Source organism: Streptomyces justiciae (assembly GCF_015163075.1).
GTDB classification, from domain to species: Bacteria; Actinomycetota; Actinomycetes; order Streptomycetales; family Streptomycetaceae; genus Streptomyces; species Streptomyces justiciae.
In genome coordinates this window covers 225194-279908 of record NZ_JADDXU010000005.1, presented here as the reverse complement: position 1 = coordinate 279908, position 54715 = coordinate 225194, and the positions used below count along the sequence as shown (strand labels likewise).

At 71.7% G+C, this 54715-nt stretch carries 56 protein-coding genes (2 of these 56 cut by a window edge); 21 read left to right on the top strand and 35 right to left on the bottom strand.

Annotated elements, in window-relative coordinates:
* The 8 genes from fxsT to IQ210_RS16585 all read right to left on the bottom strand — a co-directional run.
* Positions 1 to 2749, bottom strand: partial view of an FxSxx-COOH system tetratricopeptide repeat protein gene (gene fxsT, locus IQ210_RS16620; protein ID WP_194079789.1) — the 5' portion only. It extends 245 nt beyond the left edge of the window; 2749 of the gene's 2994 nt are visible here — the first part of the coding sequence; it begins with the start codon at positions 2747 to 2749; the stop codon falls past the left edge of the window.
* Positions 2746 to 3942 (bottom strand): aKG-HExxH-type peptide beta-hydroxylase, encoded by a 1197-nt coding sequence (locus tag IQ210_RS16615; RefSeq protein ID WP_194079788.1) that lies wholly within the window; start codon positions 3940 to 3942, stop codon positions 2746 to 2748. The genes fxsT and IQ210_RS16615 overlap by 4 nt, the downstream gene beginning before the upstream one ends.
* Complete coding sequence (locus IQ210_RS16610; RefSeq protein WP_194079787.1) at positions 3936 to 5195, bottom strand: FxsB family cyclophane-forming radical SAM/SPASM peptide maturase; 1260 nt, start codon at positions 5193 to 5195, stop codon at positions 3936 to 3938. Before IQ210_RS16610 ends, IQ210_RS16615 begins: the two co-directional genes overlap by 7 nt.
* A gap of 62 nt (positions 5196 to 5257) precedes the next feature.
* A complete protein-coding gene (fxsA, locus tag IQ210_RS16605; protein WP_228047860.1) occupies positions 5258 to 5464 on the bottom strand; it encodes an FxSxx-COOH cyclophane-containing RiPP peptide in 207 nt (68 codons plus the stop codon).
* A 112-nt stretch (positions 5465 to 5576) separates the two neighbouring features.
* Entirely contained in the window at positions 5577 to 8816 is a 3240-nt protein-coding gene (locus tag IQ210_RS16600) for an SAV_2336 N-terminal domain-related protein (RefSeq protein ID WP_194079786.1), read from the bottom strand.
* Positions 8817 to 8871: 55 nt separating this feature from the next.
* Positions 8872 to 9909 (bottom strand): AAA family ATPase, encoded by a 1038-nt coding sequence (locus IQ210_RS16595; protein ID WP_194079785.1) that lies wholly within the window; start codon positions 9907 to 9909, stop codon positions 8872 to 8874.
* A gap of 61 nt (positions 9910 to 9970) precedes the next feature.
* Entirely contained in the window at positions 9971 to 12040 is a 2070-nt protein-coding gene (locus IQ210_RS16590; protein WP_194079784.1) for a VMAP-C domain-containing protein, read from the bottom strand.
* Positions 12041 to 12054: 14 nt separating this feature from the next.
* Entirely contained in the window at positions 12055 to 12447 is a 393-nt protein-coding gene (locus tag IQ210_RS16585) for a CU044_2847 family protein (protein WP_194079783.1), read from the bottom strand.
* Between the two features lie 180 nt (positions 12448 to 12627).
* Here IQ210_RS16585 and IQ210_RS16580 point away from each other — a divergent pair, with 180 nt between their 5' ends.
* A complete protein-coding gene (locus IQ210_RS16580; protein ID WP_003992906.1) occupies positions 12628 to 12807 on the top strand; it encodes a DUF6104 family protein in 180 nt (59 codons plus the stop codon).
* A gap of 107 nt (positions 12808 to 12914) precedes the next feature.
* Here IQ210_RS16580 and IQ210_RS16575 read toward each other — a convergent pair whose 3' ends face one another.
* Positions 12915 to 13748: a hypothetical protein gene (locus tag IQ210_RS16575; RefSeq protein WP_194079782.1), complete on the bottom strand. Its 834-nt coding sequence runs from the start codon at positions 13746 to 13748 to the stop codon at positions 12915 to 12917.
* A 176-nt stretch (positions 13749 to 13924) separates the two neighbouring features.
* Here IQ210_RS16575 and IQ210_RS16570 point away from each other — a divergent pair, with 176 nt between their 5' ends.
* On the top strand, positions 13925 to 15052 hold the full coding sequence (locus IQ210_RS16570) for a DUF4097 family beta strand repeat-containing protein (RefSeq protein WP_194079781.1): 1128 nt from the start codon (positions 13925 to 13927) through the stop codon (positions 15050 to 15052).
* A gap of 1 nt (position 15053) precedes the next feature.
* Positions 15054 to 16142: a PadR family transcriptional regulator gene (locus IQ210_RS16565; RefSeq protein ID WP_194079780.1), complete on the top strand. Its 1089-nt coding sequence runs from the start codon at positions 15054 to 15056 to the stop codon at positions 16140 to 16142.
* A gap of 492 nt (positions 16143 to 16634) precedes the next feature.
* Here IQ210_RS16565 and IQ210_RS16560 read toward each other — a convergent pair whose 3' ends face one another.
* The 4 genes from IQ210_RS16560 to IQ210_RS16545 all read right to left on the bottom strand — a co-directional run bounded on the left by IQ210_RS16560 (position 16635) and on the right by IQ210_RS16545 (position 19885).
* Positions 16635 to 17207: a Clp protease N-terminal domain-containing protein gene (locus IQ210_RS16560; RefSeq protein WP_194079779.1), complete on the bottom strand. Its 573-nt coding sequence runs from the start codon at positions 17205 to 17207 to the stop codon at positions 16635 to 16637.
* Positions 17207 to 17416, bottom strand: coding sequence for an HTH domain-containing protein (locus tag IQ210_RS16555; RefSeq protein WP_194079778.1), 210 nt, complete (start codon positions 17414 to 17416; stop codon positions 17207 to 17209). Before IQ210_RS16555 ends, IQ210_RS16560 begins: the two co-directional genes overlap by 1 nt.
* 116 nt (positions 17417 to 17532) lie before the next feature.
* Positions 17533 to 18498, bottom strand: a complete 966-nt coding sequence (locus tag IQ210_RS16550) for a zinc-binding dehydrogenase (RefSeq protein ID WP_194079777.1) — start codon at positions 18496 to 18498, stop codon at positions 17533 to 17535.
* 163 nt (positions 18499 to 18661) lie between these two features.
* Positions 18662 to 19885: an NAD(P)-dependent malic enzyme gene (locus IQ210_RS16545; RefSeq protein WP_194079776.1), complete on the bottom strand. Its 1224-nt coding sequence runs from the start codon at positions 19883 to 19885 to the stop codon at positions 18662 to 18664.
* A gap of 617 nt (positions 19886 to 20502) precedes the next feature.
* Here IQ210_RS16545 and IQ210_RS16540 point away from each other — a divergent pair.
* The 3 genes from IQ210_RS16540 to IQ210_RS16530 are packed head-to-tail and all read left to right on the top strand — an operon-like array spanning position 20503 to position 23228.
* Positions 20503 to 21468 (top strand): ABC transporter substrate-binding protein, encoded by a 966-nt coding sequence (locus IQ210_RS16540; protein WP_194079775.1) that lies wholly within the window; start codon positions 20503 to 20505, stop codon positions 21466 to 21468.
* Between the two features lie 30 nt (positions 21469 to 21498).
* Positions 21499 to 22470 (top strand): amino acid ABC transporter permease, encoded by a 972-nt coding sequence (locus tag IQ210_RS16535; protein ID WP_194079774.1) that lies wholly within the window; start codon positions 21499 to 21501, stop codon positions 22468 to 22470.
* Complete coding sequence (locus IQ210_RS16530; protein ID WP_322656378.1) at positions 22467 to 23228, top strand: amino acid ABC transporter ATP-binding protein; 762 nt, start codon at positions 22467 to 22469, stop codon at positions 23226 to 23228. The genes IQ210_RS16535 and IQ210_RS16530 overlap by 4 nt, the downstream gene beginning before the upstream one ends.
* A gap of 60 nt (positions 23229 to 23288) precedes the next feature.
* On the opposite strand, the gene IQ210_RS16525 is transcribed toward IQ210_RS16530, so the two are convergent.
* A complete protein-coding gene (locus IQ210_RS16525; protein WP_194079773.1) occupies positions 23289 to 24047 on the bottom strand; it encodes a class I SAM-dependent methyltransferase in 759 nt (252 codons plus the stop codon).
* A gap of 102 nt (positions 24048 to 24149) precedes the next feature.
* On the opposite strand from IQ210_RS16525, the gene IQ210_RS16520 reads away from it, so the two are divergent.
* Entirely contained in the window at positions 24150 to 24779 is a 630-nt protein-coding gene (locus IQ210_RS16520; protein ID WP_194079772.1) for a CGNR zinc finger domain-containing protein, read from the top strand.
* Here IQ210_RS16520 and sodX read toward each other — a convergent pair.
* Positions 24683 to 25120, bottom strand: coding sequence for a nickel-type superoxide dismutase maturation protease (sodX, locus tag IQ210_RS16515; RefSeq protein WP_194080007.1), 438 nt, complete (start codon positions 25118 to 25120; stop codon positions 24683 to 24685). The two genes, IQ210_RS16520 and sodX, sit on opposite strands and share 97 nt — an antisense overlap.
* 145 nt (positions 25121 to 25265) lie before the next feature.
* Between sodX and sodN the strand changes: the two genes are divergently transcribed.
* Positions 25266 to 25661: a superoxide dismutase, Ni gene (sodN, locus tag IQ210_RS16510; RefSeq protein WP_023546844.1), complete on the top strand. Its 396-nt coding sequence runs from the start codon at positions 25266 to 25268 to the stop codon at positions 25659 to 25661.
* A gap of 62 nt (positions 25662 to 25723) precedes the next feature.
* Here the strand turns inward: sodN and IQ210_RS16505 are convergent, their stop codons facing one another.
* Both IQ210_RS16505 and IQ210_RS16500 read right to left on the bottom strand, forming a co-directional pair.
* On the bottom strand, positions 25724 to 25960 hold the full coding sequence (locus IQ210_RS16505; RefSeq protein ID WP_194079771.1) for a hypothetical protein: 237 nt from the start codon (positions 25958 to 25960) through the stop codon (positions 25724 to 25726).
* A gap of 14 nt (positions 25961 to 25974) precedes the next feature.
* A complete protein-coding gene (locus IQ210_RS16500) occupies positions 25975 to 27129 on the bottom strand; it encodes an inorganic phosphate transporter (RefSeq protein WP_194079770.1) in 1155 nt (384 codons plus the stop codon).
* 90 nt (positions 27130 to 27219) lie between these two features.
* Between IQ210_RS16500 and IQ210_RS16495 the strand changes: the two genes are divergently transcribed.
* Genes IQ210_RS16495 through IQ210_RS16485 form a run of 3 tightly spaced genes read left to right on the top strand, consistent with a single transcriptional unit; the run spans position 27220 to position 28835 of the window.
* Positions 27220 to 27612: a helix-turn-helix transcriptional regulator gene (locus IQ210_RS16495; RefSeq protein ID WP_194079769.1), complete on the top strand. Its 393-nt coding sequence runs from the start codon at positions 27220 to 27222 to the stop codon at positions 27610 to 27612.
* Between the two features lie 27 nt (positions 27613 to 27639).
* Complete coding sequence (locus tag IQ210_RS16490; protein WP_194079768.1) at positions 27640 to 28050, top strand: VOC family protein; 411 nt, start codon at positions 27640 to 27642, stop codon at positions 28048 to 28050.
* Positions 28051 to 28103: 53 nt separating this feature from the next.
* Positions 28104 to 28835 carry a VOC family protein gene (locus IQ210_RS16485; protein WP_194079767.1) on the top strand — a complete coding sequence of 244 codons (732 nt, stop codon included), beginning with the start codon at positions 28104 to 28106 and terminating at the stop codon, positions 28833 to 28835.
* On the opposite strand, the gene IQ210_RS16480 is transcribed toward IQ210_RS16485, so the two are convergent.
* The 5 genes from IQ210_RS16480 to IQ210_RS16460 form a co-directional block, all read right to left on the bottom strand.
* Complete coding sequence (locus IQ210_RS16480) at positions 28822 to 29160, bottom strand: DUF952 domain-containing protein (protein WP_194079766.1); 339 nt, start codon at positions 29158 to 29160, stop codon at positions 28822 to 28824. The genes IQ210_RS16485 and IQ210_RS16480 overlap by 14 nt on opposite strands.
* Positions 29161 to 29169: 9 nt before the next feature.
* Positions 29170 to 30387: an RNA polymerase sigma factor gene (locus tag IQ210_RS16475; protein WP_194079765.1), complete on the bottom strand. Its 1218-nt coding sequence runs from the start codon at positions 30385 to 30387 to the stop codon at positions 29170 to 29172.
* Between the two features lie 2 nt (positions 30388 to 30389).
* Complete coding sequence (locus tag IQ210_RS16470) at positions 30390 to 30803, bottom strand: YciI family protein (RefSeq protein ID WP_194079764.1); 414 nt, start codon at positions 30801 to 30803, stop codon at positions 30390 to 30392.
* Between the two features lie 85 nt (positions 30804 to 30888).
* Complete coding sequence (locus IQ210_RS16465) at positions 30889 to 31086, bottom strand: hypothetical protein (protein ID WP_194079763.1); 198 nt, start codon at positions 31084 to 31086, stop codon at positions 30889 to 30891.
* Positions 31087 to 31112: 26 nt separating this feature from the next.
* The gene (locus tag IQ210_RS16460) at positions 31113 to 31697 is read right to left on the bottom strand and encodes a dihydrofolate reductase family protein (protein WP_194079762.1); all 585 of its coding nucleotides are present in this window, start codon (positions 31695 to 31697) and stop codon (positions 31113 to 31115) included.
* 117 nt (positions 31698 to 31814) lie between these two features.
* On the opposite strand from IQ210_RS16460, the gene IQ210_RS16455 reads away from it, so the two are divergent.
* Positions 31815 to 32405, top strand: coding sequence for a TetR/AcrR family transcriptional regulator (locus IQ210_RS16455; protein WP_194079761.1), 591 nt, complete (start codon positions 31815 to 31817; stop codon positions 32403 to 32405).
* A gap of 119 nt (positions 32406 to 32524) precedes the next feature.
* Here the strand turns inward: IQ210_RS16455 and IQ210_RS16450 are convergent, their stop codons facing one another.
* The 3 genes from IQ210_RS16450 to IQ210_RS16440 all read right to left on the bottom strand — a co-directional run bounded on the left by IQ210_RS16450 (position 32525) and on the right by IQ210_RS16440 (position 36030).
* Complete coding sequence (locus tag IQ210_RS16450) at positions 32525 to 33136, bottom strand: GNAT family N-acetyltransferase (protein WP_194079760.1); 612 nt, start codon at positions 33134 to 33136, stop codon at positions 32525 to 32527.
* A 252-nt stretch (positions 33137 to 33388) separates the two neighbouring features.
* Entirely contained in the window at positions 33389 to 34510 is a 1122-nt protein-coding gene (locus IQ210_RS16445) for a family 2 encapsulin nanocompartment cargo protein polyprenyl transferase (protein WP_194079759.1), read from the bottom strand.
* Positions 34511 to 34623: 113 nt separating this feature from the next.
* The gene (locus IQ210_RS16440; protein ID WP_194079758.1) at positions 34624 to 36030 is read right to left on the bottom strand and encodes a family 2B encapsulin nanocompartment shell protein; all 1407 of its coding nucleotides are present in this window, start codon (positions 36028 to 36030) and stop codon (positions 34624 to 34626) included.
* Positions 36031 to 36332: 302 nt separating this feature from the next.
* Here IQ210_RS16440 and IQ210_RS16435 point away from each other — a divergent pair, with 302 nt between their 5' ends.
* Both IQ210_RS16435 and IQ210_RS16430 read left to right on the top strand, forming a co-directional pair.
* Positions 36333 to 36923 carry an N-acetylmuramoyl-L-alanine amidase gene (locus IQ210_RS16435; RefSeq protein ID WP_194079757.1) on the top strand — a complete coding sequence of 197 codons (591 nt, stop codon included), beginning with the start codon at positions 36333 to 36335 and terminating at the stop codon, positions 36921 to 36923.
* 10 nt (positions 36924 to 36933) lie between these two features.
* A complete protein-coding gene (locus tag IQ210_RS16430) occupies positions 36934 to 37836 on the top strand; it encodes a 1-aminocyclopropane-1-carboxylate deaminase/D-cysteine desulfhydrase (protein WP_194079756.1) in 903 nt (300 codons plus the stop codon).
* Here IQ210_RS16430 and IQ210_RS16425 read toward each other — a convergent pair.
* The 3 genes from IQ210_RS16425 to IQ210_RS16415 all read right to left on the bottom strand — a co-directional run bounded on the left by IQ210_RS16425 (position 37826) and on the right by IQ210_RS16415 (position 42131).
* The gene (locus IQ210_RS16425) at positions 37826 to 39916 is read right to left on the bottom strand and encodes a tetratricopeptide repeat protein (RefSeq protein ID WP_194079755.1); all 2091 of its coding nucleotides are present in this window, start codon (positions 39914 to 39916) and stop codon (positions 37826 to 37828) included. The two genes, IQ210_RS16430 and IQ210_RS16425, sit on opposite strands and share 11 nt — an antisense overlap.
* 83 nt (positions 39917 to 39999) lie before the next feature.
* The gene (locus tag IQ210_RS16420) at positions 40000 to 40431 is read right to left on the bottom strand and encodes a hypothetical protein (RefSeq protein WP_194079754.1); all 432 of its coding nucleotides are present in this window, start codon (positions 40429 to 40431) and stop codon (positions 40000 to 40002) included.
* Positions 40432 to 40535: 104 nt separating this feature from the next.
* Positions 40536 to 42131 (bottom strand): Na+/H+ antiporter, encoded by a 1596-nt coding sequence (locus IQ210_RS16415; RefSeq protein WP_194079753.1) that lies wholly within the window; start codon positions 42129 to 42131, stop codon positions 40536 to 40538.
* A gap of 86 nt (positions 42132 to 42217) precedes the next feature.
* Between IQ210_RS16415 and IQ210_RS16410 the strand changes: the two genes are divergently transcribed.
* The 3 genes from IQ210_RS16410 (at position 42218) to IQ210_RS16400 (ending at position 44304) form a co-directional block, all read left to right on the top strand.
* Positions 42218 to 42478: a UBP-type zinc finger domain-containing protein gene (locus tag IQ210_RS16410; protein WP_194079752.1), complete on the top strand. Its 261-nt coding sequence runs from the start codon at positions 42218 to 42220 to the stop codon at positions 42476 to 42478.
* A 282-nt stretch (positions 42479 to 42760) separates the two neighbouring features.
* Positions 42761 to 43174 carry an ATP-binding protein gene (locus tag IQ210_RS16405; RefSeq protein ID WP_004925829.1) on the top strand — a complete coding sequence of 138 codons (414 nt, stop codon included), beginning with the start codon at positions 42761 to 42763 and terminating at the stop codon, positions 43172 to 43174.
* The gene (locus IQ210_RS16400) at positions 43171 to 44304 is read left to right on the top strand and encodes an RNA polymerase sigma factor SigF (RefSeq protein ID WP_194079751.1); all 1134 of its coding nucleotides are present in this window, start codon (positions 43171 to 43173) and stop codon (positions 44302 to 44304) included. Before IQ210_RS16405 ends, IQ210_RS16400 begins: the two co-directional genes overlap by 4 nt.
* Positions 44305 to 44350: 46 nt before the next feature.
* Here the strand turns inward: IQ210_RS16400 and IQ210_RS16395 are convergent, their stop codons facing one another.
* Positions 44351 to 44800: a hypothetical protein gene (locus tag IQ210_RS16395; protein ID WP_194079750.1), complete on the bottom strand. Its 450-nt coding sequence runs from the start codon at positions 44798 to 44800 to the stop codon at positions 44351 to 44353.
* Between the two features lie 169 nt (positions 44801 to 44969).
* Between IQ210_RS16395 and IQ210_RS16390 the strand changes: the two genes are divergently transcribed.
* Together IQ210_RS16390 and IQ210_RS16385 are read left to right on the top strand one after the other, a co-directional pair.
* Complete coding sequence (locus IQ210_RS16390) at positions 44970 to 45938, top strand: diacylglycerol/lipid kinase family protein (protein WP_194079749.1); 969 nt, start codon at positions 44970 to 44972, stop codon at positions 45936 to 45938.
* Between the two features lie 319 nt (positions 45939 to 46257).
* A complete protein-coding gene (locus IQ210_RS16385) occupies positions 46258 to 46515 on the top strand; it encodes a WhiB family transcriptional regulator (RefSeq protein WP_006142322.1) in 258 nt (85 codons plus the stop codon).
* Between the two features lie 200 nt (positions 46516 to 46715).
* Here the strand turns inward: IQ210_RS16385 and IQ210_RS16380 are convergent, their stop codons facing one another.
* Positions 46716 to 48182, bottom strand: a complete 1467-nt coding sequence (locus IQ210_RS16380; RefSeq protein ID WP_194080006.1) for a sensor histidine kinase — start codon at positions 48180 to 48182, stop codon at positions 46716 to 46718.
* A gap of 442 nt (positions 48183 to 48624) precedes the next feature.
* On the bottom strand, positions 48625 to 49254 hold the full coding sequence (locus IQ210_RS16375; RefSeq protein WP_194079748.1) for a TetR/AcrR family transcriptional regulator: 630 nt from the start codon (positions 49252 to 49254) through the stop codon (positions 48625 to 48627).
* 96 nt (positions 49255 to 49350) lie between these two features.
* On the opposite strand from IQ210_RS16375, the gene IQ210_RS16370 reads away from it, so the two are divergent.
* A complete protein-coding gene (locus tag IQ210_RS16370; RefSeq protein WP_194079747.1) occupies positions 49351 to 50103 on the top strand; it encodes an SDR family oxidoreductase in 753 nt (250 codons plus the stop codon).
* Between the two features lie 51 nt (positions 50104 to 50154).
* Here the strand turns inward: IQ210_RS16370 and IQ210_RS16365 are convergent, their stop codons facing one another.
* Positions 50155 to 51231: an SIS domain-containing protein gene (locus IQ210_RS16365; RefSeq protein WP_194079746.1), complete on the bottom strand. Its 1077-nt coding sequence runs from the start codon at positions 51229 to 51231 to the stop codon at positions 50155 to 50157.
* 297 nt (positions 51232 to 51528) lie between these two features.
* On the opposite strand from IQ210_RS16365, the gene nagB reads away from it, so the two are divergent.
* Positions 51529 to 52314, top strand: coding sequence for a glucosamine-6-phosphate deaminase (nagB, locus tag IQ210_RS16360; RefSeq protein WP_194079745.1), 786 nt, complete (start codon positions 51529 to 51531; stop codon positions 52312 to 52314).
* A 71-nt stretch (positions 52315 to 52385) separates the two neighbouring features.
* Here nagB and IQ210_RS16355 read toward each other — a convergent pair whose 3' ends face one another.
* The 3 genes in view from IQ210_RS16355 to IQ210_RS16345 are tightly spaced (at most 9 nt apart) and all read right to left on the bottom strand, a layout consistent with a single transcriptional unit that may run on beyond the window.
* Positions 52386 to 53873 carry a glycoside hydrolase family 3 protein gene (locus IQ210_RS16355; RefSeq protein ID WP_194079744.1) on the bottom strand — a complete coding sequence of 496 codons (1488 nt, stop codon included), beginning with the start codon at positions 53871 to 53873 and terminating at the stop codon, positions 52386 to 52388.
* Positions 53874 to 53882: 9 nt separating this feature from the next.
* A complete protein-coding gene (locus tag IQ210_RS16350; protein WP_194079743.1) occupies positions 53883 to 54713 on the bottom strand; it encodes a carbohydrate ABC transporter permease in 831 nt (276 codons plus the stop codon).
* On the bottom strand, positions 54710 to 54715 hold the end of the coding sequence (locus IQ210_RS16345) for a carbohydrate ABC transporter permease (RefSeq protein ID WP_194079742.1). The gene runs 975 nt beyond the window's last position; the window shows 6 of its 981 coding nt (coding positions 976-981); its start codon lies off the right edge, out of view — the gene reads right to left on this strand; the stop codon is at positions 54710 to 54712. Before IQ210_RS16345 ends, IQ210_RS16350 begins: the two co-directional genes overlap by 4 nt.

The following is a 54715-nucleotide window of genomic DNA, read 5'->3' as shown; positions in this document are numbered from 1 at the left end:
CGAAGGCCTCGTCCAGGCGGCGGGTGAAGTTGCGCCCGGCGGCCGCGTTCATGGCGGCGCCCAAGGTCCACGGGTGCCGGGAGCCGAGGGCGTTGTCCATGCCGACGAGCGCCTGCTCGCACAGGTTGTGGGCCTCCTCCCGCGCGCCCTGCGCCCGCAGCACCAGGCCCAGGTTGGACAGCTCGCCCAGGTAGTAGGGGTGGGCGGGGCCCAGCTGGCGGAGGTAGGCGGAGACGACGTCCTCGGTGAGCCGGCCGGACTCGTCGAGATTGCCGTACTCGCGCAGGTAGGCGGCGAGGTCGGAGGCGATCATCAAGGTGGCCGGGTAGTCGGCGCCGAAGACGCGGCGGCTGCGTTCGTAGACGTCGCGCAGTCCGTCGCCGGCGCGGTTGAGGTCGCCGCCGCGGCGCTGGCACAGGGCGAGGTTGTGCTCGGCGAGCAGGGTGAGGGGGTGGTTCTCGCCGAGCAGGGCCCGGTTCAGCCGCAGGCTCTGCTCCTGGTGGGAGAGCGCCTCGGTGTACCGGCCCATCAGTCTGAGGCCGCGGGCGCAGGAGATGCCGGAGCTGAGGGTGTTGAGGTGCCGGGTGCGCATGACGCGTTCCCGGCGGCGCAGGGTGTCCAGGTCGAGTTCGTACGCCTCCCGGTAGCGGCCCAGCAGCCGCAGGGCCACGGCGAGGTTGTTCTGCGCGTCCAGGGCGCTGGCGTCGTCCTCGCCGAGCAGGCTGCGGTACGTCGTCCAGCCGTGCTCGAACAGCTCGCGCGCGGTGTCGTACTTGGCCATCCGCAGCAGCACCGAGCCGAGCAGGCTCATCGCCCGCAGCGTCTCCAGGTCCCGGTCGCCGCGCTCCTCGCTGAGCTGGTCGACCATGCGCCGGCTCAGCGCCTCCGCCCGCCGGAACTGGCCGAGCATCCGCAGCACGGCCCCGAAGGTGTAGCCGAGTTCGCGGACCTGGGCGTGGTGGTCGCCGAGTTTGTCCCGCCACTGCTGGTCGGCCTGCTCGCACAGGGCGAGGCAGGTGCGGTACTCGCCGCTGAAGTTGAGGAAGCGCAGGCACTGCAGGACGAAGTTCTGGATCTCCGGGTTGCTGCTGGCCAGCGCCCCGGACGGTTCCAGATGCGGAATGAGTTCGGCGTACCGCGCCCAGTTGCGCGGCTCCGCCGGGCCGCCCGGGTCGGCCTTGGCCAGCACCCGTCGCACGGCCCGGGACAGCACGGTGGTCTCGTCCGCCGCGACGTCCTGCCGTACGACGCCGTAGACCATGCTGTGCAGTTGTACGGTCTCCACGCTGCCGCCGGCCTCCGCGGAGTGCTCGGAGTACTCGAGACCGGCGACGGAGAACTGAACGAGTTTGTTGAGGGCGGCGTTCCAGCGGACCTGGTCGTTCATCAGGCCCGAGTACTCCTCGGGGAGGTCGGTCGCGGGGATCTGCCGCAGCAGCCGGAGCGGGACCCGGCCGGGCGCGAAGAACACGCACAGCCGCAGCAGGGCGCGGGCGTCGGGGAACTCCTCGCGGATGCTGTTGAGGAGTATCGCGATGGACTGCGGGAACGGCGTGGGGAACTCCTCCGAGACGCGCAGCACGTCGGGGGCGTCCAGGCGTTGCTTGAGGAGGTCGAGGTAGGCCGGGACCGTCATCGGTGAGTCCGCGAGCCAGCCCGCCGTCTGGTCGAGCGCGAGCGGGAAGTCGCCGAGCGCCTCCGCGAGTTGCTCCGCCTCCTCGGCGCGCAGCCGCAGGGCCCGGCGCCGGATGAAGATGACGCTCTCCCGGCGCGTGTAGACGGGCACCTCGACGAGCTGGGTGTTGCGGGTGGCCCAGTCGCGGTTGCGGGAGGTGATGATGACGTCGCCGGCGCCGGAGGGCAGCAGATCGGTGAGGATGTCGGGCTCGTCGCACCCGTCGAAGACGATCAGCCAGCGGCCGTAGGGGCGGCCCCTGCGCAGGGCCTCCAGGGCGGTACGGATGCGTTCGCCGTAGCTCGCCGCCTCGACGCCGAGCTGGAAGGCGGGGGCCAGTTCGGCGAGGCGTTCGCGCATGCTGGCCCGGTCCTGGGCCGGCACCCACCAGACCACGTCGTACTCGGAGGCGTAGCGATAGGTGTACTCGGTGGCGATCTGGGTCTTGCCGACGCCGGACATGCCCAGCAGCGTGACCACCTTGGCGCCGGACGGCGCTTCCTGGAGGCGTTCGCGCAGCCGGTTCATGACCTCGATCCGGCCGGTGAACCGCGGGTTGCGGCGGGGCACCCCGCCCCAGACCTCGGGCGGGTCGTTGGGGAAGCGCGGGCCGTGCCGTCCGGTGCTGACGCCGAGCCGCTCCACGGGCAGCCCGAGTCGGCGCAGGACGCGGTACTCGGCTTCGCGGGCGTCGATGCCCCACAGCTCGACGGGTTCCAGTGCCGCGGCGGCGCCGGGCGTGGTGCCGCTGGTGAGGGTGACACCGACGTAGCGGCCGGGTTCGCGCTCGGTGACGGCGGCGAGCGCCTCGTTCCACTGCTGGGTGGTGTGCCCGCCGCGGCCGAAGTACCGGTCGCTGAGCACCATGATCACCTTGCCGCTGGCCCGGCCGAGGTCGGCGAGGGCGTCGGTGAGCGTCGCGCTCGCCTGGGGGTCCAGCGGCCGCAGGGTGACCCGGTGGCCGTGCTCCTCCAGACGGTGCCCGAGCCAGCCCGCCCAGGTACGGTCGTACCCCACGTAGCTGACCAGGAAGTGCTGTGGACCGGCGTCTTTGTCGGTTGCCCTGACGGTCACTGGCGCCCCTCTTCCGTGTTCCTCGAACGAATGCGCGCCCCGTGGTCGGCAAGGGCGCCGACGAACTCGTGCCCCTCGGGCGTGAGATGGCGGGAGCCGACGAGTACGGGGAGCACTGCGGTGACTTGACGCCCATAATGGGCGTGCCGGGCTGACGCACCGTCCACTCCGGCGTGTGCCGCCCTCCGCCACCACCCGGCCAGAGCAGCATGGGCGTACGTCCCGTGCAGAAGTCCCTCGAAGGGCCGCCGGTCGGGCCGCCACGGCACGCGGTAGTGCGGCTCGGGCCCGGCGGTGTGGAGCCGGACGAGATCGCTCAGGGCGGCCAGCTTGCCGTGCGCCACCTCGTGCACCAGCGCGGCGGCGAGGTCGAGCCGGGCGCGTGGGCGCAGCAGAACCGAGCCGGGGGTGGCGGGTGCGGTCGCCCCGGCGGAGCGTGAGGTGCGGGCCAGCGGGACCACACAGCTGAGCAGGGTGCGGATCTCCTCGGCGCGCGCCGGGTCCACCCGGTCCAGGAGCGCCATCGCCCCGGTGAAGCGGCGGTCCCACTGGGCGCGTCCCTGGGCCGTGAGGCGGCGGGCGGGCCGGACGCGGCCGAAGGGGCGGGGGGCCCGGTAGGGATCGAGGTCGTCGAGGGTGACCGTGGTGCCGGCGAGCCGGTGCAGGGGCAGCGCCTGGCAGTCCGCGGGCGGTTGCCGCCAGGATTCGGCGGTGACCGTGAGGACGCCCGGCCGCTCGCGGCGCAGGGCGCCCAGCGAGGGCAGTGCGAGGAGCCGTCCGCCGCTTCTGAGGCGCACGGAGAAGTCGAGACCCGCGCGCAGGGCCGCCGCCGCTGCCATCGCGCCGAAGTAGCCGAGGTCGGGCGGCGCGTCGGGGCGGGAAGCGCGCAGTCGCCGCAGGGTCTCCTCGGCCCAGGAGCCGACGGCGGGGTGGTGCAGCACCTCGCGCACGGCCTCGGGCGCGGCGCGCTCGGCCGCCTCCAGCAGGGCCCAGTGGTCGGCGCTCTCGCCCGGGCGGGGCACGGCGTCGAGGAAGGTGCGCAGCAGCAGCAGGCGTTTGCTGACCCGGGTGGCGAGCAGCAGGCGGGCGGTGTCCGGGTCGGGGGTGGTCGTGCCGAGCTGCCGTAACTCCGTGGTGGACACGGCGATGCGGCGGGTGTCGCCCGTGGTGCGGGGCCGGGTCGTGGTCAGCACGGCAGGGCTCCCGCCCACGGGTCCGCGTCCGGCGCGGGGCGTTCGGGGACCGCGGCGCGCAGCCGGCCGGCGATGTGCCGGATCAGCGCGTCGAGTTCGGTGCAGTACACCGACGGGTTGCGGAAGCCGTCGCCGTCGCGGAAGCGGTGCACGTAGTGGCCTCCGCCGCACACGGTGACGAGGTCGCAGGCCTGGCAGACGGGGGCGAGCGCGGCGGGGCCCAACTGGCGGGCGGCGAAGCCCGGATGGTCCAGCAGCGCGTCGAACCCGTCGCGGGCGACATGGAGTCCGGTGTCCGCGGCACCGTCGTAGGCCGACTTGAGGGTGTCGATCAGCTCGATCGACCCGTCGGTCTCGACGACGGCGGTGACCGCAGCGGCGAGGCCGAGCGCCTCGGTGCCGGTGGGCAGCCCGAACAGCAGGGCGATGACCTCTTCGAACCGTCGGATCCGGGTCCGCCGCCGGCCGGCGTCCCACCAGTGGTCGAAGACGGCGATCAGCCAGTCCGCGTACGGGGTGCGGCCCGGTCGGCGGCCCGGCGGCGGGCTGCTCCAGTTGCCCAGGGGCAGCAGCAGGTCGATGGCCGGGGGCGCGAAGCTCAGCAGCGACTCGTAGGTCTCGACCGGGTCCTGCTCCAGGTCTACGACGCACAGCAGGCCCGCGTAGCTCTCGGGCCGCTCGGCGAGCAGGCGCAGGCCCCGGGCGGCGGCGGGCCAGGAGGGCCGTCCGGCGTGGTCGACGCGCCGGCCGTTGTGCCCGGGCCCGCCGTCGAGGCTGACGCCGACCCGGATGCCGGCCGCCGCGAGCGCGTCCAGCCGCTCGGCCGTCAGGAGCGTGGCGTTGGTCTGGACGGTGGCCGAGAGCGCGCAGCCCGTCGGCAGGGCGGCGCGTAACTCCTCGACGAACGCGGCCAGTTCGGCGGCCGGGGTGAGCAGCGGCTCGCCGCCGTGCAGGACCAGGTCGACGCTCGGCAGGCGGTGCCGGCGGGCGTGGTCGGCGATGCGGCGGACGGTGAGCGCGCGGACCTCGGCGCTGATAACGGCGGGGCGGTCACGCCAGGTGCCGTCCGCCATCTCGTAGACGTAGCAGTAGGTGCACGCCAGATTGCACCGGCTGTTGGTCTTCACCACGAACTGCCGCAGCGGCCGGGCGAGTCGGCCGCCGGCGCGCAGCGCCGGGACGTCGAGTGCCGCGTACGGCCAGGGCGCTCGCGCGCGATGCGTCGCCCACCGGTCGTGCTTCCCGGCCTCCATGCCGTCACCCCTCCCCGTCGGCCCTCCCCCGGGCCGGTGTCCAGTGCTCCCGCGGGACGCCGTCAGCCCGCCCGCTGGTCGAACTCGGCCAGTACGTTCAGCGGGTCGACGACCCGGTCCAGCAGGTCCTCGATGACGTCGGCCAGCACCGGGTGGTCCAGCCCACGCAGAGCGGTCAGGTCGACCCCGGACAGGTCCACCAGCCGGGTCGCGCACGCGGTCGCGGTCGTGTCGTCCACCATGACCGCCGAGTCGTTCGGGTCCTTCATGTACGGCTCCTCTTTTCGCCGGCCGCCTCGCGCCTCGTCGGCGGCTGTCGTCCCCGTGCCTTCTCCCCGTCCGTCCCCGGGAGGAAACTGGCACGCGGTGGCAGCGGCCGGATCAGGGATTCTGCAGGGCTCGAATACGTTCCCGCAGCGCCGCCGTGTCCACCTGCTCGTCGTCGTACGGTCCTTCGGCACCCGGTGCCTCGTCGGGGCCGTCCGGGTCCGGTGGGGCGTCAGCTCCCTCCGGCCGGGTCTCGGTCCACAGTTCCAGCGCGGTCCGATAGGCCTCCAGGGCGCCCCGTGGCCGCCCCATCCGCTCCAGGACCTGCCCGCGCAGCTGTTGCAGCCGCGCCGCGTGGGCCAGCCCCTCGCGTTCCCGTTCCGCCCCGGTGTCGAGCGCCGCCCGCCAGGCCCGGCGGTAGGAGTCGGCCGCGTGCTCCAGCCACCCGAAGTCCTCGGTCCTGTCGTGGAGTTCCAGCTGTACGTCGCCGTGCTCGCGCCAGGCACGGGCGCGCAGCAGCGGGTCCTCGGACGCCTTCGCCGCGAGCGACAGCAGGTGTTCGGCCTCCCAGAGGTCGACCATGTCGCGTTCGTGCCGGTAGCGCAGCCGCAGGCCGCGCGCGAGGGCCAGGACGCGGCGGGCGGAGCCGGGGTCGGTGCGCGGCAGGGCCGCCCGGCTCTCCCGCAGCACCTGAACGGCCGCCGACACATGGCCGGCGCCGTCCGCGGCGCCCGCCCGCTCCAGCAGCGCCTCGCCCCACTCCGGAAGCAGGTCCGCGTACCGCTCGTCGTCGCGGGCCGCCAGCGGCCGGGCCGCGGCGTAGGCGGCGGTGGCGGCGTCCAGGTCCGTCAGGTCGCGCGCGCGTTCGTAGCGGGCCCGGCGAACCCGCGCGGTGCGCACCAGCACGGCCAGCCGCAGCGCCTGGTCCCCGGCCGCCTCCGTCAGCGCCCGCGCGAGGTGTCCGAGCGCCTCGTCGTCCCGGCCGGGGACGCGGCTGAGCGCGCCGGCCAGGTCCAGTCGCGCCCTGGCCCGGCGGACCGGGGGCGCCTCGGGGTCCAACGCGGCCAGTCCTACGGCGAGTTGTTCGGCGGCCCGCTCGGCCGGCCCCGGGTCGTGGTCGAGTTCGGCGAGCGCGAGCAGGACTTGACCGAGCATCAGATGCAGGGTGCTGTCGGGCTTGCCGCGCAGGCGTCCCTCGCGCCGCTCGTACTCCTCCAAGGTGGCCACCGCGTCCCGGAGATGGCCCGGTGCGGCCTGGAGGCGGTGCAGGCGCAACAGGATCTCGGCGCGACGCACCGCGCAGTCCCGGCCGAGCTCGTACTCGACGCCCTCGGTCACGCACACCGCGGCGAACTCCTGCTCCGCCTCGCCGAGCGTCTCGGCCGACGGGCCCGGGCGGGCGGCGAGCGCCTGCTCGTACAGCACCTGTCCGAGCACGGCGCGGGCGCGGACCATGCCGGGGACCGCGGTGGCCCGGCGCAGCACCGTCCGGGCCTCGTCGAGCAGGAGCGGGTCGTGCTGGACGGACCACAACTTCAGCAGCACCCGGCCCAGTTCGAACCGGACCTCGCCGCCGCCCCCGGCACCGGGCAGGGGGTCGTCCCACTCCTGCGCGGCCCGCCGGAGCACCGCCGCGGCGGTGTGCAGCCCGTTCTGGTTGCCGTCGCGTTCGTAGTCGGCGACCAGGGCGCGTGCCGTGCGCACCGGCCAGGTCTGGTCCGGCGGTCGCCGTCCGGTCTCCGGCGCCACCGGTTCGTCGTGGGCCGGTTCCAGGAAACGTCGTACGACCGCGGCCGGCACCTCGGCGAACGGCCGGGGCACCGGCACCTCGGCGGTGTCGTCGTCCGGCGTCTCGCGCAGCGCGCCGCGGGCCCGGTCGAGCTGGGCGACCGCCAGCGCCGGGAAGTCGCGCGCGCCGCGGCCGAAGTGCCGGCGCACGTAGTCGGAGCAGTGCTTGAGCACCAGCGCGGCCTCGTCGCGGTCGAGCGGACCGAGGAGCACGTCACGGACGCCGGGCACGAACTCGTACCAGTCGCCCGGCTCGTCGCCGTTGCGCCGGAGCAGCCCGCTGAGCAGCACCTCGGCCAGGTCGGAGGGGCCCGAGCCGGGGAGCATGGTGTGCTGCACCATCCGCATCACCGGCAGCACCAGCGGTGCCGCCGACAGGAACACCGCCAGGCGCATGGCCCGCGGTGAGGCGCTCGAGCGGAACCGGTGCACGAGTTCCTCGGGGCCGAGCTGCGGCGCGTTCGCCTCGGGGGCCGCCGCCTCGGGATGGTCGGCGTACACCCTTCCCGTCACGGCCGGTACGGGGCGGCCGCCGAGGCCGGCGAGGAGCCGCGCCCAGGCGCCCATGGCGGGCGGACTCGGCGGCAGCATCGGCACCGAGCGCCCGCCGCCCGCCGCCGGTCCGCGGGCCAGGAACCGCAGCGGCGCGCCCTTGCCCTCGCCGCGGTGCAGGGTGCCGGACTCGGCGGGCAGCCAGGTGCGGTTCCACAGCCGGTGCGGCAGCGGCTGGACGAGCGCGGTGGGCGAGTACTCCGCCCACCGGTGCACCAGCCGCTGGGCCCATCCGCGCCGCCACAGCGGGCCCGTGCAGTCGGTCAGCAGCAGGGTCAGGGACCGCCCCGAGGGGTCGCGCAGCTGGTCCGCCGGCCCGCCCGCGCCGTGCGGATCGGGGCTGCGGCCGAGGAAGGCGGTGCCGTCGGGCAGGTTGTGCAGGTAGTGGGCCTGTACGTCGCGGAAGGCACCGATGCGTTCACACACGCCCCGCAGTTCGGTGAAGAGCTCCCGCCAGACGACCATCGAGGGCGAGGCGTCGAGCACCAGGTGCAGGGTGGCCTCCCGACGGCCCTCGGGGCGCAGCACCGGCATGATCAGGCCCATCGCCCGGGCGCTGGCGTCGGCGGTGGCCTCCTCGTCGAGCACCATGCGGCGTGGCGGGGCGGGCAGTTGCAGGCGTTGCAGCGGGCGCAGGGCGCGCTGGAATTCCAGGACGCACGGCAGTGCGGGCGGGGCGGGCGCGCGCACCTGGACCACGCGTGCGGCACGGCCCTGCCCCGGGGCCGGGGGTCCGGCGCCGCGGCCGTCTGCGTAGAAGGAGACGCTGCTGCCCCGGCGCCGCGGCCGGCGGGCCGGGGTGGCGTCCGTGGCCGGGGGGTCCTTCTCGGGTGCGCGGCTCGGGGGTTCCCCGGTGTCGCCGGTGCCGGTCGCGGCGGACGTCGGTGTCCGCCGGGGAGGGCCGAGGTACGGGCCGAGCCAGAGGGCGTCGGCCAGTTCCTCCGCGGTGGTCTCGAGTCCGCTCGCGTCGAGCAGTCCGGCCAGCCGTGCGACCTCGTCGGGGGGTCCGGTCACGGGGCCACCTCGCTCCGCTCCGGGGTCCGCCGGGCCCGCACGCCGCGCACCGCGCTCACCTGGCCCGGTCCAGGCGCTGGACCAGCAGGTCGGCGAGGCTCTCCCGGGTGGGCGGGGCCGCGTAGTGGGTCAGGAAGATGGCGTTGAGCAGCTGGTCCGCGGCGATCACCTCGTGCTGGGCGCGGGCCAGGAACTCGCGGATCAGTTCGCCCCCGCGTTCCGCCGCCTCCTCGCCGAGGTGGGCCTTGACCATGGCGCTGAGCCGCTTCTCGTCGGGCGGGGCGAGTTCGAGGTGGATGCAGCGGCGTAACAGGGCGGCCGGGAAGTCGCGTTCGCCGTTGCTGGTCAGGACGATGAACGGAAAGGCCCGGCACCGCACCCGGCCGCCGCGCAGGGTGACCTTGCGGCCGTCGTCGGTCAACACCTCGACCTCCGGCTCCCGTTCGGCCACCCGCTCCAGCTCGGGGATGGCGAACTCGCCCTCCTCCAGCACGTTCAGCAGGTCGTTGGGCAGGTCGATGTCGCTCTTGTCGAGCTCGTCGATGAGCAGCACGCGGGGGCGGGACCCGGGCAGCAGCGCGGTGCCGAGGGGGCCCAGGCGTATGTAGTCACCGATGCCGGGGCCCTGTTCGGGCCGACCCGCGTTGGCGGCGATCTGCACGTCCTGCAGGCGCGCGATGGCGTCGTACCGGTACAGGCCGTCCTGGAGTCCGCTGCGGGAGACGATCGGCCAGCGCAGCACCCGGCCGAGCTTCAGCTCGTGGGCGACGGCGTGCGCGAGGGTCGACTTGCCGGTGCCGGGGCGGCCGGTGACGAGGAGGGGGCGGCGCAGATAGAGGGCGGCGTTGATGACGTCGAGCTCCTCGGCGTCCGGTCCGTCCAGGCGGACGTCCTGGCGCCGGCTGCCGAGCCGGCGCAGCGTGCTGCTGTCGCCGACGGGCGCGTCCGGTTCGCCGGTCGCGGGGTCCTCGTCGGAGGGTGCGGCGTCGGGCGGCGGCTCACCGTCGAACGCGCGCCAGGGCGGCGGCGGGGGCAGCCGGGTGATGCCGTCGTGAGGTACACCGACGCCGCGGTAGATGAGCCATTCGTTCATGTCCTGCTCCTCGTCGGTGAGCGGCGTGTGGTGCGGCGTCGTGCTCCCTTGTACGGAGGCGTCACAGGTCTCCGTTCAGGGGCGCGCCGACCGGCAGCGGATGGCCCGGATCGTCGAACACCAGACCCACTCCGAGCGACCAGTAGGCGTCGGGCTCCTTGCTGAACACCCTTCCGCGCAGCTCCTGGAGGCGGGCCGGCAACTGGGCCGCCCCGGAGGCCCGTTCGAGTTCCCGTTGCGCACCGCGGTGGAAGTCGGCGCACCCTCCGGCGGCCGGCGCCGCGTCGGGTCTGCGGCACACGGCGACCGGGTACCCCGTCTCCCGCACGGCGTGCAGGGTGCCGAGGGTGGGCTGGGCGTCGGCGCTCCGGCAGTGCACGGGCACCGTGTGCTCGGCGAGCCGGTCGAGCCAGTCGTGGTCCACGGTGCGCGGCCGGCCGCCCGCGCAGTCGGCCGGCCGGCCCTCCAGGGGGCCTTCGCGCAGCCGGTTCCACCGGGCGGTACTGCGCTGGAGCGCCCGGTGCGCGACCGGCAGCGAGCTCGGGTAGCGGAAGACGACCTGCCGCTGCACCCCGACCGGTATCCCCTCGCTCAGTTCCCACGCGTCGACGGGAAGGACGAACAGCTCGGGCGGTACGGCGACTTCCAGCCGGACCCGGCGGTCGCCGCCCGCGTCCACCGACCGGAACGTCTGGAGCAGCGGATCGCGCATCGCGTCCCACAGTTCCTGCTCGGTGGCGGCACTCCCGTCGTGCCGCGGCTCGGCCCGGCCGCCCGCGCGCAGCACCGAGATCTGCCAGCTGTACGAGCCTGTCCAGATGTCCTGCCAGGCCTCGACCAGCACGGTCGGCGCCGACGCCTCGACGTCGGCCGCGGCAGTGCCGGCGGGTTCGGGCCGGTCGGCGGGCGCGCCGTGCGGTGAGCCGTTCATCAGGGCGGGCCTGCTCTCGGCGCGCCGCTGCTGGAGCTCGGCGTATCGCCCGGCCACGTCGCTCTTCAGCGTTCTGCTGTGCCGGCCGGCGAGGTCGAGCACCTTGTCCCACAGCCGCTCCTCCAGGTCCGGGGCGGGCGGCCGGACGTGGTCGAGCGCGGCGACGGCGCTCACGTACCGGAGCATGGTCGCGGTCTCGTCGCCACCGGGCGGGTCGTAGAGCATGCCGAATCCGTCGCGCCAGGCGAGCGGGGCCGGGCACAGGCCCGAGCCGAACTCCTCGCCCCGGGAGCGGTCGACGAGTTGCTTGGCCACGTCGGCGCCGTCGGGCGGCGGCAGTTCGGCCAGCATGCCGAGGAGGGCGGCGCGATCGCCCGGGGCGAGGCCGTGCCGGCCGGGCGGCAGACAGGCCTGCTGGTGGTCGGCCCAGCTGGCCCGGTTCTGGGTGTCGAGGTGGCGGTCGAGGTGATAGCGGTCGTGGGCCCGCACGACCTCCTGGTAGCAGGGGGCCGCGCGGAGTTGCGTGACGGTGACCGCGAGGCCGCCGCCCGCGGCGTTGCGCCGGGCTTTGACGACGCCGACGACCTCACCGCGACGCAGATCCACGACGGGCCCGCCGGACATGCCGGGTTCGATCTCGTCGGCCGCGCCGAGCCGCACGAAGGCGCCGCGGGCGGCGTCGCCGAGCAGGGTGGTGCGCCGGCCGGTGATCTCCTGTTCGCCGAACTCGTCGGTGCAGCCGAAGTACGCCACCTCCTGGAAGCGCGGCCTGGGCCGGTCGCTGAGCCACAGACACGCGTGCGAGACCGCGTCCCGGACCCGGACGAGCGCCAGGTCGGGGGCCTGCCACGCACCTCTGCGCTCCGCGGGTTCCGCGGGCAGCAGCCATTCCACGAGGCCGGTGGTGACGCCCGCCGCGCCGTTGTCGTCGGTGAACGAGATGCCGACCTCGCTGCCCACGCCGGCCACCCCCTCGCCCCCTCTCGCGGACCCCCCGACGGCCCGCTCCCCCTCGCCGATCACATGGGCGCAGGTGAGCACCCAGCCGGGCGCCACGAAGAAGCCTGAGCCCCAAGTCTCGCCCGTCCCGGCTTGTGCATACCCGGAGCGGCGGTCGTGGATTCTCACACAGGCCGACAGCACGGAGCTTTCCAGGATCTCGAACGCCCGCGCGGGCTCCGTCGTGCGCTCGGAGGCCATGGCGTCCTCGCGCACTACTGGCCCTCGGACTGCGCGGGGTCGTCGGTCCGCGGCTCGGGATGCCAGGTCAGCGTCACCGTGAGCGAGGCCTTCGCCTCCGAGCTCGCGAGCAGCGAGACCACGGCGCCCGACTTCGCCACGAGCTCCACGCCGAAGGAGACACTCACCTCGTCCGGCCGCACCGCGTCCGCCGCGCCGCGCAGGGCGCCCGCGACTCCCTGCACCAGATCGTCCAGCCCCTCCACCCCACGGGCCACCCGGTCCGCGAACCGTCCGGTGTCCGTGTACTTGCCCTGGGCGGGTACGGCGGGCAGCGACGCTCCCTCCGACGCCCGCATCAGGACGGGTCGGCCGCCGATCTCGAGCCGTACGACGTCGTCCGCACCCACCGCTTCCTGACCGGCCATGCCCAGCCCCCTCGTTCCGGCCACCCCCGTGGCAGGTCCTCACTGCGCCACCAACCACCCCTGGAACCACCATGGTTGGCCTTCCAGGCTAACCCCGGCGCTCTTCCGGAGGGAGGGAACGTGGGCAGGCCGCTTATCCTGGGCTCGGACTGAACTGTTCTGCCCTGTACGGAGCGCAACTTGTACTTCACGGACCGTGGCATCGAAGAGCTGGAGAAGCGGCGCGGCGAGGAAGAGGTCACCTTCGAGTGGCTCGCCGAGCAGCTGCGGACGTTCGTGGACCTCAACCCGGACTTCGAGGTTCCGGTCGAGCGACTGGCCACGTGGCTGGCGCGGCTGGACGACGAGGACGACGAGTAGGTCGTACGACGGTCTCGGCGCGGGGTGCCCCTGGGGGCGCCCCGCTTTTCGTGCTGCCCGGACTACCGGCCCCCGGCGCTTTCTCCGCCGCCCCCGCCCGGAAACACTCAGTCGCGCGGATGACTCAGGCCGTACGCCAGCCCCAGCGCCCCGTGCCCCAGCAGCAGCGCCCCCGCCGTGATCCAGCCGCCGCTGCGGCGTCGTAGGCCGAAGGCGGTGAGGGGGAGGCCGGTGAGGATCTGGGCGAGGGCCAGGGCGCGGGCTCTCGGGTCGCCGGACCATGGGAGCCAGGGGGCCAGGTGGTGGCCCGCGACGACTTCGAGTTCGGCGCGGACCGTCTCCTGCCAGCCCTCCCACTCGACGGGTCGGGCGTCCGGCTGGGCGCGGACGGCCTCGCGGAGGCGGTCTGCGGGTTCGCCGGGGGTGAGGCCGGTGGGGAGGGTGAGGCCCGCGCGAGTGAGGACCGCGAGCAGGCCGGTCAGGCGGGCGCGGGCGTCGGCGGCGGAGTCCGGTTTCGTCAGCTGGTCCAGGGACTGCACGTCCAGGACCGGGTCGAGGCCGAGCCGGGCGGCGAACGTGCGCATCGCCTCGTCCTCGCCGGCCGGGGTGCCGTTCGCGAGCCAGACATAGCCGACGGGGCGGCGGAAGCCGGAGGCCAGGGTGTAGCCGCTGCGCTCGGCGTCCCACCACAGGGCGAGGACCGGCCAGGGGGCGCCGACGGCGAGGGCGGTGGCCCAGCCGGTGAGGACGCGGTCGACCGGCTCGCCGCCGTCGCGCCAGGGCCTGCCCTCGGGAACGAGGACGCTCCAGTCCCGGCCCGCGCGCGTGAGCAGCATGCGCTCGCGGAGCAGCTGGGCCGCGGGGGCGACGGCCTCGGGCTCCGCGCGGCAGAGGAGCAGGGCGCCGGGGGCGGGGGCGGGAGCAGAGGGTTCCGTCGGCATGCTCACACGCTAGGGCGATTTGGGTTACTTGAGCACTTTTGGGACGTCGAGGGTCGCCAGAACGGGTGTCTTGACTTTCCGGGACCGCGATATATCGTGAATGGGAGAAGACGCGATATGGCGTGTGTGGTGTGGCGTCGTGGGTCGTGTGTCGTTGTCACGGGGAGGTCAGTGCCATGTCCGAGTGGTCCGTCTCGGAGCCCGGGAAGCTGTCGTTCGACGAGCCGGTGCGCGAACTGCATGTGCGCATCGTCAACGGAACGGTGAACGTCGTGGGCACGGACGAAGGTTCCGCCCGCCTGGAGGTCTCCGAGCTGGAGGGCCCACCCCTGGTCGTGAACCAGGAGGGCGGCACCCTCACCGTCGCCTACGACGACCTGCCCTGGAAGGGCTTCCTCAAGTGGCTCGACCGCAAGGGCTGGCGGCGCAGTGCCGTCGTCTCCCTGGCCGTGCCGGCCGACACGCGCGTCGAGGTGGGGGTGGTGGGCGCCGGGGCCGTCGTCTCGGGCATCCGCGGGGCCTCGTCGGTGAAGGGCGTCACCGGCGACACCACCCTGGTCGGGCTCTCCGGACCGGTCCGCGCCGACACCGTCTCCGGGAACCTGGAGGCCCAGGCCGTCACCGGCGACCTCCGCTTCAACTCCGTCTCCGGCGACCTCACCGTCGTCGAGGGCTCGGGCTCCTCCGTCAAGGCCGACTCGGTCAGCGGCTCGATGATCGTGGACCTCGATCCGAACGGCCCGACCGACGTCCGGCTGACCAGTGTCTCCGGTGAGATCGCGATCCGGCTGCCGCAGCCGGCCGACGCCGAGGTGGAGGCCAACACCGCCAGCGGCACCATCTCCAACGCCTTCGACGGCCTCCGGGTGCACGGCCAGTGGGGCGCCCACAAGGTCACCGGCCGCCTCGGCGCCGGCACGGGCAAGCTCCGCGCGACCACGGTCTCCGGCTTGATCGCCCTGCTGCACCGGCCGCCCCGGGAGGACGAGACGGAAGCGGACGGTGCCTGGGAGGACGGCGGCGGCTTCGACGCCCACGCGGAGCATCGCGTGGAGCGCGTGACGGAGGGCGGGACGGAGGGCGGGACGGAGGATCACGCCGGTCGCCGTGTGGAGCACCTCGTGGTGGACGCCGATCCGGTGGACTCCGACCCGGTCGACGACTCCGACCCGGTGGACCAGTCGAAGAGCGACTCGGGGGACAATTCCGTTTCCGGCCCGGGTGGCGCCGCGGAGGGCTCGGACGCCACCGACCCCACTGATGCCACCCCGGCCGACGGCACGACCGACAAGAAGGTGCTCTGACATGCCCCCCGTCTTCGCCCACGGCCGCCTCCGCCTCTACCTGCTGAAGCTGCTCGACGAGGCCCCGCGGCACGGCTACGAGGTGATACGGCTGCTGGAGGAGCGCTTCCAGGGGCTCTACGCGCCGTCGGCCGGCACCGTCTACCCCCGGCTGGCCAAGCTGGAGGCCGAGGGCCTGGTCACGCACACCACCGAGGGCGGCCGCAAGGTGTACGCCATCACGGACGCCGGCCGCGCCGAGCTGGCCGACCGCAGCGGTGAACTCGCCGACCTGGAGCTGGAGATCCGGGAGTCGGTCGCGGAGCTCGCCGCCGAGATCCGGGCCGATGTGCGGGGCGCGGCGGGTGATCTGCGGCGCGAGATGCGCGCGGCCGCCTCCGAGGCCCGCCGTGGCGGTGGCAGCGGTGACGGCGGTCGCGCTCAGGACGGCGGCCTCGGGGATTTCGCCGAGTACGCCGACAAGGAGTCCTGGCGCGCGGCCAAGGAGGAGATGCGCCGCGTCAAGCAGGAGTGGAAGGAGCAGGCCCGGCGCGCCAAGGACGAGAGCAGGCGGGCTCGCGAGGAGGCCCAGCGGGCCCGGCGGCAGGCCAAGGAGGCGCAGGAGCGGGCGCGGGAGCAGGCCCAGGAGGAGGTGCAGCGGATCGCCCGGCGGGTCCAGGAGCAGGTGCAGGACCATTTCGCGCGGGGCGACTGGCCCACGGGGGTGCGTGAGGGGCTGACCGAACTGGCCAAGGAGTTCGGCGAGTTCGGGAAGGACTTCGGCAAGGAGTTCGGGAAGGACTTCGGGTTCGGCCGGACCGGCGACGAACGGCACGGCAGGCAGTCCGCGAAGTCCGCACCGGCGTCGGCGCCCGAGTACTCCGAGACCCCGGAGGACTTCCCCGCCGACTACGAACCGGCCTGGGCCCATGACACGGGCACCGGCGAACCGGCCCGCGACCTGGACCGCCTCCTCGACCGCTTCCGCGACGACATCCGCGACGCGGCCCGAGACCACGGCGTCACCCAGGACCAACTCCAGGCCGCCCGCCACCACTTGTCGACGGCGGCGGCTCACATCGGGGCGCTGCTGAGGACACGAAGGGACTGAGCACGGGCCGACGGCACCTCCCCGGGAACCGGTGACGACACCTCAGGGCACAGGCAGCCTCGCCTCCCCAGGGAGACCGGCGACAACACCTCGGGCCAGGCAGCTTCGCCTCCCTAGGAAGACCGGCGACGACGCCTCGGGACACAGGCAGCCTCGCCCCCCAGGCGACCGGCGACAACACCTCGGGACACGGACGGCCTCGCCTCCCGGGTAGCAGCGACGGCACCTCCCGAGTACCGGACGGCATTGCCTTCCGAGTACCGGCCGCATCGCGTCCGACACAGGCGGCATCGCCTCGTGGGCCCGGGCGACGTCGCCCCGTAGGCCCAGGCAACGCCGCCCCGTAGCCCCACCCAACGGCACCCCGGCGATGCCGTCCCCCTCGGCAGCAGCGCGGCGGCGTCAAAGGGAGCCCCCTCCCAGTCGCCGCCGCGCGAAAGCCCCGCGCTCCTGATCTGCGCTTCCGACCCGCGCTCCTGCCCCACCCCTCCCTCAGCCCGCCTTCGCCTCTCCCCCGCCGTAGAGCACGCGGGTCAGGGCCTCGTACGTGACCCCGTGGTCCGCGAGGACCTCGGCGGGGACTCCGGGGCCCGTGGTCAGGGCGAGCAGGATGTGTTCGTCGCCGACGTGGCGGTCCTTGTGGCCGACGGCGACGCGCAGCGCCCGTACGAGCACGTCCTTCGCGCTCCTGCTGAACGGGCGGCGCCCCGACCACCCGGACCAGCGCCCCGCCCCCGCGCGGTCGCCGGACATCGCGCCGACGCCGTGCGCCTCCTCGACCCGGGCGACGATCTCCGACACGTCGATCCCGAGTCCGGCCAGCGCGTCGGTGTCGGCCTGGGACAGCCCGCCCCGCCGACGGGCCTCGCCCAGCGCCTCCCGTACCGACTCCAACCACCCCGCACCCCCGACCGAGGCGAGCGCGAACGACGCCCGGCTGCCCTCCCGGTCGAGCAGCGCGAGCAGCATGTGCTCGGCGTCGACGGTCTCCGACCCGGCCCGTTCCGCGTGCTCGACCGCACCCGTCACCACAGCCCGGGCGTCCTTCGTGAACCGCTCGAACATCAATGCCTCCCGTACTTCTTGTGCACGGCCTGCCTGGTCACACCGAGTTCCGCGGCGATCTCCTGCCACGACCAGCCCTGGTTGCGCGCGCTGCGCACCTGCACGGACTCCAGCTGTTCAAGGAGCCGGCGCAGCGCGGCGACGGCCCGCAGGCCGATCCGGGGGTCGCGGTCACCCGCCCGCTCGGCGAGATCCGTTGCTTCGGTCATGATGTCAACCTACGTTGACAACCGTGAGGCGTCAACCAAAGTTGACAGTCCAGGCACGAGAAAGGCGGGCCCGGCATCCGGACCCGCCCCTCGACCGACCAACCCACCAACCGGACTCAGGAGTTCGTCAGCACGATCTTTCCGAACTGCTCCCCCGACGCCAGCCGCTCGAAGCCCTCCCGGGCCCGGTCCAGTGGAAGCTCCTCGTCGATGACCGGGCGGACCCCGGTGGCGGCGCAGAAGGACAGCAGGTCCTCCAGCTCGTCCTTGGTGCCCATCGTCGAGCCCACGACCTTGAGTTCAAGGAAGAAGATCCGGGTCAGCTCGGCATGCGAGGGCCGGTCACCGCTCGTCGCACCGGAGATGACGAGCGTGCCGCCCGGCTTCAGCGACTTCACCGAGTGCGACCAGGTGGCCGCACCGACCGTCTCGATGACGGCGTCGACCCGCTGCGGCAGCCGCGCACCGGACTCCACCGCCTCCACGGCCCCCAGCTCGATCGCCCGCTTGCGCTTGGCCTCGTCCCGGCTGGTCGCGAAGACCCGCAGCCCGGCCGCCTTGCCGAGCACGATCGCAGCCGTGGCGACCCCGCCGCCGGCGCCCTGGACGAGGACCGAGTCGCCGGGCCGTACACCGGCGTTGGTGAAGAGCATGCGGTACGCCGTCAGCCACGCCGTGGGCAGACAGGCCGCCTCCGCGAAGGAGAGCTCCTTGGGCTTGGGCAGCACGTTCCAGGTCGGCACGGTGACCTGCTCGGCGAAGGTGCCCTGATAGCGCTCGGTGAGGATGGAGCGGGGCTCCTTGGGGCCGACGCCGTGACCGCTCTGGCCGATCACCGAGTGCAGGACGACCTCGTTGCCGTCCTCGTCGACACCGGCGGCGTCACAGCCGAGGATCATCGGCAGCAGGTCCTCCGTGATGCCGACGCCCTTGAGGGACCAGAGGTCGTGGTGGTTGAGGGAGGCGGCCTTGACGTCGATCACGCTCCAGCCGGAGCGGGCCTCGGGAGCCGGCCGCTCCCCCAACTCGAGTCCGGAGAGCGGCTGGTCACGATCGATGCGGGCGGCATAGGCAGCGAACATGATGTTGACGATAGGGTTCCGCGCGCCTCGGGGGAACCGGAGAGCCCTGTGACACACGCCCTCTTGCCACGGACCTCACGACCACCCGAACGGACTCGCCGCCAAGTAAAAAGTGACCCCGCCCGGCACACAGCCGGACGGGGCCACCCCACGTTCACCCACCTCAGCGGCGAGCCACACCCTCCGCACGAGCCGCCGCGGCGACCGCCGCCGTGACCGCCGGGGCGACCCGCTCGTCGAACGGGGACGGGATGACGTAGTCGGCGGCGAGGTCGTCGCCGACCACCGAGGCCAGCGCCTCCGCGGCCGCGATCTTCATGCCCTCGGTGATGCGGGAGGCCCGCACCTGGAGCGCGCCGGCGAAGATGCCGGGGAACGCGAGGACGTTGTTGATCTGGTTCGGGAAGTCCGAGCGCCCCGTGGCCACGACCGCCGCGTACTTGTGCGCGACGTCGGGGTGCACCTCGGGGTTCGGGTTGGCCATGGCGAAGACGAAGGCACCCTCCGCCATCGACGCGACCGCCGCCTCGGCGACCGTACCGCCGGAGACGCCGATGAAGACGTCGGCGCCGGCCAGGGCGTCCTCGAGGGAACCGGTCAGCCCGGCCTTGTTGGTGAAGGAGGCCACCTCGCGCTTGACGTCCGTGAGGTCCGCGCGGTCCGTCGAGATGACGCCCTTGCGGTCGGCGAGGGCGACGTCCCCGATGCCCGCCTCGACGAGCATCTTGGCGATGGCGACACCGGCCGCGCCGGCGCCGGAGATGACCGCGCGGAGCTGGCCGATCTCCCGGCCGCTCAGCCGCGCCGCGTTCCGCAGGGCCGCCAGCGTCACGACGGCGGTGCCGTGCTGGTCGTCGTGGAAGATCGGGATGTCGAGGCGCTCCTGGAGGCGCTTCTCGATCTCGAAGCACCGCGGCGCCGAGATGTCCTCCAGGTTGACCCCGCCGAAGGAGGGAGCGAGGCGGACCACGGTCTCGACGATCTCGTCGACGTCCGTGCAGTCCAGCGCGATCGGCACCGCGTCCACGCCGCCGAACTGCTTGAAGAGGATCGCCTTGCCTTCCATGACCGGAAGGGAGGCCTCGGGCCCGATGTCACCGAGTCCCAGCACCGCCGTGCCGTCGGTCACGACGGCGACGACGGACGACTTCCACGTGTAGTCGTGGACGAGCTCGGGCTGCTCGGCGATGGCGCTGCACACCTTCGCCACGCCGGGTGTGTACGCGAGGGACAGGTCGTCCTTGTCGCGGATCGGCACGGTGGCCTGCACTGCCATCTTGCCGCCGCGGTGCAGCGCGAACGCGGGGTCGAAGGAATCGAGGGGCTCCGCCCCTCCGTCCTGGCCCGTATCGCTGTCGCTGCGAGGATTGACGATCTCCGCTGCCACTTGTTCTACCCCTTAGATATTCATGGTTTGAGGGTGGCCACTCCTGGTTGAGAAGTGGGCGGGCACCGCGTACGGCCCTGTGTCGGTGATGCGTACGGGCCGTGCACGACGGGCGCGCCGCACACGCGCCCTGAGCCCCGGATGAGGGGTGTAAAGAACCTTCTTACCGGACGGACGGCACCTGCGACGAGTCCAATACGTGCAAGGTCACATGACGGACCTCGCACATCACATATCGGTGACATGAATCATGAACAAATATGTGGACACGTCCTCGACACCCTCTTGACAGCGGGTCGAGCCGTCGTTCACGCCAGGAGGTCGGCGCTCGCATCGTGAGATGCGCCGAAGATCCTCCGGCCGGAAGGAGAGATTCCCGCAAGAGGTGCGGCCTTGATGTCCGACCTGATGCGGTTCGGGGGTCACCCGTTATCCGATTTTGACATGGCTGGCCCCCTGAATGGCGCAGTCCGAATGGCAAGATGCCGTAATCACACGAGGTCGCGGCACTCGAAGGCGTGTGCTCTCGTCGACCTAGGAAACCAAGGCCCCTGCCGACCCCATCGGCAGAAGCCCGCCCCATCGGCAACTCCACCCATCCGCCGGAGGAACCCACCATGACCGCAAGCTCCACCCGTCGTACGACCGCCGCCCGCTCCCGGCTCGCAGCGGTCGGCTCGATCGCGGTCGCAGGCGCCCTGCTTCTCACCGGCTGCGGTGACCAGACGGACAGCGGCAACGACAGCGGCTCGAAGGAGAGCGCGTCCTCCAGCAAGGCGCCGCTCTTCGACAAGCTGCCCGCGGACATCCAGAAGGCCGGTGTCATCAAGGCCGGCACCAACGCCGAGTACGCGCCCATGGAGTACCAGGAGGGCGGCAAGATCGTCGGTGTCGACATCGACATCGCCAACGCCCTGGGCGAGAAGCTGGGCGTGGAGTTCAAGTTCACCTCCGGTTCCTTCGACGGCCTGATCACCGCGCTGAACTCGGGCCGCTACGACCTGGCGATGTCCTCCATGACGGACACCAAGCAGCGCCAGGAGGGCCTGGACGACAAGGGCAAGAAGCTCGGCCCGGGTGTCGACTTCGTCGACTACTTCAAGGCCGGCACCGCCGTCTACGTCGCCAAGGGCAACCCGAAGGGCATCAAGTCCATCGAGGACCTCTGCGGCCAGACCGCCGCCGTGCAGCGCGGTACGACGTACGAGGCCGCCCTCCAGGCGCAGTCCAAGGCTTGCACGAAGGACGGCAAGAAGAAGATCGACATCGAGTCGTTCGAGAACGACACCGAGGCCCAGACCCGTGTGAAGTCGGGCGGCGCCGTCGCCGGTGTCAACGACTACCCGGTCGCGGTCGACCTGGCCCGCAAGGCCGACGGCGGCAACGCCTTCGAGGTCGTCGGCGAGCAGGTCGACGCCGGTCCGTTCGGCATCGCCGTGAACAAGGACAACAAGGAGCTCACCTCCGCGCTGGAGGCGGCCGTCAACGCGATCATCGAGGACGGCACGTACAAGAAGATCCTCGACAAGTGGGGCGCCCAGTCCGGCGCCATCGACAAGGCCGCGATCAACGGCGGCAAGTGACCGACCCGGCACCACTGAAGGGCAGTCACGGTGACTGACAAGTTCGAGAAGGAGCCGGCGGACGCGACGCCGCCGGTCTCCAAGGAGGCCTCCGCCTCCGCCGCCTCCGTCGCCCCTGAGGCGATCAAGGCCGTCCCGGTCCGCCACTGGGGCCGCTACGTCAGCGCGGTCGTCGTCCTGGCGCTCGTCGGCCTGCTGGTCAACGCGTTCGCCACGGCCGACAAGATCCAGTGGTCCGCGGTCGGCGACTACGTCTTCGACGACACGGTCCTCAAGGGCGCCGGCCGCACCCTGCTGATCAGCGTCCTCGCGATGGTCATGGGCGTGGTCCTCGGCGTGATCCTGGCGGTCATGCGGCTCTCCAAGAACCCGGTGACCAGCTGGGTGGCCTGGGTCTACATCTGGTTCTTCCGCGGGACCCCGGTCTACGTCCAGCTGCTGCTCTGGTTCAACCTGGCGCTGATCTTCCCCACGCTGAATCTCGGTCCGATCTACAAGGACGAGATGGTCGACGTCATGACGCCGTTCATGGCCGCGCTCCTCGGCCTGGGGCTGAACGAGGCCGCGTACATGGCGGAGATCTGCCGCGCCGGCCTGCTGGCCGTCGACGAGGGCCAGACCGAGGCCTCGCACGCGCTCGGCATGAGCCACGCCAAGACGCTGCGCCGCATCGTGATCCCGCAGGCGATGCGGGTGATCGTGCCGCCGACCGGCAACGAGTTCATCAACATGCTGAAGACCTCGTCGCTGGTGTACGCGGTGACGTACAACGAACTGCTGCGCGCCACGTCGACGATCGGCTCCACGTCGTACGCCGTCATGGAGATGCTGTTCGTGGCGTGCATCTGGTACCTGGTCATGACCAGCGTGTTCAGCGTCTTCCAGTTCTACCTGGAGCGGCGTTACGCCCGCGGCTCGTCCCGGAACCTGCCGCCCACTCCGTGGCAGAAGATCAAGGTCAACATGATGGCCTTCAGCCGCGAGAGGGGTAACACGGCATGACCGCCATGGTGAAGTCCGAGGGCGTGCACAAGTCCTTCGGCCCGGTGGAAGTCCTCAAGGGCATCGACCTGGAGGTCAAGCAGGGCGAGGTGTTCTGCCTCATCGGCCCTTCCGGCTCCGGCAAGTCGACCTTCCTGCGGTGCATCAACCACCTCGAGAAGATCAACGCCGGCCGGCTGTACGTCGACGGCCAGCTCGTCGGCTACCGCCAGAAGGGCGACAAGCTGTACGAGCTCAAGGACAGCGAGGTCGCCCTCCAGCGCCGGGACATCGGCATGGTGTTCCAGCGGTTCAACCTGTTCCCGCACATGACGGCGCTGGAGAACGTCATGGAGGCCCCGATCCAGGTCAAGGGCGTGAGCAGGTCCCAGGCCCGGGAGCGGGCGGGCGACCTGCTGGAGCGCGTGGGCCTCGCCGACAAGGCGAAGAACTACCCCTCCCAGCTCTCCGGCGGCCAGCAGCAGCGCGTCGCCATCGCCCGGGCCCTCGCCATGGACCCGAAGCTGATGCTGTTCGACGAGCCGACCTCGGCCCTCGACCCGGAGCTGGTCGGTGACGTCCTCGACGTCATGCGCGACCTCGCCGAGTCGGGCATGACGATGGTCGTCGTCACCCACGAGATGGGCTTCGCCCGCGAGGTCGGCGACAGCCTGGTCTTCATGGACGGCGGCGTGGTCGTCGAGTCCGGCAACCCGCGCGAGGTCCTGTCCAACCCGCAGCACGAGCGGACGCAGGCGTTCCTGTCGAAGGTTCTGTAGCGGGTCGTACGACGACGAAGGGGCGGTACGGGAATCCCGTACCGCCCCTTCGTCATACGGTCACTTGACCGCGAGCAGCAGCGTGTCCGACGGTGAGCACCACACCGGGCGGGCCTCCCCGAAGCCCTTCTCGCGCAGTACGCGCGCGTGCCAGGCGGGGGACGGCATCTCGCCGTCGGCGTGCTCGCCGTAGATCTCGAAGCGGCGGGCGGTCGGGCCGGCGAGGACGGGGTCCTGCGCGGCGACCTGCCACCACTCGGCCCAGTCGAGGGCGCCGTCGGCCTTGGCCTGATCCATGCGGGCGTGGCGCTGGGCGCGCTCGGCCGCGTTGATCCGGGGCGTCGTCTCGTCGATCATGTGGTCCGCGTTCATGAAGACACCGCCGTCGCGGACGAGTTCCGCGACCTGACCGTAGAGGGCCGCGAGGGGTTCGCTGTGCAGCCAGTGCAGGGCCGTGGCGGTCAGGACGGCGTCGTAGGAGTCGTACGGCAGTTGCGCGCGCCAGTCCGGGTCCTTGAGGTCGGCGGTCACGAAGGTGACCCGGTCGTCGCCCGCGAAGGTGCCCTCGGCGATGGCGAGGAGCGCCGGGTCGAGGTCGACGCCGGTGCTGGTGGCCTCGGGGAACCGGGCGAGCAGCCGGGCCGTGATACTTCCCGTGCCGCATGCGAGGTCGAGCACGCGCGGCCGGGGTCCGAGGAGGGCCTCGACCATGTCGAGCATGATGCGGAAGCGTTCCTCGCGGTCGGGCATGTACCACTCCTGCTGCCGGTCCCAGCTCTCCTGCCAGGCCTGCCAGTCGGTTTCGGTACGGGTCGTCATGGGAGCCCCCTCTTCCTGCGCACACGTAATACCCTGGAAGCACGATCAGCCATTACCGCCCGACCGCACCACGACCATAGAACGCCTCCGTAAGGACTACAAGTGGAACTGGCCTATTACTCGGATTACGCCGTGCGTCTCGTCAACAGCGAGGACCCGGCCCGGGGCAAGGACTCGCTGACCTCGGTCGAGGCCGTCCGCGAGCTGTTCGGCGCCAGCCAGGAGGCGGCCCGGCGGGCCACCGAGTCCGACGTCACCCGCTTCCGCTCGGTCCGGGCCCGCCTGCGCGCGGTCTTCGAGGCCGCGGACGGCGGCGACGAGACGCTGGCGGTGAACCTGCTCAACGCCCTGCTGCTGGAGTTCCCGGTCAGCCCGCAGATCTCCGGGCACGACCACCGCGACGACGACGGCCGCCCGCTGTGGCACATGCACCTCGCCGACCACCCGTCGAACGTGACGGCCGGCTACGCGGCCATCGCCGCGATGGGCCTCGCCTTCCATCTGACGGAGTACGGCGTGGACCGCCTCGGCCTGTGCGAGGCCGCGCCCTGCCGCAACGCCTATCTGGACACGTCCACGAACCGCTCCCGGCGCTACTGCTCCGACCGCTGCGCCACCCGCGCCAACGTGGCCGCCTACCGCGCCCGCAAGCGCCTGGAGGCCGACCGGTCCGGGAAGACGGGCCTGGCCGCCGACAGCACCCAGCGGGCCAGCGCGAGCGGCGAACGCTGACCGGCCTGCGGCGGGCGGTAGCGGAAGCGGACCTTGCCCAGGATCAGGTCGTCGGGCACGACGCCGAAGTCCTCGCTGTCGGTGGTGGAGCCCAGCGGGTTGTCGGCCAGCACCCACCAGCCGCCCGGCCGCCGCTCCGCCGCCCGCTTCACCACGAGCAGGTTCTGCTGGAGGGGATGGCGCAGGACGACGATGTCGCCGGAGCGGACCCGGCCCGTGTAGCGGACGAGGAGCTGGTCCCCGTGATAGAGCGTGGGCACCATCGACGGTCCGGTCACCTCGACCCACCCGAAGGGCGGGACCGCTGCTCCGTGTTCGGTCTCCTGCGACAGCTCCGGCATCCCCGGCACCTCCCCGGTACGTTCATCCACCAGTCCCAGTTTGACCCCGGACTTTTGTCCTAAGCCCATGGGGGCACTCGCGAAAACCCGTCTCGCAGGGAGTAATGTCCCACCTGAGAAGACGATCACGAGGAAGGAATGCTCCATGCTTTCCCGCCTGTTTGCCCCCAAGGTCAAGGTCAGCGCCCACTGCGACCTGCCCTGCGGCGTGTACGACCCGGCCCAGGCCCGCATCGAGGCGGAGTCGGTGAAGGCCGTCCAGGAAAAGATGGCCGGCAACGACGACCCGCACTTCCAGGCTCGCGCCACCGTCATCAAGGAGCAGCGCGCCGAGCTCGCGAAGCACCACGTGTCGGTGCTGTGGAGCGACTACTTCAAGCCCCCGCACTTCGAGAAGTACCCGGAGCTGCACCAGCTGGTCAACGACGCCCTGAAGGCCCTCTCGGCCGCCAAGGCGTCCACCGACCCGGCCACCGGCCAGAAGGCGCTGGACTACATCGCCCAGATCGACAAGATCTTCTGGGAGACCAAGAAGGCCTGAGGCCTGTCTCCGAGGGGGCCCGGCCGAGGACATCGGCCGGGCCCCTTCGTGTGGGGCCGCCCTCAGTGGAACTGAGGCACGATCAGATAGATCCCGTACGCCACCACGCCCGCGCAGGCGAGGAAGCACACCCCGGCCTGCGCGACGCCGGCGGCGGACGTGCCGCCCTCCGGGACGGAGCGGGCGCCCTCGTAGCGGGCCAGGCCCAGCACGCCGAGGGCGAAGACGACGACCACGGCGACGGTGACGCCGATGCTCACCGCGGCGACCTGGCCGAGTGCGGTCCAGTCGATGCTCATCCTGCGAACTCCCTTCAGGCGGCCGTGCCGACCGAGGTCGGCGCGGTGCTGCGGACGGTCACCTCATGGGCGTCGTTGACGTTGTGGGCGCCCACCGGGTTGCGGCGCGAGACGAGCACGATGCCCGCGGCGACGGCGGCGCCGACCAGGGCGACGACGACCGTGCCGAAGTCCCCGCCGTGCTTGACCGCGCTCGCGGAGAGGCCACCGACCAGCGCCGCGGCCGGCAGCGTGATCAGCCAGGCGACGACCATCCGGCCCGCGACGCCCCAACGCACCTCGGCGAGACGCCGACCGAGGCCCGCGCCGAGGATGGAGCCCGAGGCGACCTGGGTGGTGGACAGCGCGAAGCCGAGGTGGGCGGAGGTGAGGATGACGGTCGTGGAGGCCGTCTCCGCGGCGAAGCCCTGCGGCGACTGGATCTCGGTCAGGCCCTTGCCCATGGTGCGGATGATCCGCCAGCCGCCGAGGTAGGTGCCGAGGCCGATCGCGAGCCCGGCCGCCGCGACCACCCACACCGGCGGACCGTCGTCATGGCCGAGCGCGCCCGCCGAGATCAGGGTGAGCGTGATGACGCCCATGGTCTTCTGCGCGTCGTTGGTGCCGTGCGCGAGGGAGACCAGCGAGGCGGAGGCGATCTGCCCGAGCCGGAAGCCCTTGGTGACCGACTCCTTGCGGGCGCGGGCGGTCAGCTTGTAGGCGAAGTAGGTGGCGATCAGGGCGGCGACCCCGGCCACCAGCGGTGAGGCGACCGCCGGGATCAGCACCTTCTCGACCACCTTGTCGAAGTGCACACCGGACGAGCCCGCCCCGACCCACACGGCCCCGATGAGCCCGCCGAACAGCGCGTGCGAGGAACTCGACGGCAGCCCCACCAGCCACGTGAGCAAATTCCAGAGGATCGCCCCGACCAGGCCCGCGAAGATCATCCCGGGCGTCACGAGGGTGTCGTCGACGATCCCGCCGGAGATGGTCTTCGCCACCTCGGTGGACAGGAAGGCGCCGACGACGTTCAGAACTCCGCTGATCAATACGGCAGTTCGCGGCTTCAGGGCCCCTGTCGCGATGGACGTGGCCATCGCGTTGGCCGTGTCGTGGAACCCGTTCGTGAAGTCGAACGCCAGAGCCGTGACGATGACGACCGCCACGAGGAACGTGATGTGGTCCATTCCTGAATGCAAACAAGCCGAGGCCAATGCAGGGCGAACTGAAAGCAAAGGACTCACCAGGAATGCGGGCTTCCGTGCGATGCTGACGAGGTGAATCGTGAGGATCTGGTGCGGCTGCGCAAGGCCCGTGACCGTATGGACCGCGAGTACACCGAGCCGCTCGACATGACGGCCCTCGCGGGTACCGCCCTGATGTCCCCGGGCCACTTCCAGCGCAGCTTCAAGGAGGCGTACGGGGAGACGCCGTACGGCTATCTCATGACCCGGCGCGTGGAGCGCGCGAAGATGCTGCTGCGCCGCGGCGACCTGTCCGTCACCGAGGTCTGCATGGCGGTCGGCTGTACGTCGCTCGGGTCCTTCAGCGCCCGCTTCACCCAGCTGGTGGGCGAGTCTCCGAGCTCGTACCGGGCGCGGTCGCACGAGGAGAGCGCGGAGATCCCGCCCTGTGTGGTGCGGGCGTACACGCGGCCGAGGCGGGCGTGAGGCCGGTATCGACCGTAGGTTGACCCCATGGACCTGAAACTCCACACCTGTTTCATCGCCGTCGACGACCACGACAAGGCGATCGCCTTCTACTGCGACGTCCTGGGCCTGGAGGTCCGCAACGACGTCAAGTACGAGGGGATGCGCTGGACGACCGTCGGCTCGCCGTTGCAGCCGGACGTGTCGATCGTCCTGGAGCCGCCCGCCGCCAACCCCGACCTGTCCCCCGCCGACCGGGAGGCGATGGAGCAGCTGCTGGCCAAGGGCGTGCTGCGCGGGGTCAACTTCACCACGCCCGACTGCGACGCGCTCTTCGCCCGCGTCCAGGAGTCCGGCGCCGAGGTGCTCCAGGAGCCGACGGACATGCCGTACGGGGTGCGCGACTGCGCGTTCCGGGACCCCGCCGGGAACATGCTGCGGTTCATGCAGGCGCCCTGACCCACGGTCGCAGGGGCGAGGGGCCGGCCGTCCCCTGATCTACGATCGCCCGCATGAGCATCCGCTGGACGTACGCCTTCGTCGACCGCCCCGCCGAACTCGCCGCCCGGGCCCATGAGTTCTGGACGGCGGTCACGGACACGCAACTGTCCGCGCCCCGGGGCGAGTTCGTGACCCTCGTGCCGTCCGGCGCCGATGCGTGCGTCAAGGTCCAGGGCGTCGACGCGGGCGCCGGGGGCGCGCATCTGGACTTCTCGGTGGACGACGTACCGGAGTTCGTGAAGTCGGCACTGCGGCTGGGCGCGACGATCGTCGCCGAGCACGAGGGCTGGGCCGTACTCCGGTCCCCCGCCGGGCAGTTGTTCTGCGCGGTGCCCTGGCACGGCGAGTCCGTCCGCCCGCCCGTCGTGCACGGCAGCCGCCTCGACCAGGTCTGCCTGGACCTCGCGCCTTCGGTGTACGACGCCGAAGTCACCTTCTGGACCGCCCTGTTGGCCGACTGGAAGTCCCGGCCCGGCTCCCTCCCCGAGTTCCATGTGCTCGTGCCGCCGCCCGGTCTCCCGGTCCGCGTCCTGCTCCAGCGGCTCGGCGAGGAGCGCGCCAGCTCCGCGCACCTGGACCTGGCCTGCGCCGACATCGAGGCGACCCGGGTGCGGCACGAGGAGCTGGGCGCCGAGACGGTCGCCCACGGCACGCACTGGACGGTGCTGCGCGACCCGGCGGGCGGCACGTACTGCCTGACGGGCCGGGACCCGGAGACGGGCGGGCTGCCTAGCGCGGGGTGACCTCCCACGGTTCCACGTCCACCACGGCGGCCACCGCGAGCGGCCCGTAGATGTGCGGGAAGTCCTCCGCGCCGGGCTCCGGGGCCTCCCACTTCAGGGGGACGCCGAGCCGGTCGGGGTCGATGACCAGCAGCACCAGTTCGTCGGGGCCGTCGTAGGAGCCGTAGAGGAAGGCCGCGACCTTCGGGAGCTGGGCGCGGGTCGAGCAGTGGATGAAGCCCTCCTCCTGGAGGGTCTTGCCGCGGGTCGACATCTCGTACGTCCCCCGGGCGCGGGCTTCCTCCCAGAGGGATCGTTCGGTGAGGTGCACGATGTGTGTGGACATGCCGCCACGCTACGGCCTCAGCCGCGCCGCCCGCCTCCGCAAATAGCGCTGCTCAGGCAGGCTGAGGGTCTGCGCGGCCGCCGCTTCGTAGGCGGCGCGGGCCTCGTCGTGGGAGCCTGCGCGCTCCAGGAGATGTCCCCGCACCGCGTCCCGGCGGTGGCCCAAGTCCCCTTCCAGGGCGTCCAGTTCGGCGAGGCCCGCGGCCGGGCCGTGGACCATGGCGACGGCGACCGCGCGGTTGAGACGTTCGACGGGGCCGGGGACGAGGCGGACCAGGATGTCGTAGAGGCCGAGGATCTCCCGCCAGTCGGTGGCCTCCGCGGACGGCGCCTCGTCGTGGACGGCGGCGATGGCCGCGCGCAGTTGGTAGGGGCCGGCGGGACCGTGGGCGAGGGCGGCCGTGATCAGGGCGACGCCCTCCTCGATCGCGGCCTTGTCCCAGCGGTCGCGGTCCTGTTCGTCGAGGGGCACGAGGTCGCCGTCCGGGCCGGTGCGGGCCTCGCGGCGGGCGTCGGTGAGCAGCATCAGGGCGAGCAGTCCGGTCACCTCGCCGGTGTCCGGGAGCAGCCGGTGGACCGCGCGGGTCAGGCGGACGGCCTCACCGGCGAGGTCGCGGCGTTGCAAGGCCGGGCCGGAGGTCGCCGTGTAACCCTCGTTGAAGATCAGGTAGAGGGTCTGGAGGACTGCGGGCAGCCGTGCCTCCCAGTTGTCCGGCTGCCCGAAGGACACGCCCCGCACCTTCTGCTTGGCGCGGCTGATCCGCTGGGCCATGGTCGCCTCGGGGACCAGGTAGGCACGGGCGATCTCCGCGGTGGTCAGGCCTCCCACCGCGCGCAGGGTGAGGGCGATCTGCGCGGGCTGGGGCAGGTCGGGGTGGCAGCAGAGGAACAGCAGGGCGAGGGTGTCGTCCTCGCGGGGCGCCCGGTCCCCCCCGGAGGCGAGACGTTCACCGAGCGCCGCCGCCTTCTCCTCCCGCGCCCGCCGGGCGTCGTCCGCCCGCAACGCGTCCACGAGCCGCCGCGAGGCCACCCGGATCAGCCAGCCCCGCGGATTGTCCGGCACCCCGGCCGCCGGCCACTGTGCGGCCGCGGCGAGAAGTGCCTCCTGTACGGCGTCCTCGGCGGCGTCGAAATGGCCGTACCGCCTGACCAGCGCGCCGAGGACCTGCGGCGCGTGCAGGCGCAGCAGGTCCTCGGTCGTGGACGTCGTCCCGGTCGTGCGGTTCATGCTCAGATGTCGCCGGCGCCGTCCAGGATGGGACGGATCACCACCGCGTAGTTGGGTGCGCCCGCGGGCTGCGGGCAGCGGGTGACGCGGTCGGCGATCTCGGTCACCCGGTCCAGGCTCGCGCAGTCCAGCACCCAGTAGCCGGCCATCAGCTCCTTGGTCTCGCTGTACGGCCCGTCGGTGATCACCGCCTTGCCGTCCGCGCCCAGGGTGACGTGACGGATCCTGGCAGGCTCGGCGAGGCCCTGTGCGTCGATGAGCTCACCGGTCTCGGCGAGGTCGTCGTTGATCGCGCCCATGTGGGCGTACATCGCCTGGAGCTCGTCCTCGCTCCAGGCCGGGGAGTTCTCCGAGGCCTTGCCGCGCATGGCCTCGTAGTCCTGCTGCGTGCCCTGCACCATCACCAGGTACTTCATCGGTCCACTCCTTCGGCTCCGGCCGCCTCTGCCGGGCGGCTCTCACAGGGGACGTCGGAGCCGGGCCGGGGTTCTCGACACACATTCAGGACTGTTTCTCGACGGGTTTCCCGGGGGCGCCCTTCTCGCGTTCGGCGCCCGGCTCGGCGTACGCCTCGCACTCCGGGTTGCGACAGGGGCCGGCCACCCAGACCGGGACCCACGCGCCGAGCGTCTTGTGACGCTTGACGACCGTTTCGACGGGCTGTCCGCAGACGGGACAGACGTGTTCTTCGCTGTCCATGCCTTCAGGGTAGGGCGGCCGGGGCGTCAGCGCTTCCTGCTGTACGTGCGAACGATGACGCCGTTCTTGAAGACGCGGACCTCGTCCAGGGCGAACTCGGCGACCGAGAAGCCTGCGGCGAACATCGGCATGCCGGTGCCGAGGGCGACCGGGTAGGTCTTGATGACGAGTTCGTCGATCTCGTCGCGCAGTTGGCCGGCGAGCTGTGCGCCGCCGCAGAGGTAGATCCCCAACGCGCCGTCCTCGGCCTTGAGTTCGCGGACCTTTCCGAGCAGGTCGGCGGCGACGATCTCGACGTGCGGGTCGGGTGACTCGGTGAGGGTGCGCGAGGCGACGTACTGGCGCAGATGGTCGTACGGGCTGGTGAAGCCCTCCTTCAGGCCGACGTCGTAGCTGCCGCGGCCCTGGACGACGGTGTCGAACCGCCGGGGCGGCAGGTCGTGGACGCCGAGCGCCTTGCGGCCGTGGGACGCCATCGTCTCCGGGTACTCGGCGGTGAGGAACTCGACGAACTCCTCGTCCACGAACGGGTACATGAACGACGCGTCGCCGCTCTCGTCCCCGATGAAGCCGTCGATCGAGCAGGCGACGAAGTACGTGAGCTTTCGCAAGCGGGTCTCTTTTCGTAGGCTGCGTTCTGTTTTCCGAACCACGTCAGTTGTAGTACTTCACTTGTAGTGGTCGCAAGGATTTTCCGGAGTCGCCGGAAGTGGGAGAGGGGATTCCGTATGGCCGTCAATCCGCAGCGGCGGGCGGCGCTGGTCGACGCCGGGATCGAGGTGCTCGCGCGAGAAGGGGCGCGCGGGCTGACGTTCCGCGCCGTGGACGCCGAGGCGGGGGTGCCGGTGGGGACCGCGTCCAACTACTTCACCGGGCGCGACGACCTGCTGCGGCAGATCGACGCCCGGCTGCATGTGCGGCTGGCGCCCGACCCCGAGGTGCTCGCCGGGCTGCTGGCGAGACCGAAGGACCGGGCGCTGGTCACGGCGTTCATGCACGACCTGATCGCCCGCGCGACCGCCGACCGCACCGGCTATCTGGCCCTGCTGGAGATGCGCCTGGAGGCCACCCGCCGGCCCGAGCTCCGGGAGTCGTACACCAAGTCGGTGCGCGGCGACCTGGAGCAGGGCATGGAGTTCCACCGTGACGCCGGGCTGCCCGGCGGTGACGAGACGGTCGTCGTGCTGTATCTCGCGATGCTCGGGCTGATCCTGGAGCACCTGACCCTGCCGGGGGTGCTGGACGGGGTGCTGCCGGGGGTGGGGGTACCGGAAGGGCTGGTGGAGCGGGTGGTGGCGGCTGTGGTGCCGGAGGGGTAGGGGCGGGCCTGGGTCCAGAGGCCGGGTTCGCGGTGTGGCGTCGCGCGGGTCAGGGGCGGGGCTCGCGGTGTGGCGTCGCGCGGATCAGGGGCCGGGTTCGGGGTGTGGCGTCGCGCGGGTCAGGGGCGGGGCTCGCGCCACATCGGCCACATCTGCGGGCCGTCGGGGAGGTCGAGCGGGCGGTCCAGGAGGGTGAAGCCGAGGCGTTCGTAGAGGCCGCGGCTGCGGGCGCTGCTGGCCTCCAGATAGGCGGGCAGCCCCTCACGGTCGCAGCGGTCGAGGACGGCGCCGATGAGGGCGGTGCCGAGGCCCTCGCCCTGGCGGTCGGGGCTGACGCCGATCATCCAGAGGTACTCGTGAGCGCGGCCGGCGGGGTGGATGTCCTCCGTGAGCCGGGCGATCAGCTCGATCCGCTCGTTGGCGGGGTCGATGCTCGCGCGCATCTGGGCGGGGCCGTCGTCGCCTTCCCCGTCGCCTTCGCCCTCGGCGTGTTCCCCGGCCGGCATCGGCAGCCACAGTGCGCAGGCCGTGCCGTCCTCGGTGAGGTCGATGCGGCCGTCGGCCAGCACGATGTCGGTGAAGGCGGCCATGAGCTTGTGGTGGTTGGCGCGGCGGTACTCGTCGCCCGGGAAGACCCAGCGGCTCACGGGGTCGTTCTGAAAGGCCGTGTCCAGCAGCCGTACGACCAGATCGCGGTCGCTCACGTCCGCCGTCCGTATCGCCACACCCATGGTCCGCCCCTTGTCCTCAACTGGCCGTGATCGTCCGGGTGTTGACTCTATAGGGGCCGGTGTGACGGGTGCGTCGAAGGGGCGGGGCCCGCACGCCGTGGGGATGTGCGGGACCCGCCCGGCCGGAGCTCCGCGGGGCCGCGCGGGGTCAGGTTCCGCGCGGCCCCGGGAGCTCCGGGGCCTGAGGTTTGGGCCGACTGCGTCCGTGGGTCCGTCTCTCCGGAGCAGTACGGCCCCCTGTTGTCCCAGCGCTCAACCGCTGCGCCGTGTCACGTACTCCGCGAGGGCCAGCAGTCCTCCCGCCGCCTCCGGATCGGGCACGGCACGGGCCAGGTGCCCCAGCGCGCGGACCATCCGGTCGGCCGCCTGGACCTGCGCCCAGTCGCGTCCGCCGGCCTGCTCGACGGCGAGGGCCGTGCGGTCCAGGTCCTCCTGCGCGCAGGGCGCCGCGTAGAGGTCGGCCAGCCGGGCGGCCGCCGGGGTGCCGGAGGCCAGCGCGGCGACGACCAGCAGGGACTTCTTGCGGGCGGCGAGATCGGCACCGGCGGGCTTGCCGGTACGGGCGGGGTCGCCCCATATCCCGATGACGTCGTCGATGAGCTGGAAGGCGAGCCCGGCCTCGCGGCCGAACGCGTCCAGCGCCTCGACGCCGTCCTCCGACGCGCCCGCGTACAGCGCGCCGAGCGCACAGGCGCACCCGAGCAGGGCGCCCGTCTTGGCCTCGGCCATGCCGAGCACCTCGTCGAGGGTGACCTCGCCGGGGCGCTGCTTCTCCAGGGCCACGTCGGTGTGCTGACCGGCGCAGAGTTCGACGACGCAGTCCGCGAGCCGGGCGGCGGCCGCCCGGGACGCCGGGTGCGGGTCCTCGGCGAGGAGCCGCAGGGCCAGCGCCTGGAGGGTGTCCCCGGCGAGGATCGCGTCGGTGTCGCCGAACACCGTCCAGGCCGTGGGCCGGTGGCGCCGGGTGGCGTCCCGGTCCATCACGTCGTCGTGCAGCAGGCTGAAGTTGTGGACCAGCTCCACCGCGGCGGCCGCCCGCACCGCGGCCGTACGGGCCTCGGGTCCGCCGAGGGCGGCGGCCGCGGCGAGCACGAGCGCGGGCCGTATCGCCTTGCCGGCGTGGCCGGCCGCCGGGGTGCCGTCGGCCTGCTCCCAGCCGAAGTGGTAGAGCGCGATCCGTCGCATGGACCCCGGCAACGACTCGACCGCCGCCCGCAGGACGGGGTCGACGAGCTCCCGGGCCCGCTCCAGGATGACCGAGGCCTCGTGACCGTCGATCGGGGCGGGCCGGTCACCGACCGGGGCCGGCCGGTCGTGCCGCCTTTCGGGTGCCTCGGTGGGGTGGTGCCGTATGGCTGTCATGAACTCACCCATGGGTCACCTCGGAGACTCCGCGGACGGTGGCGCATCCGCTGCCGCTGGGCGCGTCCCACCAGGGTGCTCCCGCCCTCGCGGGCGGGGGCACGGCGCATCGGGGGCGCGAAGGGTCACCGCCAGCGGCCGATCTCGACGTTCTCCAGAACGCCGAGCGCGTCCGGCACGAGGACCGCCGCGGAGTAGTAGGCGGTCACGAGGTACTTGATGATCGCCTGTTCGTTGATGCCCATGAACCTGACCGACAGGCTCGGCTCGATCTCGTCCGGGATGCCGGTCTGCTGCAAGCCGATGACGCCCTGCTCGGCCTCACCGGTACGCATGGCGATGATCGAGGTCGTACGGGCCTCGGTGACCGGGATCTTGTTGCACGGGTAGATCGGCACCCCGCGCCAGGTCGGGATGCGGTTGCCGCCCACGTCGATGGTCTCGGGGACGAGTCCGCGCTTGTTGAGCTCGCGGCCGATCGCGGAGATCGCGCGCGGATGGGCGAGGAGCAGCTTGGTGCCGCGCCGCCGGCTGAGCAGCTCGTCCAGGTCGTCGGGGCTGGGCACGCCGTCGTGCGGCTGGAGCCGCTGGTCGTACTCGCAGTTGTGGAGCAGTCCGAACTCGCGGTTGTTGACGAGCTCGTGCTCCTGGCGCTCCTTCAACGCCTCGACGGTCAGCCGGAGCTGGTGCTCGGTCTGGTTCATCGGCTGGTTGTAGAGGTCGGCGACGCGGGAGTGGATGCGCAGGACGGTCTGGGCGACGCTCAGTTCGTACTCGCGCGGCCGGGCCTCGTAGTCGACGAAGGTGTGCGGGATGTCCGGCTCGCCGCTGTGGCCCGCCGCGAGGGCGATCTCCTTCTCGCCGTATTTGTTGGTGCTCTGCTCCGGGATCGAGCGCTGCTCCTGGAGGTGTTCGCGCAGGGTGTCGGTGCGCTCGGCGACCTGCTCGACATCGTTGCGCGGCAGGACCAGCACCGTGCAGGCGGTGACCGCGCGGGCGGTGAACTCCCAGATGGCGTCGGGATCGAGCAGCGCCTGGTCGCCGAAGTAGGCGCCGTCGGCGAGGACTCCGAGCACGGCGTCGTCGCCGTAGGGGCCCGTGCCGATCTTCTCCACCTTGCCGTGTGCCAGCAGATAGACCTCGTCGGTCTGGCTGCCGAAGGAGGTGATCACGTCACCGGGCGCGAACTCGCGCTGCTGGCAGCGGCGGGCGAGCTCGGTGAGCACCTCCTCGTCCTCGTAGGACCTGAGCGCCGGCAGTTCGCCCAGCTCCGCCGGGATGACCTCGACGCGGTCTCCCGTCTTGACGAAGGTGACCCGGCCGTCCCCCACGGCATAGGTCAAGCGGCGGTTGACGCGGTACGTACCGCCCTGGACGTTCACCCATGGCAGTGTGCGCAGCAGCCAGCGTGAGCTGATCTCCTGCATCTGGGGTGCGGACTTGGTCGTGGTGGCCAGGTTCCGCGCGGCTGCCGTACCGAGACTCTGCTGCGGACGGCTCTGCTCCGAACGGACCTCTTCGCCTACCGACATATGTGAAACGCCCTCCCGAGACATGCCCGGGCGCCGGTCTGCGCCGGGGCATCTGTACGCGCAAGCCTTCCTCACGGAGCGTGGTCGTGCTATTACCCGAAAGAGCGGGAATGGATCTTTCGGTTGCTGGGCATGGATCGCGTCCTCGTACACGCGTGCCTCTCCGGCCCGCCGCCCGATCTTTGTCCGAAACGGCTCGCACGCCGTACGAACGAGTAGTCCGGGGGGTCGGCCTCCGGTACAAGCACGGTTACGAGGCGGCCGCGACAGGCGGCCGTCGGCGCGCACGCGAAGGAGGCGGCATGGCCCCACCCATGTCCGCGGCGGATTTCCTGGACGCCCTGAAGGACGAGGGCGTCACGGTCGTCGAGGTCGGCGACTGGAGACACCACAACCGCAATCACAAGGGCCCCTGGGGGCCGGTCCACGGCGTGATGATCCACCACACGGTCACCAAGGGCAGTGCGCGCACGGTCGAGCTCTGCCGAGACGGCTACGAGGACCTGCCGGGCCCGCTCTGCCACGGTGTCATCACCAAGGACGGCCGCGTCCACCTGGTCGGCTACGGCCGCGCCAACCACGCGGGCCTGGGCGACGACGACGTCCTGCGGGCGGTGATCGCCGAGAAGGCCCTCCCGCACGACAACGAGGCGAACACCGACGGCAACCGCCACTTCTACGGGTTCGAGTGCGAGAACCTCGGCGACGGTCACGACCCCTGGCCGGAGGCCCAGCTGGTGGCGATCGAGCGTGTGGCCGCCGCGATCTGCCGCCATCACGGCTGGACGGAACGGTCGGTGATCGGCCACCTGGAGTGGCAGCCGGGGAAGGTGGACCCGCGCGGCTTCACCATGGCGTCGATGCGGGAGCGCGTCCGGGACCGCCTCAAGTGACAATGGGGGCGTGACCGGCCTCGACCCCGCCTCCCTGCGTCCCCGACTCCCGTCGCCGTTGCAGGAGATCGAGGACGACCGCTGCGCCCGCCGGGGCGTCCGCCTGTTCCTCAAGCGCGACGACCTGATCCATCCCGACCTGGTCGGCAACAAGTGGCGCAAACTGGCCCCGAACCTCGCCGCCGCGGCCGGCCGCCCGATCCTCACCTTTGGCGGCGCCTACTCCAACCACCTCCGCGCCACGGCCGCCGCCGGGCGCCTGCTGGGGCTCCCGACGGTGGGGGTGGTGCGGGGCGAGGAGCTCGCGGACCGCCCCCTGAACCCGTCCCTGACGCGCTGCGTGGCCGACGGCATGCGCCTGCACTTCGTCGACAGACCGACCTACCGCCGCAAGGCCGAGCCGCCGGTGCTCGACGCGATCCTGCGGGCGGCGGGGGCACAGGACGCGTACGTCGTACCGGAGGGCGGCAGCAACGCCCTTGCGGTACGGGGCTGCCGGGCGCTCGGCGAGGAGTTGCGGGGGCGGGCGGACGTGGTCGCGACGGCGTGCGGCACCGGGGGCACCTTCGCGGGGCTGGCGGCGGGACTGGGGCCGGGCCAGCGGGCGTTGGGGATACCCGTCCTCAAGGGAGGCTTCCTGACCGCCGGGATACAGGCCCTCCAGGAGGCGGCCTTCGGCGCGCGGCAGGGCGACTGGGCGCTCGACGACCGCTTCCATTGCGGGGGTTACGCCCGTACGACACCCGAACTCGACACCTTCGCCGAGGACTTCGAGGACCGCCACGGGGTGGCCGTGGAACGTCTCTATGTCGCCAAAGTGCTCTACGGGGTGATGACTCTGGCGGCGGAAGGGGCGTTCCCGGCGGGCAGCAGGGTGGCCGCGGTGATCACCGGGGCGCCGTTCACGGGCTGACCTGGCCGTCACGACACTCACGCAACTCGCGAAGGGTGTTCGCGGTCGCGGGATGCTCGTCGCCGAGAATGCGTCGCCGGTCGTCGAGCACCGCCGCCAGTTCGTCCACCGCACGAGCGACGTCGCCGGCACGGGCCCGGTACGTGGCCAGGTTGTGCCGGGTGACCAGCGTCTCGGGATGGTCCTCGCCCCGGGTGGCCACCTCGATCCGCAGGACCCCCTCGAAGGCGTCGATCGCCCCTTCCAGGTCACCGCACTCGGCGCGAAGACTGGCCAGGTTGTGTGCGGCCGAGACCACGATCTCGCTCTCGGCGCCGAACTCGGCCCGGAGTTCGGTGTATCGCTCGGCCAGAACGCCGATGTGGTCCGCTTCCGGGTGCGCCATGCCGGTCCAGAAGGCGGCCTGGAACCGGCCCTCGGCAATACGGCCCCGCTCCTCGGGATGATGGACCTGGAGCAGGTGCGACAGCCTTTCGAACGTGTAGGCAGCCGCGGCGGGAGAACCCGTGTCGCCCATGAGCCTGGCCAGATGACCGGCGATCTCGATCGTCGCGAGGTGCTCCTCGCCGTACTTGTCACGCGTGGCCTGGTACGCGCTGATCAGGTCGACGGCGGCACCGTCCACGTTCCCGCCCGGGATCTGCCAGTGCCCCATCAGCGACTGGATGTCGATCGTGTTCGGATGATCCACGCCGAGGTGCCGGACGGCAGCCTCGTAAAGGTCCTTGAACTGCGTGACGGCTTTGGCCGCCATGCCCGCGTGGCCGTAGGTCCCGGCGCTGTGGATGAAGACGTAGTAGCCGTCCACGGCCCATACGACGTCCTTCGCGACGGCGTACAGGGCATCGGCGTTGTCGCGGAAGAGCTGCGCCCGGGGATGACTCTGCGCATAGGTCCCGCGAGGCCAGTCGAGCAGCAGGCAACTGCCCACGGAGTGGGCCATCTCGGCGAAGTGCTCGGGGTCCAGGGACTCGCGCACCACACGCTGCACCAGGGCGTGCACCCGAACGATCTGCTCCTCGCCCTCGTCGGCCACGCTGATCAGGCTGAGCCGGTTCAGACACCGCAGGGCGTCGGCCGCGCTCTCGGCCGGCACGAGCGTCAGGAGCTCGTCGTCCGGCAGGTCCTCGGGGATCTCCGGAACGGCCATGGCCAGCAGGTAGGCGCGAGCCGCCTCGTTGGTGAGCACGCACGACGGGATGCCGTTGGAGTCGAGTACCGACGCCAGTTCCAGCAGGGGTCGGGCCAGTCCGCGCGGACGCATCTGATCGGCCCGCTCGACGGACAACTCCCATACGGCGGCGACCGTCTCGCGATGGTCGTCGGGCAGACCGCCGTGCTCGGGTACGAGGTCCGTGAGGGATCTGCGCCGGTCCCGCAGCCGCGTCAGGTACTGCCCGCACATCAGCCCTTGGTCGGCGATGTACGCGGCCGCCTGCGCCAGAGCCAGGGGAAGGTGGCCGAGTTCCGCGGCGAGCTCGGGGACGTCCGGGTCCGGCCGGACGCAGCCGTGGGCGGCCAGCTTGGTGTGGAGATAAGCGAGCGATTCGTCCGGGGTGAACGGTGTCACGTCGACGACCGTGCGCCCTTGGCCGAGCAGGGCCGCGTCCCGCCGCCGTGTGGTGACCACGACCTGGCCCCGGGGCCGGTCGGGCGGCCAGAGCCCGCGCAGGTCCGCCGGGTCGGTGAGGTCGTCCAGCACGATCATCCAGCTCCGCCGGGTCCGCTGGAGCCAGCCGAGGAAGTGGTCCACGGCCTGTCTGAGATCGGCCGGGTCGACACCGTCGACCTCGTGGGCCGCCTGGGCGTAGGCGGCCTCGACGCTCTCCCTGGTCGCGGCGGTCACCCAGACCAGCAGGTCCACCGCCTCGGTCCACTGAGCCTCACGGGCCCACCGGGCGGCCAGCTGGGTCTTGCCGACGCCACCGAGGCCGGACAGGATCCGGCACCGCGCCGAGCTCTCCGGGGCGGTGGCCTCGCGCGGCTGGAAGCAGTGCGCCTCCGGCGGCAGTACGCCGACCATGTGCGGCCACTCGATCCGTGGTCCGGTGGCACCGACACCGTAATAGACGTTCTCCACGTGCCCGAAGGCGGCGCCATGGCCGGCGACGACGGCCGGGGCGCCGGCGCGTGGAAGGGCAGGGCCGTGCGACCCGGGTGCGGTCAGCCCTGACTCCGCCCCGGCGACCGAGGGTTCTCGACACGCACCGGGCCGTTGACGACCGCACCGGCCACTCCCTGGTCGGCCCGGACGGTGACGTCACCGTGGAAGACCGGACCGCTCGCCGGCGTCGGCGGGGGCGAGCCCTCCAGTCGGCGCAACTCCTCGACGACCGCGGCCCGTCCCCCGGCGTCCAGATCCCGCAGGAGCCGCACGAACCGCTCCGCCCACCGGGCGGCGGCCTCCTCCCGCGAGCCGCCGTGCGCGAGCTCTTGCTCGGTCCGGTCGAGTTCGCCGAGGACCGCGGGCTCCTCACCGCGTCCGAACAGGCGGGCCGTGCGCTGCCGCACCGAGGTCCACGTGTCCGTGCCCGCGGCCTGGACCACGGCTGTGCCTCCGGCCGCGGCCAGGGCCGTCAGCGCCTCACTCAGCATGCTCCCCCTCCTGCGTCCCGTCCCGCAGCTTCCTCGCCCGGCTGCGGCTCAGCCCATTGAAGCGGGAATCGACACGCCGGACGGCCCGAACGCCCCATCCGCCCTCACTCCGCCTCCCGATAGGCCGCCGCCTCCTCCAGGTCCAGCCGTCGCAGCAGCGTGCGCAGCATCTCGTCGTCGATGTAGCGGCCGTCCCTGAGCTTGACGAAGACCGTCCGTTCGGCGCTGATCATCTCCCGGGACAGACGGCGGTAGGTGTCGTCGACGGTTTCGCCGGTCACCGGGTTGACCGCGCCGAGGCGTTCCCAGACGGCGTTGCGGCGGCGCTCCAGGACGGTGCGGAGGCGGTCGGCGAGCGGGGGCGGGAGGCTGTTGCGTTCGTCGGAGAGGAGCTCGTCCAGGCGGCGTTCGGCGGCCCTGGAGGCCTGTGCCTGGGCGTTGGCCTCGGCGAGGGTCTCGGCCTGGGCGTCACGGCCGGGGAGCTTGAGGAGACGGATGAGCGGGGGCAGGGTGACGCCCTGGACGACAAGCGTGCCGATGACGGTCGTGAAGGTGAGGAAGAGGATCAGGTTGCGGCCGGGGAAGGGCTCACCGCCGTCCAGGTGCTCGGGGATGGAGAAGGCGATGGCCAGTGAGACCACCCCGCGCATGCCGGCCCAGGCGATCACGAAGGGGGCCTTCCAGGTGGGGTTCTCCTCGCGTTCCCTGATCCGCGCGGACAGCACGCGCGGGAGGAACGTCGCCGGATAGACCCAGATGAACCGGGAGGCGACGACCACGAGGAAGACGGCGAGCGCGTACCAGGCGGCGCTGACCCCCTCGTACTCCCCAAGTCCCTTGAGGACCACCGGCAGCTGGAGTCCGATCAGAGCGAACACGGACGATTCGAGAACGAAGGCAACCATTTTCCAAACGGCGTCCTCCTGGAGGCGCGTCGCGAAGTCGACCTCCCACGCGCGGTGCCCGAGGAAGAGCGCCACCACGACGACCGCGAGGACACCGGAGGCGTGGAACTGCTCGGCGGACGCGTACGCGACGAAGGGGATCAGCAGGGAGAGGGTGTTCTGGAGGAGGGGCTCCTTGAGGTGGGTGCGCAGCCAGTGGATCGGCACCATCAGGACCAGGCCGACCGCCACACCGCCGATCGCCGCGAGCAGGAACTCGCCGATGCCGCCCGCCCAGGACGCGGCCTCGCCGACCGCGGCCGCGAGGGCCACCCGGTAGGCGGTGATCGCGGTCGCGTCGTTCACCAGGGACTCGCCCTGCAGGATCGTGGTGATCCGGGAGGGCAGTCCGACCCGGCGGGCCACCGCCGTCGCGGCGACCGCGTCCGGCGGCGCCACCACCGCGCCCAGCACGAGCGCCCCGGTCAGCGACAGACCCGGCACGATCCGGTACGCGGCCCAGCCGACGACGAGGGTCGCGAAGAGCACGTACCCGACGGACAGCAACGCCACCGGCCGCATCTGTGCCCGCAGGTCGAGGTACGAGCTGTCGGTGGCCGCCGAGTGCAGCAGCGGCGGCAGGATCAGGGGCAGCACGATGTCCGGGTCGAGCGTGTACTCGGGGATTCCCGGGAGGTACGAGAACACCAGGCCGGCGGCGACCAGCAGCAGCGGCGCCGGCACCGGGGTGCGCCGGGCCGCCGCGGCGATCGCCGCGCTTCCCGCCACCAGCAGCAGCAGTGGCATCACGTCCATGGCCCTCGCCCACCCTCGTCCATCGTCTGCCGCCCGCCGTCGATTTTCCGCGCGGCCGTCCGCACACCCGTCGTAACCTGGCAATCATGAAACAGTGCACGCACGCCGACGCGCTGCCGCACCCGGAACCCGCGCCGCTCAACGACACCTGTCCCGAGTGCCTGCGCGACGGTACCCACCCGGTGCAGCTGCGGCTCTGCCTCACCTGCGGTCATGTCGGCTGCTGCGACTCGTCGCCCGGCAGACACGCCACCACGCACTACAAGGAGTCGGGACACCCGATCATGCGCACGTTCGAGCCGGGCGAGGACTGGCGCTGGTGCTTCGAGGACCACGTCCTGGTGTGACCGCGCCCGGGCTCTCGACCAGGCCGGAGGCGACTCCGTTTCCGGACGGTTCGACGGTCTGACGTCTGGGTACGTCAACCCGGCGCGCGTTCTTCCCAATTGGAGCCGCAGACCTCTAGACACGGAGCGTGTCCACAGTTTTACTGTGAGTAACGGCAAGGGGTTGGGGTCCCGGGGACAGGAAAGTTGAGAGCGCGATAGCGTCACCGCTGAACCACACTTCGCGTTACCCCGGGGGGCGACCCTCGGCCCCGAAAAGCTTGTACCACCTTGGAGGTGAGGGTGTCCCAGATCGCAGGCGAGCCCGCGACCCAGGACTTCGTGGAAGTCCGGCTGCCGGCCGCGGGTGCCTACCTGTCGGTGCTGCGTACGGCGACTGCCGGTCTCGCGGCCCGTTTGGACTTCACCCTCGACGAGATCGAGGACCTGCGCATCGCGGTGGACGAGGCCTGCGCGATCCTGCTCCAGCAGGCCGTGCCCGGCTCGGTGCTCAGTTGCGTCTTCCGCCTCGTCGACGACTCACTCGAGGTCACCGTCTCGGCGCCGACCACGGACGGTCATGCCCCTTCGCGGGACACCTTCGCCTGGACCGTCCTGTCCGCACTCGCGGGCAAGGTCTCCTCCGCCGTGGACGAGGACAAAACCGTTTCGATCAGCCTCTACAAACAGCGCGGCGCGGGACCCGGGCCGGCGTGAGGACAGGGGACGGGCCGGTGCGTGACGAAGAGCGCGGCACACGGGAGCTGCCGGCCGAGGGCACAGGCGGGTCCCGACACTCGGGGGACTCCATCGACGGCGCTGTCGATGCGGCCGGTGTCGCCGGCATCCCCGAACAGGCCCGGCCGCATCCGGAGGACGACTCCCCCGGGGCCGGCTTCCTGGACGACGGGCAGCGGGATGAGGAAGGTGCCGTGCGGAGCACGTCTCTGGACGGACGGATCGGGGTCTCCCCTGTCCGAGCAGAGACGAGGGCTCGGGGAAGGGCGACGGGCAGGACGATGAGCGAGCACGAGCGAGACGATCAGCAGGGCGAGCAGAGCGGCCAGAGCGGACAGGCCACGCAGCACGACCCGCAGGACCGCAGCGGAGCGCGCGCGATGTTCATCGAGCTGCGCAAGCTGAAGGACGGCAGCCCGGAGTACGCGGACCTGCGCAACAAGCTGGTCCGTATGCACCTGCCGCTCGTCGAGCACCTCGCGCGCCGCTTCCGCAACCGCGGCGAGCCGCTGGACGACCTCACCCAGGTCGCCACCATCGGTCTGATCAAGTCGGTCGACCGCTTCGACCCGGAGCGCGGCGTCGAGTTCTCGACGTACGCGACCCCGACGGTCGTCGGCGAGATCAAGCGGCACTTCCGCGACAAGGGCTGGGCGGTCCGCGTCCCGCGCAGGCTCCAGGAGCTGCGCCTGGCGCTGACGACGGCCACCGCCGAGCTCTCCCAGCAGCACGGCCGCTCCCCGACCGTGCACGAGCTGGCCGAGAAGCTTGCCATCTCGGAGGAGGAGGTCCTGGAGGGCCTGGAGTCCGCCAACGCGTACTCCACGCTGTCCCTGGACGTCCCCGACACCGACGACGAGTCCCCGGCGGTCGCCGACACCCTCGGCGCCGAGGACGAGGCGCTGGAGGGCGTCGAGTACCGGGAATCGTTGAAGCCGCTTCTGGAAGACCTCCCGCCTCGCGAGAAGCGCATCCTGCTCCTGAGGTTCTTCGGCAACATGACCCAGTCGCAGATCGCGCAGGAGGTCGGCATCTCCCAGATGCACGTCTCCCGCCTGCTGGCCCGCACCCTGGCCCAGCTGCGGGAGAAGCTCCTCGTGGAGGAGTGACGGTCCGCTCCGCGGGCTTACGGCGGTGACGACGTCGTACGACCGACTATCGCTCGCCGTCCTGTGCGCGACCCGGCCCCTTGATCCCGAGGGCCTGGGTCGTCGCCGGGTTGACCAGGAGCACCAGCGCGGCCACCGCGACGACCGCGAGCGCGATGCCCGCCGGGATCGCCACACTGTCCGCCTGAAGCAGGTTGTAGGCCACGGGCAGCGCCAGGATCTGCGTGATGACGGCGGGCCCCCGGCTCCAGCTCCGCTGCGCGAGCAGGCCGCGCGCGGCGAGCAGCGGCAGCAGGGCGAGGACCACGAGCGTGATGCCGCCGGTGACGGCGGTCTGCCGGTCGTCCGGGTCGCCCGTGAGTCCCTCGACGAGCATCCACACTCCGCCGACGACGAGGGCGAGCCCCTCCAGCGCGGCCAGAGCGGCGGCGTAGATCAGGCGCCGCGGGCGCGGGCCGGCGGTTTCCTCGGGGGCTGGCGTCTGCTCACTGGTCACCCCTGAAGGGTATCCGTCGCCCCTTCGGCTCCCCCGGCCAGGCGGGGGCAACGCACGGCCGCTCGCCGGGGTTGCCCGGCCAGCCCGTGGCAAGATTCACGCACCGAAGTCTTACGTGATCCCTACCTCGGCCTGTGCCCGGTACCCCCCAGTAGGTACGCTGCAACTCATGCGTGCACTTCTCGTGGTCAATCCGGCGGCAACCACCACAAGCGCACGTACGCGCGATGTCCTGATCCATGCGCTCGCGAGCGAGATGAAACTCGAGGCGGTCACCACCGAGTACCGCGGCCACGCCCGTGACCTCGGCCGGCAGGCGGCGGAGAGCAAGGACATCGACCTGGTCGTGGCCCTGGGCGGCGACGGCACGGTCAACGAGGTCGTGAACGGCCTGCTGCACGCCGGCCCGAACCCCGAGCACCTCCCCGGCCTCGCCGTGGTCCCCGGCGGTTCCACCAACGTCTTCGCCCGCGCCCTTGGCCTGCCCAACGACGCGGTGGAGGCGACCGGCGCCCTGCTGGACGCGCTGCGCGAGGGCAGCGAGCGCACGGTCGGACTCGGACTGACCTCCGGCACACCCGGCACCGAGGACGAGGCCGTCCCGGGTCGCTGGTTCACCTTCAACGCGGGTCTGGGCTTCGACGCCGGCGTCGTCGGCCGGGTCGAGCAGCAGCGCGAGCGCGGCAGAAAGTCGACGCACGCGCTGTACGTCCGCCAGGCCCTGCGCCAGTTCTTCGGCGAGGCCCACCGCAGGCACGGGACGATCACGCTGGAGCGCGCGGACGCGGAGCCGGTGACCGATCTGGTCCTCTCCATAGTCTCGAACACGTCTCCGTGGACGTTCCTGGGCAATCACCCGATGTACGCATCGCCTAAGGCGTCGTTCGATAAGGGACTCGACGTACTCGGTCTCAGCCGTATGACGACGACCGCGGTTGCCCGGTATGGCACCCAGTTGCTCACTTCGTCCCCCGAGCGTGGACCCCATGGCAAGCATGCGGTGTCCCTGCACGACCTGGACCAGTTCACCTTGCATTCGAAGGTCCCTCTGCCCCTCCAGATGGACGGCGACCACCTCGGGCTGCGTACGAGCGTGACGTTCACAGGCGTACGCCGTGCACTGCGTGTGATTGTGTGAGCAGAAAGGGCTGAAGTCCTTTCACTCGAACGTTTAGGCCAGCATCCACCCCATGGAAGTACGGCTGTGACCTAGTCGACACCGAGGAATCAAAAAAAACTTTCCAGAAGGGGTTGTATCCGCCGCTGAGGTTTGCGAGTCTCTACGTGGCGATCGGGACAGCCCGCAACACCGGCTCCACAGATCACCGGAACCCCTCTTCACTTCACAGGACCTCGCCAGGGAAACCTGACGGGCGGCCCTTCACTTGTTGAGGGATTCGTGAAAGCGTTCACATTCACAAGCAACTTGCACGTAATACCAAGGAGAGGTAGCAGCCATGGACTGGCGTCACAACGCCGTTTGCCGCGAGGAAGACCCCGAGCTCTTCTTCCCCATCGGCAACACCGGTCCTGCGCTGCTGCAGATCGAGGAAGCCAAGGCCGTCTGCCGTCGCTGCCCCGTTATGGATCAGTGTCTGCAGTGGGCGCTCGAGTCCGGTCAGGACTCCGGCGTCTGGGGTGGTCTCAGCGAGGACGAGCGTCGTGCGATGAAGCGCCGCGCCGCCCGCAACCGGGCCCGTCAGGCTTCTGCCTGACACACCCACCCCGCCTGAGCTTGGCGGCGCGTACAGCGAGTACGCATCTCCCGCCCCCGAGCCGCAGCGCGCAGTACCCCCGGTGCGCAGCACAAGCTGGCAACGAGCATTCGAGCCCCGGACCGATTCTGGTCCGGGGCTTCTTGCTGTGCGCCTGTTCTGAACACAGGCTGTTTCACTCTTAGTTGCCGGCTTCGGTCTTACTTGTTGGCGCGCACTGGGATGTCGAGGATGACCCGCGTGCCGCGCTCCGGGGCCGGGACCATGTCGAACGATCCGCCCAACTCGCCCTCCACCAGCGTGCGTACGATCTGCAGGCCGAGGTTGCCCGCGGTGTGCGGGTCGAAGCCCTCGGGCAGGCCGACCCCGTCGTCCTGGACCGTGACGAGCAGGCGGGCCTCCTTCGTCGTGCCGCCGCGGACCGCCGAGACCTCGACCGTGCCGGTGTCGCCTTCGCGGAAGCCATGCTCCAAAGCGTTCTGCAGAATTTCGGTGAGCACCATCGACAGCGGGGTGGCGACCTCGGCGTCGAGGATGCCGAAGCGGCCGGTGCGCCGACCGGTCACCTTGCCCGGCGAGATCTCGGCGACCATGGCGAGGACCCGGTCGGCGATCTCGTCGAACTCCACGCGCTCGTCCAGGTTCTGGGACAGCGTCTCGTGCACGATCGCGATCGACCCGACGCGGCGCACCGCCTCTTCGAGCGCCTCGCGGCCGCGGTCGGATTCGATGCGGCGGGCCTGGAGGCGGAGCAGGGCGGCGACCGTCTGGAGGTTGTTCTTCACCCGGTGGTGGATCTCCCGGATGGTGGCGTCCTTGGTGATCAACTCGCGCTCGCGGCGCCGCAGTTCGGTGACGTCCCGGAGCAGGACCAGGGAACCGATACGGGTGCCCTTGGGCTTGAGCGGAATGGCCCTGAACTGGATGACCCCGTCGCCGGACTCGATCTCGAACTCGCGCGGCGCCCAGCCGCTGGCCACTTTGGCGAGCGCCTCGTCCACCGGGCCGCGGGTCGGGGCGAGTTCGGCGGTGGTCTTGCCGAGGTGGTGACCGACGAGGTCGGAGGCGAGACCGAGGCGGTGGTACGCGGACAGCGCGTTCGGCGAGGCGTACTGGACGATGCCGTCCGCGTCGAGGCGGATCAGGCCGTCGCCGACGCGCGGGGCGGCGTCCATGTCCATCTGCTGGTTCGCGAACGGGAAGGCGCCGGCCGCGATCATCTGGGCGAGGTCCGAGGCGCTCTGGAGGTAGGTCAGTTCGAGGCGGCTCGGGGTGCGCACGGTGAGCAGGTTGGTGTTGCGCGCGATGACGCCGAGGACGCGGCCGTCCCGTCGTACCGGGATCGACTCGACCCGCACCGGGACCTCCTCGCGCCACTCCGGGTCGCCCTCGCGCACGATCCGGCCCTCGTCGAGGGCGGCGTCGAGGAGGGGGCGGCGGCCGCGCGGGACGAGGTGGCCGACCATGTCGTCCTGGTAGGAGGTGGGGCCGGTGTTGGGCCGCATCTGGGCCACCGAGACATAGCGGGCGCCGTCCCGGGTGGGGACCCACAGGACGAGGTCGGCGAAGGAGAGGTCGGAGAGCAGCTGCCACTCCGAGACCAGCAGATGGAGCCACTCGAGGTCGGAGTCGTCGAGGGCGGTGTGCTGGCGGACCAGTTCGTTCATGGAGGGCACGTGTGCGAGCGTACCTGGCGGTACGGACAAGGCCGGAAATCAGCCGACCTGGCCCGGGGGGCCTGTGACTCAGTCCTGGAACACCCGCGGGCCGCGGCGCCTGAGAGGGACCCTCAACCCTCTCGGCACCGCAGCCCGGAGCAATATCGGCCACGGGGTGTGCGGTCCCGGACGGCCGAAGGATGAGGATCCGGGGCAGTCAGGGCAGAGAGCACCGGTTCCTCGGTCCGCCTTCCTGTGCGGGGAGGGCGGAAGTCTGCGTGTTCTGTTTTCAACTCTCTTTACGCATTGTGGACTAGACCACTCGGTGTGTCCATGCGTTGGAGGCTGTTTGTTGTTGTCAGTTCTCCGAGGGTCCCGCGAGCGCCTCGACCCGTACTGGAGAACTAGTGGGACGCCCTAGCATCCACCACGCAGCCTAACCCGTGTGGGTTCATGTGCGGGGCCAGATGGCCATGGCAATTTCCGCGAGCGCCTCCAGTTCCTCCCGGCTCGCCCCGTCCCGCGCCTGTTGCGACATGCCCTGGATCATCGCCCCCGCGTGCCGGGCGAGGGCCGCGGCGTCGGTGTCCGCCGGCAGCTCCCCCGCGGCGATGTCCGCCCGGATACGACTCTCGAAGGCGGCGATGTTGGCGTTGCGCCGGTCGCGCAGGGACTCCTCCACCTCGGCGCTGGTGCAGTTGGTGGCCGCGTGGATGACGAGGCAGCCGTGCGGGCGGCCCGGGGCGGTGTACTCGACGGCGGCCTCGCGCAGCATCCGCTCGACGGCGGCCCGGGCGGTGGGCTCCTCGGCGAGGGCGCGGTCGCCGAAGGAGCCGTAGCGCCTGCCGTACTCGAGAACGACCTCCTCGAACAGGGCCCGCTTGTCACCGAACGCGGCGTACAGGCTCGGGGCACCGATGCCCATGACCCGGGTGAGGTCGGAGACGGAGGTGGCCTCGTAGCCGTGCTCCCAGAAGGCGAGGATCGCCTTCTCCAGGGCGGTGGCACGGTCGAAGGAGCGGGGGCGGCCACGCGGTTTGGCCTGCTTGACCTGCGGGTTCGTCTCCTCGATGCGCTCCATGGGGTGAATTCTATAGGGGGCGCTAGAGAAACGTCGGCGGGCTGTTGTACGGTCTTTCTGTAGCGACCGCTAGGGAAATACGAAGGGGGCGCCGACATGGGCGTGCTTGCGGGCAGGACGGCTCTCGTCACGGGGGCGAGCAGGGGCATCGGGCGAGGCATCGCCGAGCGGCTGGGCCGGGACGGGGCGCGGGTCGCCGTGCACTACGGCAGGAACGAGGCGGCGGCGAAGGAGACGGTCGCCGCGATCGAGGAGGCGGGTGGCTCGGCGTTCGCGATCGGGGTGGAGCTGGGGTCGCCCGGGGACGCCGAGGCGTTGTGGGAGGAGTTCGACCGGTATGCGGACGGGGTGGACATCCTGGTGAACAACGCCGGGATAGGGGTGTCCAGCCCGATCGAGGAGATAGACGAGGCGGAGTACGACCGGGTCTTCGCCGTGAACGTGAAGGCACCGTTCTTCGTCGTCCGGCACGGCATGGCCCGGCTGCGGGACGGCGGGCGCGTCATCAACATCTCCTCGGGGCTCGCCCGCACCGCCGCCATGCCGAACAACATGGCGTACGCGATGACGAAGGGCGCGCTGGACGTCTTCTCCCGCGACCTGTCCAAGGTGCTGGGCCCCCGGAACATCACGGTGAACTCGGTGGCCCCGGGCATCATCGCCACCGACAACACGTATGAGCTGCTGCACGCGAGCGAGGAGGCGTGGGCGCAGGCGGCGGCGTACTCCGCGCTGGGCAGGGTGGGCGAGACCGCCGACGTGGCGGACGTGGTGGCGTTCCTGGCGTCGGAGGGCGGGCGGTGGGTGACGGGGAGTTGGGTAGATGCGACTGGGGGTTCGCTGACCTAAGCCTGAGCCAGGCCTGCGGTCCGGTCCTTCCGGCCGTTGCTCAGCCCACGCTCACCGCGTCTCCGTCACCTTCGCCAGCGCGCGGGGCGCGTCCGGGTCCTGGCCTCGGGCAATGGTGACCTCGTAGGCGAGCAGTTGCAGCGGGATGATCTCCAGGACGGGCTGGAGTTCCTCCGCGACGCCCTCGGTCGGCAGGACGAAGCCGGCCGAGGCCTGCTCGACCTGGCCGCGGGGCCCGATGACGACCAGGTCGGCGCCGCGTCCGCGGAGCCGGTCGAGGACGGGCTGGAGTGCCTCGCCGCCCTTGCCGTCGGTGACGACCGCGATGACCGGGGAGACGTTGTCGACCATGGCGAGGGGGCCGTGCAGCAGGTCGGCGCCGGAGTAGGAGAGGGCGGGGATGTAGCTGGTCTCCATCAGCTTGAGGGCGGCCTCCTTGGCGGTGGGGTAGCCGTAGCCGCGTGAGGTGATGACCATGCGTTCGGCGAAGCGGTAGCGGGAGGCGAGGGCGCGGATCTCGTCCTGGCGGGCGAGGAGTTGGTCGGCGAGGTCGGGCAGGACCTTGGCGGGGGCGCCGTCGCCGCCGCGCAGTCCCTCGACGAAGAGATAGAGCGCGAGGAGGGAGGCGGTGTAGGTCTTGGTCGCGGGGAGGGCCTTCTCCGGTCCCGCCATGATGTCGATGTGGTACTCGGAGACGCCGGCCAGCGGGGAGTCGGGGTTGTTGGTGACGGCGAGGGTGATCGCGCCGGCCTCGCGGGCGGCCCGGGTCGAGGCCACGAGGTCCGGGGAGCCGCCGGACTGGCTGACGGTGACGACGAGGACGTCGGTGAGGTCGGGACGGGCACCATAGGCGGTGATCGTGGACATGGAGGTGAGGCCGCAGGGCAGGCCGAGGCGGATCTCGAGGAGGTACTTGGCGTAGAGGGCGGCGTTGTCGGACGTGCCGCGGGCGGTGAGCAGCACGAAGCGGGGCCGCCGGGCGGCGATCTCCTGGGCGGTCTGCCGGATGCCGGGAGCGCCCTGCTCCAGGATGCGGCGCAGCACGGCGGGTTGTTCTGCCATCTCACGGGCCATGATCCGGCCGGGGAGGTCGTTCCGGGGGGCCTGGGGTGGAGTCGGGGCGGTCATCGCGGGGGCCTCCCGGGGCGTGAGGTACGGGGGTGTGTAGGGGTTCGGCTGGGCGCCGGTAGTGCACCGGCAGTCCCATTTCACTCCCCCGGGCGGAACGGCGCCTGTCATCCGCGTGACGCACGGTCGGCGTTCGGCTGGTGGGGAGCCGTCCGCGCTTGTCTCCAGCGGCTCGGGCTGCCCCTTCTTCCCCTGGGCCCGTTGGCCTGATTCTGTTAGATTGGTCTAAACCACATGGCCCTTTTCGGGTCCAGTCGAGCCCTCTCACAGACCGTCTCTCAGATCGGCAGGCCCAGCGTGGAAGTTGTCATCGTCCCGGACGCCAAGGCGGGTGGCGAGCTCATCGCCGAGGCCATGGCGCAGCTCCTGCGGCGCAAGCCCGACGCCCTGCTCGGGGTGGCCACCGGCTCGACGCCGCTGCCCATCTACCAGGCGCTGACGGCCAAGGTGCGGTCCGGTGCCGTGGATGCCTCGCGGGCGCGGATCGCCCAGCTCGACGAGTACGTGGGGCTGCCGGCGGAGCATCCGGAGTCGTACCGTTCGGTGCTGCGCCGTGAGGTGCTGGAGCCGCTCGGGATCGGGATGGACGCGTTCATGGGCCCGGACGGGACCGCCGAGGACATCCCGGGCGCCTGTGAGGCGTACGACGCGGCGCTGGCGGCGGCCGGCGGTGTGGATCTGCAGTTGCTCGGGATCGGGACCGACGGGCACATCGGGTTCAACGAACCGTGCTCCTCGCTGGCCTCCCGGACCCGGATCAAGACGCTGACCGAGCAGACCCGGGTCGACAACGCGCGGTTCTTCGACGGGGACATCGAGCAGGTCCCGCACCACGTGATCACGCAGGGCATCGGGACGATCCTGGAGGCCCGGCACCTGGTGCTGCTGGCCACCGGTGAGGGCAAGGCGGACGCAGTGGCGGCGACGGTGGAGGGACCCGTCGCGGCGGTGTGCCCGGCGTCGGCTCTCCAGCTCCACCCGCATGCCACCGTCGTCGTCGACGAGGGCGCCGCGTCCAAGCTGAAGCTGGCGGACTACTTCCGGCACACGTACGTCAACAAGCCGGACTGGCAGGGGATCTGACCCCGTCACGGAAGCGCTTCAGGCGCCGGTTCCCTTCCCGGGAACCGGCGCCTGTCCTGTCGTACGACTTCCTACTCCCCCGCGATGACCTCCGCCGCCGCCCGTCCGCAGACCCGGGCCGCGCCGTGGGTCGCGATGTGGAGGGCGCCTCGGGGCGGGGCCTGGGGGACGCCCATCTCGACCACGATCGTGTCCGGGCGGGTGCGCAGGACCGAGTCGAGGGCCGAGGTCATCCAGGGGTGGCGGTGCTCGTCGCGGACCACGGCGACGATGCGGCGGCGGCCCGCCGCGGCCAGGGCCGCCATGCCGGCCCCGTCCCCGACGAAGCTGCCGGTGTCGGTGCCGGGGAGGAGGCGGGTGAGTTCCGCGGCCACGCCCCACGGGGTCTCGTCGCCGACCGCGATGTTCGCGACCGGGGTGAAGGCGGCGACGAACGGCGCCTCGGTGAGCGGCGTGAAGCCCTCGGCGCCGGTGAGGGTCAGGGCACGGCGGGCCGCGCGCAGGCCGACGTCCGGGTCGCCGGTGTCCGAGGCGTCCGCCGCTGACGCCGCCGCGGTCCAGCGGGCGAGGGCGCGGACGCGTTCGGCGGCGTCCGCGAGGCGTTCCTCGGGGAGGTCGCCGGCGCGGACGGCCGAGACCAGGGCGTCGCGCAGACGCCGTACGGTCTCGTCGTCGGCGAGGCCGCCGCCCACGCAGATCGCGTCGGCGCCGGCCGCGATGGCGAGGACGCTGCCGTGCTCGATGCCGTAGGTGGCGGCGATGGCCTGCATCTCCATGCCGTCGGTGACGATGAGGCCGTCGTAGCCGAGTTCGCCGCGCAGCAGGTCGGTCAGGACCTTGCGGGACAGGGTCGCCGGGTGGTCGGGGTCCAGGGCCGGGACCAGGATGTGGGCGCTCATCACCGCGCGGCTGCCGGCGGCGATCGCGGCGCGGAACGGGGCGAGTTCGCGCTCCGGCAGGACCGAGGCATCCGCGTCGATGCGGGGCAGGGCGTGGTGGGAGTCGGTCGCGGTGTCGCCGTGGCCCGGGAAGTGCTTGGTGCAGGCCGCCACGCCCGCCGACTGGAGGCCGGTGACGTAGGCGGCGGTGTGGCGGGCGACCAGGTCGGCGGAGGCGCCGAAGGAGCGGACGCCGATCACCGGGTTCGACGGGTTGGAGTTGACGTCGGCTGACGGGGCCCAGTTGAGGTTCACCCCGCAGGCGGCGAGGCGGCGGCCGAGTTCGAAGGCGACCTCGCGGGTGAGGTCGACGTCGTCGACCGCGCCCAGGGCGTGGTTGCCGGGGAAGCTGGAGCCGGTCCGCACCTCCAGGCGGGTGACGTCGCCGCCCTCCTCGTCGATGGCGACCAGGACGTCGTCGCGTTCGGCGCGCAACTGGGCGGTGAGTGCGGAGAGTTGGTCCGGCGAGGCGATGTTGCGGCCGAACAGGCCCACCGAGGCCAGGCCCTCGCCGAGGCGGCGCAGCAGCCAGTCGGGGGCGGTGGTGCCGGTGAAGCCGGGCTGGAGGACCGTGAGCGCGTCACGCGTGAGGGTGTCGGTGCCCTTGGCGAAAGTCGTCATCGGGTGGCGTTATCCCTTCACCGCGCCGGCCGTCAGACCATTGACGGCCCTGCGCTGCAGGAAGACGAAGAGGATCAGGATCGGGACGGCGAAGAGGGAGGACGCCGCCATGGTCGCGCCCCAGTCGTCGCCGAAGGCGGTCTGGAAGCTGGACAGCCACAGCGGCAGGGTCTGCGCCTCCGCCTCCTTGTTCAGGACCAGGACCAGCGGGAACTCGTTCCAGGCGGTGATGAAGCCGAAGAGCGAGGTGGACATCAGGCCGGGGGCGAGCAGCGGCAGGATCACCTTGCGGAAGGCCTGGGCGCGCGTGCAGCCGTCGACCATCGCCGCCTCCTCCAGGTCCTTGGGCACCGCGGCGACGAAGCCGCGCAGCGTCAGGATCGTGAAGGGCAGGATCATCATCATGTAGAAGACGGTCAGCGGGACCAGGCTGTTCAGCATGGACGCGTCCCGCACGATCATGTACATCGCGATGATCATGACCTCCCAGGGCGCCATCTGGGCCAGCATGAACCCGATGATGAAGCCCCGGCGGCCCTTGAACCGCATCCGGGCGAGCGCGAAGGCGCCGGCCAGGGCGACGGCGAGGGACAGGACGACCGCGCAGACCGTGACGATCAGCGAGTTGGTGACGTAGGTCCAGAAGTGGTCGACGCCCGTCGCAGTCTTGAAGTGGTCGAAGGTGATGTGGGTCGGGAACCAGACCGGGTTCTCCGAGATGATGTCGCCGGTCGGCTTGAAGGCCGTGGCGAACATCCAGTACACGGGGAAGACGAAGCCGATGAACAGGATGACGGCCGTGGCGTTGGGCCAGATGCGGCTGAACAGCGAGCGCTTCACAG

Bases quoted from the DNA above. Each gene is read 5' to 3' on its own strand.
- IQ210_RS16585 (WP_194079783.1), bottom strand. From the start codon at position 12,447: ATGGCCGGTCAGGAAGCGGTGGGTGCGGACGACGTCGTACGGCTCGAG.
- IQ210_RS16380 (WP_194080006.1), bottom strand. From the start codon at position 48,182: ATGAACGAACTGGTCCGCCAGCACACCGCCCTCGACGACTCCGACCTC.
- IQ210_RS16390 (WP_194079749.1), top strand. From the start codon at position 44,970: ATGCGTGCACTTCTCGTGGTCAATCCGGCGGCAACCACCACAAGCGCA.
- IQ210_RS16500 (WP_194079770.1), bottom strand. From the start codon at position 27,129: ATGGACCACATCACGTTCCTCGTGGCGGTCGTCATCGTCACGGCTCTG.
- IQ210_RS16385 (WP_006142322.1), top strand. From the start codon at position 46,258: ATGGACTGGCGTCACAACGCCGTTTGCCGCGAGGAAGACCCCGAGCTC.
- IQ210_RS16555 (WP_194079778.1), bottom strand. From the start codon at position 17,416: ATGACCGAAGCAACGGATCTCGCCGAGCGGGCGGGTGACCGCGACCCC.
- IQ210_RS16450 (WP_194079760.1), bottom strand. From the start codon at position 33,136: ATGGGTGTGGCGATACGGACGGCGGACGTGAGCGACCGCGATCTGGTC.
- IQ210_RS16560 (WP_194079779.1), bottom strand. From the start codon at position 17,207: ATGTTCGAGCGGTTCACGAAGGACGCCCGGGCTGTGGTGACGGGTGCG.
- IQ210_RS16455 (WP_194079761.1), top strand. From the start codon at position 31,815: ATGGCCGTCAATCCGCAGCGGCGGGCGGCGCTGGTCGACGCCGGGATC.
- IQ210_RS16415 (WP_194079753.1), bottom strand. From the start codon at position 42,131: ATGGACGTGATGCCACTGCTGCTGCTGGTGGCGGGAAGCGCGGCGATC.
- IQ210_RS16435 (WP_194079757.1), top strand. From the start codon at position 36,333: ATGGCCCCACCCATGTCCGCGGCGGATTTCCTGGACGCCCTGAAGGAC.
- IQ210_RS16465 (WP_194079763.1), bottom strand. From the start codon at position 31,086: ATGGACAGCGAAGAACACGTCTGTCCCGTCTGCGGACAGCCCGTCGAA.
- fxsA (WP_228047860.1), bottom strand. From the start codon at position 5,464: ATGAAGGACCCGAACGACTCGGCGGTCATGGTGGACGACACGACCGCG.
- IQ210_RS16610 (WP_194079787.1), bottom strand. From the start codon at position 5,195: ATGGAGGCCGGGAAGCACGACCGGTGGGCGACGCATCGCGCGCGAGCG.
- IQ210_RS16470 (WP_194079764.1), bottom strand. From the start codon at position 30,803: ATGAAGTACCTGGTGATGGTGCAGGGCACGCAGCAGGACTACGAGGCC.
- IQ210_RS16575 (WP_194079782.1), bottom strand. From the start codon at position 13,748: ATGCCGACGGAACCCTCTGCTCCCGCCCCCGCCCCCGGCGCCCTGCTC.
- IQ210_RS16445 (WP_194079759.1), bottom strand. From the start codon at position 34,510: ATGGGTGAGTTCATGACAGCCATACGGCACCACCCCACCGAGGCACCC.
- sodN (WP_023546844.1), top strand. From the start codon at position 25,266: ATGCTTTCCCGCCTGTTTGCCCCCAAGGTCAAGGTCAGCGCCCACTGC.
- IQ210_RS16590 (WP_194079784.1), bottom strand. From the start codon at position 12,040: ATGGCCTCCGAGCGCACGACGGAGCCCGCGCGGGCGTTCGAGATCCTG.
- IQ210_RS16565 (WP_194079780.1), top strand. From the start codon at position 15,054: ATGCCCCCCGTCTTCGCCCACGGCCGCCTCCGCCTCTACCTGCTGAAG.
- IQ210_RS16540 (WP_194079775.1), top strand. From the start codon at position 20,503: ATGACCGCAAGCTCCACCCGTCGTACGACCGCCGCCCGCTCCCGGCTC.
- IQ210_RS16370 (WP_194079747.1), top strand. From the start codon at position 49,351: ATGGGCGTGCTTGCGGGCAGGACGGCTCTCGTCACGGGGGCGAGCAGG.
- IQ210_RS16525 (WP_194079773.1), bottom strand. From the start codon at position 24,047: ATGACGACCCGTACCGAAACCGACTGGCAGGCCTGGCAGGAGAGCTGG.
- IQ210_RS16595 (WP_194079785.1), bottom strand. From the start codon at position 9,909: ATGAACGAATGGCTCATCTACCGCGGCGTCGGTGTACCTCACGACGGC.
- IQ210_RS16475 (WP_194079765.1), bottom strand. From the start codon at position 30,387: ATGAACCGCACGACCGGGACGACGTCCACGACCGAGGACCTGCTGCGC.
- IQ210_RS16505 (WP_194079771.1), bottom strand. From the start codon at position 25,960: ATGAGCATCGACTGGACCGCACTCGGCCAGGTCGCCGCGGTGAGCATC.
- IQ210_RS16410 (WP_194079752.1), top strand. From the start codon at position 42,218: ATGAAACAGTGCACGCACGCCGACGCGCTGCCGCACCCGGAACCCGCG.
- IQ210_RS16485 (WP_194079767.1), top strand. From the start codon at position 28,104: ATGAGCATCCGCTGGACGTACGCCTTCGTCGACCGCCCCGCCGAACTC.
- IQ210_RS16490 (WP_194079768.1), top strand. From the start codon at position 27,640: ATGGACCTGAAACTCCACACCTGTTTCATCGCCGTCGACGACCACGAC.
- IQ210_RS16355 (WP_194079744.1), bottom strand. From the start codon at position 53,873: ATGACGACTTTCGCCAAGGGCACCGACACCCTCACGCGTGACGCGCTC.
- IQ210_RS16570 (WP_194079781.1), top strand. From the start codon at position 13,925: ATGTCCGAGTGGTCCGTCTCGGAGCCCGGGAAGCTGTCGTTCGACGAG.
- IQ210_RS16365 (WP_194079746.1), bottom strand. From the start codon at position 51,231: ATGACCGCCCCGACTCCACCCCAGGCCCCCCGGAACGACCTCCCCGGC.
- IQ210_RS16530 (WP_322656378.1), top strand. From the start codon at position 22,467: ATGACCGCCATGGTGAAGTCCGAGGGCGTGCACAAGTCCTTCGGCCCG.
- IQ210_RS16440 (WP_194079758.1), bottom strand. From the start codon at position 36,030: ATGTCGGTAGGCGAAGAGGTCCGTTCGGAGCAGAGCCGTCCGCAGCAG.
- IQ210_RS16550 (WP_194079777.1), bottom strand. From the start codon at position 18,498: ATGTTCGCTGCCTATGCCGCCCGCATCGATCGTGACCAGCCGCTCTCC.
- sodX (WP_194080007.1), bottom strand. From the start codon at position 25,120: ATGCCGGAGCTGTCGCAGGAGACCGAACACGGAGCAGCGGTCCCGCCC.
- IQ210_RS16480 (WP_194079766.1), bottom strand. From the start codon at position 29,160: ATGTCCACACACATCGTGCACCTCACCGAACGATCCCTCTGGGAGGAA.
- IQ210_RS16375 (WP_194079748.1), bottom strand. From the start codon at position 49,254: ATGGAGCGCATCGAGGAGACGAACCCGCAGGTCAAGCAGGCCAAACCG.
- IQ210_RS16420 (WP_194079754.1), bottom strand. From the start codon at position 40,431: ATGCTGAGTGAGGCGCTGACGGCCCTGGCCGCGGCCGGAGGCACAGCC.